Here is a 57,487-nt window from a genome sequence, read left to right as displayed (position 1 = left end):
GCTTTGCCTTCGCGCACGATATGAGTGAAATGGTCAACTGGTTGATCGTCAGTGACCGTGACTTGTTCATTGCCTTCTACGATTTCAGGTTGAACCGTTTCTTGTTGTTGGTTTGATTTACGTGCCATAAGACACCTCCATTAATTTGGAATTGTTAAGGTTTAATTGGGTTTTAAGATTCAGCTTGGTCAGCTAACTTGGCGACAGGGAACGTTGGACTGTTCATAGGAGCACAGCAGTACACGCCACCGCCTTCCATGGTCACTATGGCAACAGCTAGAAGCCAAGGACAATCATTGTCGTTTAACAACAGCACCCATTCTGGGTAATTAGTAACAAAGCGAAGGAAGTGTTGGTCTTCCTCAGATTCTTCACTCAAGGTTTCGTCGGTATCCCCTTCCTCAATCAAGTACAGGGTCGTACCGACTTCATCCCAGAACGTTTTCGTACTTTCTTCATCACCGAATGGCTCTATCAGGTGTTCGAGCAGTTTTGCTTTCACACCATCCGGCATTGGCAGTGAATGAATGTCTTCAAACTTGTTTACTGTTTTCATTTCTAATCTCCGTTTAATAATGAAAAAGCCCCTGTTTAGCGATGAGCTAAACAGGGGCTTTTCTAATGTCATTTCTAAATTAACTGGTTAAACCTAACTTCTTCATTCCCAACGTATCTCTGGCTTCGCAGTCACCATATCCGATAAACGAGAGCCAATCTCCCTCCGACGCCCTACAGTCAATTTTGAGTAACGCCTTGTTGATGACAGGTCAGCGTGATTGAGCTGCTTGGCTATGTCGTGTAACGAGACTCCTTGTGACGCCAAAAGCGACCCAACAGTATGACGAGCACTGTGTAGGGTTAGATTCGCTTTATCACCGGGTATGTCGGGCAGCCCCATCGTGGCTTTAATAGCCTTGAAAGCATGTCTAGGTTGCCCTACTGGTTTACCCTTTTTGCGTCCAGGAAAGAGATACGGATTATTCGCCACATGAGGCACCGACCTCAAAATATCAAGCATGTAGTCACTTAGGAATAAAACGTGACTACTACCGTTTTTCGTATGTGGAATAGTGAGTGTTTTCTCCTCCCAATTCACATCGGATTTCAAGCGCAAACGCAGTTCCTTATCCCTCGCACCAGTCAAAAACAGCAAGGCTAGGTACGCGCCAATACTTTTATCTTCATGGCTCAGAGCGTGACCGATGAACTCCTTTAGCTGTGATTCAGACAAGTAACCAGTGCGCACGTTATCTTCTTTCAACAAGCTCACCTTGTCAGCAATGAGTGGCGCGTCCATCAACTTATATGCCTGACGATTGATCGTTTTGAGCAGAGCTAGAACACGGTTTATCGAAGCAGGAGCATACGGTTTACCCTTAATCGTAACGGCGTTTTGCATCTCCATTTGGACTTTGATGATATCTGCGGCGGTTAGGTCATGAATAGAAATATGGTGTATCGATTTTGCTAAACGAAATCGCGCTGCGTCGTCCTTCCAACTGCGTTTCTGTTTAGCCAGCGGCAGGTACACTTCATCAAAGAACCGTTCCAGAGTCATCGTCTTCTCGGTAGTCTGATTGTCACGCTCAAGCTTGGGATCAACGCCTTCAATAATTTGCTGGCGATACTCTTTGGCTGTTTTGCGCAATGTGGCGAGGTCAGTTTCAGGGTGCTTACCAAGACCAATAGATGCCTTCTTACCTGTTACCGGACTGGTATAACGCAGCAGGAAGCGTTTCCCACCAGACTTACCCACTAAGCAACGAACGCCAGTAGGCAAACCGCTATCTTTCATAGCGGATAAATTGACTTCGTAATCGGTGGATTTAGCGCTAGCCGGATTGGGTTTAAGGTTGTTGAGGAAAGTGCTGGTGAGTCGTTGTGATTTGCTCATTCAAACCTCCATTAACTAGATATTCAATTAGTTAATATGAGTTTGAAGGATGAATTATTACGGTTGAAAGTAGATACTGAAAAGCACCACCTTCAACCATTTAAAACTCAAGCCAGATGAATGATTAAGAGGAGATTATCTGAGGTAAGATCCCAACTCCAAGTTGTTCTTTTGTCGACGGTGATAACTCGTTGATTCTGTCGTATATCCAGTCAACCAGTTTTTCTCCATCCATCACGGAAACATTTTCACGTTTAGCAAGCTCTAACGTATCGTCTGAAACCGTTGCAGTCGTAATAAGCCATTTATCAACGTGCTCATCTTCTTCAATCTCAGCTAGTTGTCGGATCCCCCACCCACTAGTTTCACCTCTGTGGTGTTTAACTTGAATAAACACTCTATTACTTGAAACGGGATCAGTTCGACTTGCCTCAATGTCGACATCAGAAATATCTGAGGTCTTATTTTTCGCAGCTATATGAGCAGAGTATCCTTCCAACTCCATGAGCTCTTTAACCAACCTTTCTAAGCCATAACCTCCACTTGCCAAAGTAGTCGAGCCATTTCTTAATCTAGAAAGTAGAGTCTCTTTAAAGTCAGCAACTTGTTTATCCTTCTTCTGTTGAAAAATACTGTCAAAACAGACTTGGTTGTTGTCTTTTAACTGAGTGACGTACCCCTCTATTTCATCTGCAAATTCATTCAATGAAGCAATCGTCATTCTGATTTTTAATCGACTTTCCAATCGCTGTGATAACTTCGCTCGAGGAATTTTAATCGGCTCACCATGTTCATTTTTAAAGTAATCGACATTAATACGATTAGCTCCATAGCCGCCATTTTCATCATAAGACTTTCCGCCTCGAACAATTCCAATAACAATAGCTCTATGTACAGGAACTACGACTATATCTCCGGGCTTAGCATGGAAAAATCGAGAGATTTGATTTCTCTGTCGACCAATATTGATCTGCTCATCTTCAACATATTTCATTAAATCTTCAAAGTCAGAGAAAGACGACATCTCAATACAGTCCCACCCGTACCCAGCTAAATTTTTAGAAATTAATTCACTTGGGCTTCGAACCAAAATTATCTTACTCACACTTTCTCCTTAAAGCTCATGCAAACCCACACACTGAATTTCACCACCCGAACCACTAACATATTAATAATAACCAGTACAACAGCGGCCTACGGCAAGCTGTTGTACTGGTTATTATATATTTAATATCAAGATCCTATCCAAACCCTAGCTCTCAGTTCATTTCGCAACATTCGCACAATCACCAAATCACAGACACCCGAAGCAAGCCGAGTCCCTATCTCTCGCATAGAAACTCAACCACAAGCATATAGTTCAGAGCACACCGAGAGTCGAGACACTAATCCAGTACAATTACCGCCAGAAGCTACTCTAGTAGTCACCGAACGAGCTTAGAACGGCGATATTCACACACTGATGGTTAGTAGTAACAGTGCGGAATCCTGTCGATTAAAGCCATTTGGCAATGCTGAGTAGTCAAATTAAAAAGCGATTACTCAACAAAGATCACAGAATGAAATAAGCCTCATATATTACCCTTCGCCATTGGCTATCTAAATCATTGAAATAAAAAATCAAAATGAAAAATATAAATAAAATCCTTCTTGTAACATCGGTTTCTATTGGTCTCGCAGCTTGCGGCGGTGGTGGAGGTTCTTCGAGTGGTTCATCACCTAGCTCAAAAACCCTAAAAGGTACAGCTATCGACGGGTACTTAACTGGTGCAACAGTATTTTTAGACGTCAACTATAATGGCAAATTAAACGCTGGTGAGCCTAGCGTCGTTACGGGTGAAGATGGTTCATGGGAACTACTGACAACAGGATCTTATGCAGAATGCTCTGAATACGTACCGTTAGTTGTCGATGTTCCTGTAGGCGCTATCGACTCTGACTACGGTGAAGTCACAGAGGCTTACCAAATGACTTACCCACCAGCATTTGCGATAGCATCCGATCAGGAAATCAAGAACACTACTCCTCTAACTACTGTTGTTTGGGGAACTATTCAGAAAGAGCTGCATGCTGATGGTGAAAAACTGACGTGTGACAATGTAAAAGCAAGTTTTGATACGCGTGAACGCATCAAAGACCGTTTAGAAGAACAGGAGTTCCGTGTGGCACAACGCTATAACGTAACCGTTGATGAGCTTTATGGTGACTATATCAAAACAGGTGATACCAACCTTCACGCTATAGCTGCTGCACTAGTCCCATCCATGAAAGCCTCATACGCAGATACCGTGGCTATTGAAGCTAATAACCCAAATGCCGTTGCTGCATGGGTGGAGTACTTTAAGAGTGACTGGGATGAACGAACTCATTTCGCTGATGGGTGGTATAAACAAACATATCTAAATTTAGGTGAGGCTGAAGGCTGGTCAACTACAACTGAAGCCGTGACTGACAATCTGAATACAGTATTAAAGACTGTTGAGTACAATTCGGGCTATCGTATTAATTTGGACGATATCACCTACGAATGGACCATTTCGTTTAATGACAATCTAAATGCAAATGACTGCTCTGCGATGGAGTGGATTGAGCAAACAACTGATACCGCATACGGTGTCCTGAATGTGTTTAGCTCAACCGCAAAAGAAGCAAATAACTGTATAAACGAAGACTGGTCAACGCTTAAGGATACTGTAAAACAACAATTGACCACACGTGTACAAACCCCGAATAGTAACGCAGGTTCACAGCACTTCTTTGCCAGCACAACGGAAACGGGCCTTGGTCACCTTGTCATGGTTGACCCAGCGACTATAGATGCAAGCGAGTTCGATGCCGTCAACTTCATTAGTACTGACTTTAATGACACTAATGACTACGGTGCTTACCTTTGGGGGCGTATTCTTGCGGAATACGAACCAACATCAGAATTATCACAACGCACAACCTCTCACAACAATGCAGGTCATTGGTCTCGTACTCTCATATACACAAACGGTACTTACGCTGAACAGTGCTCTTATGACAACGGAGCAACTTGGGTAGCTAAGACAGGTGATAATTGCGAGCAGTAAACGCCTACACTTAATATATGGGGGATTGTCCTGCCCCCCATTTATTCTTATCATTACTACCTGTGCGTGAATATCTTATGTCAATATCCCCAACGCGCTTACTACACACACCGCAAAACCGCCTATCTCAAACCGACTTTTCGACTATCCATCAAAACGATCAGTTGTTCCATAAAGGCAAAGCCAAAACCTCATAGCACCGTAAAGTCACCATGGTCGTACCATGGTTCTTCTCGCTCGAAGCCCTTGCTAATACTGGCTTGCGAGATTACAGAAGTTTGCATTTGTTGGATTTACTAGGATTCCCTTGCGCACAGAATCGTCATGCGATGAACCATATATGGACCATGGGCGAAATTTTAAGGCGGGTAAAGGGAGTTTATTGGAGCGAGAAAAGCTTCGATAACAAGGAAGGGGGAAACGAGCTAAGCTTCTGATTTCTTGAATATTTTCAAAGCTTATAAACGACGAAAGGCCGCTATAAAAGCGACCTTTCTATGTATGGTACCGGTGGGCGGACTTGAACCGCCACTCCCGAAGGAAACGGATTTTGAATCCGTCGTGTATACCAATTTCACCACACCGGCATCTTTGGGCTATTGCCCTTTGATGGTTGGCATTATACGGAAGCTTTTGACCTGCGCAAGCAGAAATACCTTAAATAACTATCGTTTGCTGATAATTTCGCCACAAAGTGTGACAAAGCCGTACTGATAAGAAACGTACGCTCCATTTTCTACTACTCTTCCAGATGAAAATGAGTATACGAAACTCTTTTTAAGTTCTATTCACTGTAATATCAGAAACATAACCATTCCCAATGCTCGACAAAGCCGTATGGAGCATCTCGGCAGCATCTTCCGCTTGCATGAAGTGACTCGTGTCCATCGTGTTGCCGCTTGTCTTCCAGAATTCCGTATCCATACCACCAGGATAAACCGCGATAATTTTCATCGGCTTTCCTTTTAACTCCAAACGAACCGACTCGATTAATCCTTTGACAGCCCATTTCACTGCACAATACGTAGACTCTTGCGCTTTAGGTTGTTGCGCGGATTAGGCTGACTTCATCAGCCTCCTCGACAGAATCAGAGCAAGGGATACAAGACCATGAATGCACCATAATGCTAAAGCAATCTTATTGGGCACTTTCGGATTCAAAATACCGCTGCCTTCAGGCGTGGCTAACTCACTTTTGGACAAAAGTGTTTTAGCTATTTTACTAACTTAGCGATTCATAGATTAGCTCAGGTATGCCAAATGGTCTGATTTTAGGCGATTAAGATTAAAACTTAATCACACTCCAGCGTGTCGCTTGGTTCCTGCCATTTTCTTTCGAGTGATAAAGTGCTGTATCAGCTCTTTCTATGGCATCTTCTAGACTACTGTCATCTAATTGGAACTCAGAGATACCGATACTTACAGTTATGTTTTTAGGGCCTGAAAAAATATATTTTTCTATTAAACTTCGCAATTTTTCGGCAACTAGCATCGAGCTGTCTTCATCTGTGTTGGGAAGCAATAGAACAAACTCCTCACCGCCCCAACGAGCAAAAGAGTCACTAATTCTTATGTTTCTATGGATTAATTTACTAAACTGAACTAGATAATCATCGCCAACAGCATGACCAAACTCGTCATTGATGCTTTTAAAGTAGTCAATATCAATCATCATTACGGTATATATGGAATTATACCTTTTTGCTTTAACGTATTCCTGTGACAATAGTTCAACCATCTTATTTCTATTTAGCACTTGAGTTAGAAAGTCTATGGTTGACATTTTAAGTAGTTTATTTTGATTTCGATAACTTTGAAAAACAATTACAAAAAATGAGATTAACACTATGAATATCATAAAATTAAACAGCAGATAGTTTCTTTTCATAAGCATTAATGTATCGTCTTCTGATATTGAAATTAAATAGGCCACGTGCTCTCTTTTAAAATTTTCAACTGATAAGAAAGATACAATCAGATATTTTCCATTCACATTGAACTCTTTTGAAAAAGTATTACCAGTTTTAATATGAGGATCAAGCTGTTTTTTAAATAGTTCAGTATCACCCTTAAGTTCAGTAAACTTCAGGTTTTTCAGGCTTTTATTTAGCACGTCTTTATCTACATAGTAATCACTGGCTATTTTACTATGTATGTAGTTATTCTTCGTATCATCAAACACTTTGTAATTCACAACATCCTTATTCATCAAGAAGAAAAAATCTTGTTCAGGATATAGATTAAACAATAAATTGACGATACTACCCATTGATAGGGATACTTCTAAAGTGCCTATCTGAATGTCATTATATACTACTGGATAAACGAATCGATAACCGTTATATATTCTACCTTCTTCAAATCCCTGTACAAATCGCTTTTCTTTATTGGATATCCTTACCGATTCTCTTATAGAGAATAAATTATCACCAAATTTTTCAGGTTTATGGACACGTAAAAAACTATCACCATTTTCAAAGTGAAAATGTAACTGTCGAAAGTTAAAATCTGTAAGAGTTTTATACTTTTCTTCCAGCATCGAGTATATTGAATTTCTATTAGATGTTCTTATGCTCTCATCACCAAAATAGGCTTCACTCATCAACCTAAAAATATCTTGGTCATCCTCAATTTCTTTAAATACGTAATTTGAAAAATCTTTATAAACGCCTAAGCTAGACTCAACTTTAGAACGTAGTTCATGAGAAGAACCAAGTAAAATTCGTTCTCTTTGAGTTTGATATTCATTAAATATGAATGTTATTGCCATCACGACTACAAAAACTAGTAACAAGCATGAATAAAGCATCTTTTTTATATTTGATTCTCTTGTTTGAATTGTCATTTTATCCACCAAGCCCACGTCTTCAACAAATCATAATCGCACAAATACTTATACGCTTAAAGGATTGAATTGACTATTTATACCTCACAACCCTTTGTCTACTCACATCAAAATGATGACAAACACACAAAAAGAAATCCTAAAGCGCCAACAAGCCTGTAGACAGAGAATTGTTCACATTATGAGCTAGTCAGAACCAGATCGAATCATTAAAATTATTTGGTCAGACATTGATACCAAAAATTGTTATGAGTAATAAATCTAAATGGGAAAGGGGCAAAACCAGCTTAGCGCAAACATCAACCCCCGAATTTGATACCATCTATCAGACTCTTGAGAGACCGAGCTGAATGACGGTTTTCCGGTGCTGACTTACTAACTAATCAACAATATATTACGACTCGCTATCCTAGACCTTTCTCAAACAACCACCTAGCTCCCTTCCTCTCCCAACTAGAAAAGCCCTCTCGGAAACCTCCTGCTAGCAATTAGGGGGAGCTTCAATCGTATTCTCTCCAAGACAATCAATATCGACTGTAACGGTTAAAGGCAAAGGACACAGAGGAACACATCCTCTAGTAGAGGCTAAGGTTAAAAAAAAACTCGTATAATTTAATACACGAGTTTTAGAAGCTTATGAAATTATAACTACTTACTGTTAATAGCCCCGATGAATAGCATGAACACACCAATAGCACACGCCACTAGTGGAAAGTTGATACAAAAAACCATAAAAAGGAGAACAAAAATAAGTTTAATCATACTGTGCACACTCTTATGAATTAAAGGCCACACATTTCATCAAACTCTTGAAGAATGTCGTATTTGATCATGGCATCAGCCCCTTTTTCTTGTCGATACGCTTTTATTAGGCCATCCACACAATCTTCACCGGTTGAGTACATATCTCTGTCACGACTGATTTTAATAACTCGCTCATAAGAAATCCCTCCCAAGCTAACCAGTTCATCGTAATCAAGTCCATCTAACCTATCCATCAAATCAGACTGTCGTTGAGGATCTAGTCTTATATCTCTACCAAAGTTTTGGCTACTTGAGCGTTGCGCTAGAGTTTGGACCTCTCCTCTAGTTAAGTTAGGTCGAGATTCAACGTAATCCAGAAGTATGATTCGATTAAATGCAACAGCAGCTAATTGTGCTTCATAATCACTATCTCTAGACTCAGCAACCTCCACAACAGAGTCAATCAGTGACTCGACAGAGCTACCATCAAGCTCAGGCTCAAACACATAATTAAAAAATGAGACAGGCCACATTACCCCCTCAGAAAAATGGTCCTTACCAAAACCTTCTGGACCATTAGTTGTAAACATTGAATAGCCTGTAACAACAAAAGCAATAGCCACGTACACACTTAATATATGCTTCATTCAAATACCTATAATTTTTTTTTAAACTTTCTCATATCTTACACATGAAAAATTTAAATTAATATTATATCTATCAAATTACAGGCATATAAATTAAGTCACATATTCACATGTGACATATAAACAGTATGTTTCAAGTAAAAACAGCCTCAGTATCTTGACCCAACGACAGATTGCGCATCTCACCCTGATTCTTAGCTAGACGAGCCTTGTCATTCACCGAGGTAACGGCTTTACCCAAATCACCACCAGAAAACGAGACAAAGCAGCTCATAATGCAATCAAGCAGTAACAAAGACCTGATCCCACTATAGGATCAGGCTTTCTATACCGTACATACAGTCAGACCAAATAGTTCACCACTTACTAACAGGGTAATACCATATTAAAATTCGGCCTCTTGCAGAGTTATTTATATGTTTAGTTGCATACGGTAAAAAACAGCACCGTTTTCAAAGTTCCCATATCTGGTATGGGTTTCTACTTTCATCAATTGCCCCACTCTCCATACCACACATCAAAATCTCAAAAATCATAGTTCTGTCCCTCCCGCTTTCTACACAACCTTTTAACTCACACACCAAACCAAAACGAAGCCACACTCATCAGAGGATGAGCTCTGTGGTATAAAGAAGGTCGCATCACCCGCCAACAATGCACTTGGTTATAAGAGAACAACGATGAACAATGAAAACAAACCTAACCATGTTGAAGCTATAGATAAAGAACTCGACGAATACTTCCAAGCAGAAACCACTGACCAAACCAAAGAATCAACCAGCATTGAACTCGACCAATTCCTCACTCAAGAACAAACCGATGAATACTCAAGTAAAGCTGTCGATGATGAGCTCGACATCTACTTCGAGAATGAACAGCAGTCACCATGGCAAGCACTCAAAGGTGATGATGAAGCGGTTCACATTGGTATAGACAGTGAGTACGTCTATAACGCCGAGGAAAACCGAAACGACATTCTGTCCTATCAGTATTATCTAATCGCAGGTGAACACCACATGAGTGATGTGGTACTTACCCCCGTTGCTGATGTTATAAAGAAGTCCAGAGCCGCTAACAAAAGTCGTGAAGATGAACTGAAAGCGATTAATCGCATAAAGAAACCACGTAAGAAATTTGAAGAGTTCTTGGTTGAAGTACTCCAAACTGCAATGGGGCGCGGATTCATCACAGGATGGCCAAAGAAAATCTACATCTATGCTCACTACCTCAGAGCTGACATGGTGTCATTCGAAGCGTTCTGGGATACCAGTCAGAAAGCGAAACTGGAAGTCGTCAGAAGTACATTAACCTCCACGCGTGGCGCATACGGCATCGACCTCGACGCAGTGGGTAGAACCAAGCAAGCTTCAGAGCCCGTTCACTTTACAGACAAGAATGGAAAGAAACGTGAGAGTCGTGTCCGCTTTGTAGATACTTTACTACTCAGTCCAGGACAAAGCGGACTTGATAACGTCGGTGAACTCATCAAAATTCCTAAAGAAGTGATACCAGAGCCATACAGTAAAAGCCGTATGGATGAGCTTTTGGTCGCAGACGAGCCACTCTTCCTTCGCTATGCCCTACGAGATGCCGAAATAACAGTGAGGTATGGATTCGAGATGCAACAATTTGCCCTCGAAGACATTAAAAAATCACTCAAAGATAAAGTTCCAGAAGAACGGTTAGACAAACTTCAATTTGAACATCTACCATCAACACTGGGTAACTTCTCAGTATCAATCTTCAAAGCACTCACGGGTGATAAAGATGCATTAAACCAAGCACTCGGCATGGAGACCAAAACGATTCAATACTGGAATCAAACAAAAGGTCGTGTCATGCAGAAGAAAGAAACTGTCATCACTGCTGGTCGTCGTATCTTCGAACAATTGGCAATAGACTGCTTCCATGGAGGTAGAAACGAGTGTTACGGGTTTGGTGGTGCAAACTTAGGTGATTACAACGATTTCGATCTTGCTACGGCGTACGTCAATGCCTTAATGGACATTAAACCCGTTTCATTTGAGAGAAGCTTCACTTCAACCAATATCAATGACTATCTCGGTCATAAAATGGGGTTTGCTTACGTTGAGTTTAAATTCCCAGAGCATACTAAGTTTCCATCCCTTCCAGTCAGAACGGACTTATACGGTCTGTACTACCCACTAGAGGGCTACTCTTACTGCACCGCACCTGAAATAGAAGTCGCATATAACATGGGGTGTGATATTGAAATTCAGTTCGGAGTTATCGTTCCATGGATTGAAGATCAAGAGCCACTTTTCAAAGGCTTTACGGAACTCATCAGAGAGCAAAGACAAAAATACACGGATGAAGGCGATAAATTCAGAGAGAAGCTCTGGAAAGAAATAGGCAACACGCTATACGGTAAGTTAGGGCAAGGCCTGAAGGGAAAACGGGGCTTCAACTCATCAGATGGATTAAGTAAAAACATACCTCATTCTCCTGTTACCAATCCATATTTCGCAGCTCATGCGACAGGGTTCGTTAGAGCCGTTCTCTCAGAGCAATTAGCAGGGTTATCGACACAGGATGATAAAGGTAATCACGACGACGTTACCGTTGTAAGTGCCACAACAGATGGGTATCTCGTAGACTGTACTGAAGAACAACTCTACGTTTCAGGAACCATTAGCCAACGGTTCAGTAAGATCTGCAAACAAACGGGTGACGGTAAGATGATTAAGCATAAGCACCATGCTAAACAAATCATCGCAATGAAAACCCGTGGACAAATCACAGGTGAATATGGCGATACCGAACCTGTCATAGCAAAAGCAGGCGTTAAGCCACCAGAATCAGCCTTATCATCGGCAAAGGATGAAAATGCTTATATGGTCGAACTGTTCTTAGACCGTTACCCCGGACAGAAGATCCCAAACAACTCATTGATTTCACCTCGTGACATGTACCTTAAAGACATGGACTTGATAGAAATCCAACGAGAAAAGACGCTCAACTTGGAGTTCGACTTTAAGCGTAAACCCGTTAATCCTCGCATGACTAAAATCCGCCACCCTAAAGGTCACATCGTCGAACATATCTACTTCGATACCGTACCGTGGAAGAACGAGCAAGAGGGACAACAGACTCGCGCATTGTTTGATGGATGGCGACGCGATAACTGTCTTAAAATAATGGAAGATTGGGAGAACTGGATCGACTACAGCAAAACCAAACCACTACTGAAGGGATCATACATCAAGTATGAGGAAGGCGGTTCACAGGGTGCCCTGCTAAAACTCGCGTTAAGAGCTCTATCTAAAGAGAGCTACGGACTCACCAAAACCATTAATGGTAAGAAACTTACTCTCAAACAACTTACTGAACTGTTTAACAATGCAGGATTTAGGATTGCAGATAATGCCATTAGTAATTCACGAGACACAGCCTTCCGTCCTAACGTACTCGCTGCGACCCCAAGACTAATCCCACTATTACGTTGGTTAATTGCAACGTTCCCTGACATGGAGATAGAACACTTTTTCCATAAAGACGAACTGGATGAAGTAAAAATGATGCTGAAGAACTCGTGATAGTTGGTAACGATAGCGGAAAACGTGAAGAGAACCGCTTACACACAAACACATAACTGGTTGATTTTAATAAATTATATCAACATAAATGGATGTTATATCTTGATAGGGGATTAGGTTAACGATTTCGTGATGGGATTACTGACGTAATCAGAGGGGAATTGCGTGACCTAATTACACTATCAAGATTCAATATCCATTTTTAGCACTAAGTTTCTGATAGATAATCAGTTTCTCGATTAAACCCTAGCGATGAGACCGTGATTTTTCGCCAATTAACGTGTTTATTTCCTCCGTTGTCAGTAGTCGACCTTTTCTATACAAGACCTTCGCCCTGCGCTTGAAAATGAATCAATTATGATGAGCGTCACACTTTAGTTTATTATCAAAATTTTTATTCAACCTCCCTCCTGAGTGGCCGTTCGGGTTTTCAGGTAAGTATTCGAAATGGCTTTCACTTTGTACTGCCGGGGGCTATACCCTCGGAATCCCCCGTTTAAACGAGTGCTGGACTGCTTGTAGTGAGCATGACGCGATTCTTACTGGATTTTGCCTGTCTAATTTTTAACCTTTTGATTATGTTGGGTTTTGGTTCTAAATTCGGGGGTATCAATTAAAAATAAGGATGATACCCATGAGTGAACCAATTGATTTATTAAAAGCAACCGAAGAACGACTACAGCTGCTTGCCGAGAATATTGTTGAAGTATTAGGAAATGCGGGTGCTGGTCGTGTTGTTGATAAGGAACAGTGTGAGCAAGCCCAGTACGATATTGGTGCTGCAATGCTTGAAGCTAAACAGCTCTTTCAAGGGAACAAGAATAAGTTCGGTAAATGGCGTGATGAAAATATTATCGGCAACGGTAAACGTACGGTAGATAAGCGCACGCTTACACGTTGGACTAACTTATGTGAATTCGGAACGCTAGATGAATGTCGTAAAGTAGGATTTACCAAAGTTTACAAGTTATCGAGTAAACGCTATGCCCCTTTGCGTGAGCAAATTAAACAATACCTAGAACAACACCCGGATGTTGAATCCGACACTATCAATGAAATGTTCAACGATTTTGCAACTCAATTAAAAACAGAGAAGAAACAGACCACCCCCGTTGTGAATGATGACTTAGTTGACAAGGTATCGGAACTGGAAGCTCGCCTCAAAGAGCTAGAGCAGGAAAATGCCAACCTACGTCAACAGTTAGAAGGTCAACCCACTCTTGAAGCTGCGTAACTTGTTACCGAAACGACATTATGACGTTTCGGTTTTGCTATCGACTATTAAGGAACACCCATGGCAACCGAAGTAAAAAAGAACACGGTGAATTTATTCAGTGTCAAGTTACAGGTGTCAACGAGTATCTTGGCATCAATCAATATCACTGATAGCAATATCAGTGTCAGAGCAGCGAGCGGTAAACAGCTAGCTCATTTGACTCTTAAAGATGAAGAAAGTGAGCAAAATCTCGATACGCTATTTGCTGACCTTGAGAAGCTTTGTATCCGAGACGCGAATTACTGGATAACTCTCCCAACAGGTAGTTGGGTGCGGAAAAACGCCATTCTAGGATATGAATGTCACCTTAGTGACAAATATCAAGGACTTATCCTGAGAACTCAAGGTAACCGGATTCTTTCATTTATTCCCTGTGATGATCTAGATACACAGTTAATGATCAAACAGGAAATTCAGAAGGCTACAGCAGCCTCATCACCGTCCCGTCGTTACAAACCGACTTGGGATTTTTATCAAACCGCAGTTTAACTGCATCTTTCACTTAACTATTGGAGTATCCATCATGAACATGTCTATCTATGATTTAATCGTTAATGCTTTCACCGCTGAAGCAAATCGCACTAACCAGAACCGCCGAACTCGTCTTCGTGAGGTTCGTAAAGTTGGTCAGAATATCGAGTCGAAAGGTGGCAAGATCCAACACTGGGATCAAATCCTTGATGAGCTTGAAACCGCTCTGGTGCACGACTATGACACTAAACGCGATTCTTTCGGTTACAAGGAGACAGCGAAGCGCTTGAAGCAGGTGATTAGCGAAGTCACTGGTCACTAACGTGTTACACGTTACTCTCACTACTTAATAGTTTTTAATAGTACGTTTTTATCAAATAAATTGCCCAGACCTTAGCGATTATTTCATGCAAGAATTTCCATATCCTATCTGAAAGGTGTTTGTTGACAGGCGTTAGCAAGCACCTTTCGACCTTCTGCTTTCCATTCTTGAAACGACATAATGTCGGCACGAAACTACCAATAAAAAAAGAAGCAGAGTATCCCCTACTTCTTCCTTCACTAGATAACGTCTAGCTCATCCAATGCCCCTCCGATTAATGCACCTGCGACAAACCCGAGCGCCCCGCCAATCACGACCCCTTGGGGACCATAGCGGGTACCGAGTGTGGCACCGTACTTCGCGAATCGAACACCTGTTGACGAGCTAGGCTTAAACCAGCGCTGTTGAGGGTTAGAGTGAAAATGTGTTTTCGTCATAATGTTTTCCTTTTCTATAAATACAGAAAAGGGCGATACCTTTCGATATCGCCCTTGTTGATAAGCCAAATTTAATGATGGGACTTAGTCATCGTCATCATCAGCCATGAAGTCGCCACCAAGCCAACCATCGTCGCCCGGTTCCATGTCGAAGTCCTGACTGAAGCCAGAATCTTCTGTGCCATCATCATAGTCACCTTGGTCTTCTGTCCAACCGCCCATAACGAATACTCCTTCTTAACTGTAATCCATTGCGCCACACGTATCGCATGACCCACCCTTGGTGACCCAACCGGGACAACCTAAAGAGCGGCATGAGTAACCTGATGCCATAAGTGGCTTAATGAATGTCACTTTCATTATAGTTTCCTTTAATTGACATTGTAGTAAATCTACGTTGTGTAGTATCCCACTGAGCTTGGACAGGATGTGTCCAAGACCGCAGAATGAGTGTGAAAATAGTCATCGTCATTGCCCTACCTTATCCAATGAAAGCTATGCCAAATCTCAGTGCGCGACGGTTTGAAACATTTAAAAATGTTTTGCCCTCAACCTGTCCAAGGGAAACCGTACGCTAGTAGCATGAGCGATAAGAGTGAAAAGCTAGCATTAAGGCTAGGTGACATATTGACGAGATTGTTTATGGGAGAGGTGCTCTCCCCTGAGCAGTTGGTAGCGGATTATCAGGTAAGCGAGAAAACCCTGAGACGCGATTTCAATGAAAGGCTAGTCAACGCTCCGATTATCCGCACCAATGAGGGTTATCGGTTAGATCCGGTAACTCGAAATAATGGTAATGCGAATATCAACAAGGTACTCCACGATACGGGTTTGTCTGCGCTATTGCCTAACCACTACAAGTTCAACGGTCACACTCCCGTTCTGTTTAAGAATCCACGCTCCGAATCCATCGGGAAGTTCGATGCGCTGTTTAGACAGTTGACCGAAGTTATTACCACTCACTCTGTTATTGACCTTACCTACAATGGCAAAACGTTTGAATCTGCCCATCCCTATCGCTTGGTGAATGACCGTGGTATCTGGTTCCTCGCTGCGACCTACTGTGACCAGCTACATTCGTACCGACTGCCGAATATTTCACGGATTCACCGCAGGGAAGATAAATACAAACCGAGTCAAAAAGTCCACGAGGAGATATATAAACAAGGGATGGAGTGGCTAACTCCGGATGATGCTGAGGTGCTTGTACAGGTTGATAGGGAAGTAGCTCCACGCTTTCTTGAAGGTATGATTCTTCCCCACCAGCAGCTATTGAAAGAACTGAGCGACGGTAGTTTGTTGGTTAGCAGTCGAGTATCAAGATTGAGCGATATCTTGCCCTTGTTGAAGTCTTGGATACCTCAAGTTGAGGTTCTCTCCCCAGTCAGTCTCAAGCTTGAACTTATACGCGACCTCCACGCCACATTGGATCGTTACAAGTAGGTGCCACGTTTCAGACTACCGAATCCGATCAGCTTACTGAGCAATTAGATCATGATGATCCAAATGCTTTATTTGCTGTACATGAGTATCGTGTCATGACATTGCCGCGTTAATAAATAACGCCCTAGCGTTCTCTCTAAAAGCACAGCTCCAAGACAACAAAGAACCCCGACATAATGCCGTTTCACTACGCCGCGACCTACCGTCCTAATCATGAACTTGCCACTATGTACCGATTTTGAACTTACCTATACTGGATAAGGGAAAGAGGTGATTTAGCGAAACCTCAAACCGATACCACTCAAGGGAAAACTCAAAATGATGCCATTTTTCGTCGTTAATTAGCAAACACTAAAATAACTTCGAAGAAGGTAAAATTTTAATAGGGGTAAAACCATGATGTCTGATGCACGAACTCTGCTCCAAATCACTCAGTCCAGTCCGTATTTTTACCTAGTTGATATCGCTAACTTGTTAAGCTTCACCGCCGTTGGCTATCTACTGGGTATGATGACTGGATAAACAGAGCCATGAATTGAACTTGTCACTATAGATTCCGGTGACAAGTTCCTTTTGTTACACCTAGCCTGTTTTAACTAGCTTCTGAAAATAGGTGAAAAATTTGAGTAAAAGTTCATTTGTGTCAATCCATTCACGAATATCGTTATAAATCTATCAGTTAGACTAGTGTTTTATAAGTGAAGCATGTTTAATCCGCATATCGAAACCAAAACAAAATAGGTACAAAAAACATGTCTATTTCATTCAATAAAACAGAGCATCTACTTAACGACTGTCAAAGTGAGAAAATTGCCAAGTGTGCGGCAGCAGCTTGGGGACATGAAGCAACGATGGGAACTCAAATGTTTTTCGCAGAGTCGGATCACTACTCGATTCAGATGGCAGAAGAGCATTTGGAAAACCCAGAAAGCCAAGAAGTTATCTTCATTGACTTTCTAGCTTACAGCGACCATGAAAAGTCACGCACATCTGCGGTTGTTTACGAGAAAGAAGACCTCGTAATGCTTTGTCATTGGTTTTCATTTGGGGATGATGAGGAAGAGTATTTTGAGCCTGGATACCCTATGACCACTTCCGGATTCTTCAGCTACCTGAACTCTCTACCAAATATAAAGAGACATGTTCACCCATCTGCACTAGATGACAAGTATCAGCTAGGGTTGTCTCTACTGGACGAACTAAGTCAGTAAGTTATACCTAATTCTGTTTGTACTGGGGGGTACATTGGATAAGTTGTCATTTCGTATGGCAACGTTGAAAATACCCTAGTTTTCGCGCCAAACTACGAACATAAGATTAAGGTGCGCTCTTGGCGCTGATATTAAGGGAAGCCTTTATCCCTAGTTGCAGAGATAGCATCAGACAAATCATTCTCTCGGTATTTTATATAGGCTTCCCGCCCCTCACTGCTCCCATTGCTTCGACATAGCAATGGGAGCTTTTAATAACAAAACACCAGTGTAAACCAACCAAAGTCGTTAAAATTAAGACTCCTTTCCTTGGTGTTTCCACCGTCCATTGCAATCCAGCAACTTCATCCCCTCTGAATCCCTAAGGCAACGGATTGGGTAAACGTTGCTAAAACTTGCCCCAATGAAAAAGGCTTCCCATCACACCATGATTAACATGGAGCAATGGGAAGCCTTAGTTTCACTAGGAAGTGAGTCGACTATTTTATGGTACATACATGGTGCTTTCTACTTGGTTTGTTGCCGATGAACTAATCCACAGTGACTTTTATCTCATCGAATACGCCCATTTCCACGTAGCTGAGAAAGTTGGACTCCCACATCGAGTAGAACTCCATTACCTTACTACTTGTTATCGGCAGCTCCGGAACATAGGAGAAACTGGCTGTTCCAGATGAGAAGTTGAAATCCACCTCTTTAACTAGTTCGGGATAAGGACCACCGCAATACGCAAAGTCAGTGATGTAATCAAATATCCACTGGTCGTAGAGGCGGGCAAGCCTGATTTCAATAGGATGAAATCCAGATCTACTCTCTGTATTGTAGGATGAATCTCGGAAGTTGATCACAACCGATTGGATCATGGGTGTCCATTTACCTGATTCGCTGATCGCTCGGTTTAAAGTATCTTGAAGACTAGTTGATATCGGTAACAAAAGGCGCTCAGTATCAAAGACTAATTTCATAATAAAATCTCGTTTAAATTGTCAGGGAAGCACTCTTAGGCAGTGCTCAGTATGAAAAGCCAGAATTGGCTTAGTGGGTAAGGCTTGATGTGGTTTTGGGGTTATTCAGTTTTAGCTTCAGAATCCACTAGAGACAGGATTTCCTCTCGAATCGTTACGTAGTCTGGCGCTAGAACGTGGAGAAACACTGACTTCTCCGACTGGATGATAAGACCAAGCCCCCTGCAACAAGCAGCCATAAAACCCGCGTTGTTCGCTGACTGTCCAGAAAACACACACTTCATCACAGAGCTCTTGAACGGCTTATCACCCTGCACATCTAGTACAGCTGTGATATCTTTAAGCGGGATCCATTCCTTGCTGTGTAGTCCTCCGCCTTCATTACCCGACATGCGGATATAGAGCTCGTTTTCTTCATCATGAATGGCGATTTCATAGAACACATGGTTCTCTGTTTTCGGTGATAGCTTTTTAGCTTTGCCCTCGCGCACGATATTAGTGAAATGGTCTACTGGTTGATCGTCAGTGACCGTGACTTGTTCATTGCCTTCTACAACTTCTGGTAGAACGGCTGCTTGTTTATTGCTTGGTTTACGTGCCATAGGACACCTCCTTTAAGATGGAATAATTCAGGTTTAGTTTGATTTTAAGATTCAGCTTGGTCAGCGAGCTTGGCGACAGGGAACGTTGGACTGTTCATAGGAGCACAGCAGTACACACCAGCGCCTTCCATGGTCACTATGGCGACCGCTAATAGCCAAGGACAGTCAGGAGAGTTAAGAATTAGCACCCACTCGCTAAAGTTACTAAGAAACCTTAGAAAATGCTGGTCTTCCTCAGATTCTTCACTCAAGGTTTCGTTGGTATCCCCTTCCTCAATCAAGTACAAGGTCGTACCGACCTCATCCCAAAACGTTTTTGTGCTTTCTTCATCACCGAATGGTTCTATCAGGTGCTCTAGCAGTTTTGCTTTCACGCCATCAGGCATTGTCAATGATTGAATGTCTTCAAACTTGTTTACTGTTTTCATCGTGAATTTCCTTCTAATAATGAAAAAGCCCCTGTTTAGCTCATCGCTAAACAGGGGCTTTTCTAATGTATTTCTAAATTAACTGGTTAAACGTAACTTCTTCATTCCCAACGTATCTCTGGCTTCGCAGTCACCATATCCGACAAACGAGAGCCAATCTCCCTCCGACGCCCTACAGTCAATTTTGAGTAGCGCCTTGTTGATGAAAGGTCAGCGTGATTCAACTGCTTGGCTATGTCGTGTAACGAGACTCCTTGTGACGCCAAAAGCGACCCAACTGTATGGCGAGCACTGTGCAGGGTTAGATTCGCTTTATCACCGGGTATGTCGGGCAGTCCCATCTTAGCTTTGATAGCCTTGAAAGCATGCCTAGGTTGCCCTACGGGTTTACCCTTTTTGCGTCCAGGAAAGAGATACGGATTATTTGCCACATGAGGCACCGACCTCAAAATATCAAGCATGTAGTCACTTAGGAATAAAACGTGACTAGTACCGTTTTTCGTATGTGGAATAGTGAGTGTTTTCTCCTCCCAATTCACATCGGATTTCAAGCGCAAACGCAGTTCCTTATCCCTCGCGCCAGTCAAAAACAACAAAGCTAGGTACGCGCCAATACTTTTGTCTTCATGGTTCAGAGCGTGACCTATAAACTCCTTTAGCTGTGATTCGGACAAGTACCCAGTTCGCACGTTATCTTCTTTCAACAAGCTCACCTTGTCAGCAATGAGCGGCGCGTCCATCAACTTGTATGCTTGACGATTGATCGTTTTCAATAGAGCCAAAACGCGATTAATCGAAGCAGGAGCATATGGTTTCCCCTTAATCGTAACGGCGTTTTGCATCTCCATTTGGACTTTGATGATATCGGCGGCAGTTAGGTCGTGAATCGATATATGATGTATCGACTTTGCTAAACGAAACCGAGCGACATCATCCTTCCAACTGCGTTTCTGTTTAGCCAGTGGCAGGTACACTTCATCAAAGAACCGTTCCAGAGTCATCTCCTTCTCGGTAGCCTGATTGTCACGCTCAAGCTTGGGATCAATGCCTTCAAGGATCTTCTGGCGGTATTCCTTAGCGATCTTTCTCAAGGTTACAAGATCTGTCTCAGGGTGACGGCCAAGACCAATCGCAGATTTTTTACCCGGAACTTGAGGGCTAATATACCTAAGCAAGAAGCGTTTCCCGCCAGATTTCCCCACTAAGCAACGTACGCCAGTAGGTAAACCAGAGTCTTTCATAGCGGATAAATTGACTTCGTAATCAGCGGATTTTGCAGTTCTAGGGTTGGGTTTAAGGTTGTTGAGGAAAGTGGTGGTGAGTCGCTGTGATTTGCTCATTCAAACCTCCATTAAGATATAGATTCTTAATCTTATTAAATGCTTGAAGGAGGTTTTATTTCAGCTGATTTTTATACAGATATGCACACTGACCGAATATTGATTTGAAGTCTAAGATGTGATTACCTGCGGCAATATCCCGATACCCAGTTGTTCTTTGCTTGAAGGTGACAACTCATCAATTCTATCGTAAATCCAATCAACAAGCTTTGAGCCATCCATTACGGAAACATTCTCTTTCTTGGCAAGCTCCAAAGTCTCATCAGCTACATTTGCTGTAGTAATAAGCCATTTATCAACATGTTCATCTTCTTCGATAGCAGCCAGTTGGCGAATTCCCCAACCACTAGTTTCACCTCTATGGTGCTTAACTTGGATAAACACTCGGTTACTCGATACCGGGTCAGTGCGACTTGCCTCAATGTCGACATCAGAAATATCTGAGGTCTTATTTTTCGCAGCTATATGAGCAGAGTATCCTTCCAACTCCATGAGCTCTTTAACCAACCTTTCTAAGCCATAACCTCCACTTGCCAAAGTAGTCGAGCCATTTCTTAATCTAGAAAGTAGAGTCTCTTTAAAGTCAGCAACTTGTCTATCCTTCTTCTGTTGAAAAATACTGTCAAAACAGACTTGGTTGTTGTCTTTTAACTGTGTGACGTACCCCTCTATTTCATCTGCGAATTCATTCAATGAAGCAATAGTCATTCTGATTTTTAATCGACTTTCCAATCGCTGTGATAACTTCGCGCGAGGAATTTTAATCGGCTCACCATGTTCATTTTTAAAGTAATCGACATTAATACGATTAGCTCCATAGCCGCCATTTTCATCATAAGACTTTCCACCTCGAACAATTCCAATAACAATAGCTCTATGTACAGGAACTACGACTATATCTCCGGGCTTAGCATGGAAAAATCGAGAAATTTGATTTCTCTGTCGACCAATATTGATCTGCTCACCTTCAACATATTTCATTAAATCTTCAAAGTTAGAGAAAGACGACATCTCAATACAGTCCCACCCGTACCCAGCTAAATTTTTAGAAATTAATTCACTTGGGCTTCGAACCAAAATTATCTTACTCACACTTTCTCCTTAAAGCTCATGCAGACCCGCACACCGAATTTCACCACCCGAACCACTAACATATTAATAATAACCAGTACAACAGCGGCCTACGGCAAGCTGTTGTACTGGTTATTATATATTTAATATCAAGATCCTATCCCAACCCTAGCTCTCAGTTCATTTCGCAACATTCGCACAATCACCAAATCACAGACACCAGAAGCAAAGCGAGTCCCTATCTCTCGCATAGAAACTCAACCGCAAGCATATAGTTCAGAGCACACCGAGAGCCGAACACTAATCCCGTAAAATTACCACCAGAAGGTACTCTAGTCGTCACCGAACGAGCTTAGAGCAGCGATATTCATACCCTGATGGTTAGTAGTAGCGATGGAGAATACCGCCATTTATTACACTTTAATGAGGTCGGTAAGTCAGCGTACTAACACCTAACCCATTTTTTCTTGGACTGAGGACTACGCTTGATTTGGTTATTTTTGGAAAGCTCATTGATTGCCTTAGTAAAATCTGACTTTGACAGCCCTAGCTGCTTTTGAAAGCTAGGATCTAAAGCACGAGGAGACTTCAAAGCATGAAGAAGCTTGTCTTCAGGAGATTTTTGGGGTGTCTGTTGTGGCTTAACAATTGGAACAACGGTATTCTCTCTAGTCCTGATGCTTTGAAAAGGTGCGCCTAATTGCTTGCACTGAAACTCAAATGCTGAAATCAAGCTTTCATCGTTACTGTATAGCTCAAAATGAACAGAGCCCAACTGCTTTTTATCTAAAGCAAGTAGCACTCTAGACAGATATGCAATGATATAGAAATCGGCTTGGTTCTGACCTGTCGGATAGTCAGATAAGAACAGGTACAACGACTTTTCACAAACAAGCTTGACTGAATCTGACTTAGAAAAAACAAAGACTTTATCAACAACAGAAGCGTTAATTTTTTCTAGCTCCTTCAGTCCTACATTTTCAGCATCGACGAAAATCATCTTCATAGTTGGTCAAGCTCCATTTGTTCACCACTATAAAGAAGATTACACAGTTGCATATTGATATCAACTTGGAGTTAATTCATCTGTGTGATTGATTGTAGATTTATTACCCCAACGCGCTTACTACACACACCGTAAAATCTCCTATCTCAAACCAACTTTTCGACTATTCATCAAAACTATCAGTTGTTCCATAAAGGCAAAGCTAAAACCTCATAGCACCGTAAAGTCACCATGGTCGTACCATGGTTCTTCTCGCTCGAAGCCCTTGGTAATACTGGCTTGTGAGATGGCAGTTACTTGGTGTTGTTTGGGAAATTAAAAGAGTAAATTTAGAAGGGATGAACCATGTATGCACCATAGTTCGGTATGAAGGTAGTTTATTACAGACATAAAAAAAAAGCCGCTTTAAATAGCGACTTCTTAGTAATGCTTTGGTGATAAAATTTTTATTTTTTGTATAACGACTTGATTTAAAACTTTTTTTGAATCCGTCGTGTATACCAATTTCACCACACCGGCATCTTTGGGCTATTGCCCTTTGATGGTTGGCATTATACGGAAGCTTTTGACCTGCGCAAGCAGAAATACCTTAAATAACTATCGTTTGCTGATAATTTCGCCACAAAGTGTGACAAAGCTGTACTCATAAGAAACGTACGCTCCATTTCCTACTACTGATCCAGGTGAAAATGTGTATACGTAACTCTTTTTAAATTCTATTCACTGTAATATCAGAAACATAACCATTCCCAATGCTCGACAAAGCTGTATGGAGCATCTCAGCAGCATCTTCCGCTTGCATGAAGTGACTCGTGTCCATCGTGTTGCCGCTTGTTTTCCAGAATTCCGTATCCATACCACCAGGATAAACCGCGATAATTTTCATCGGCTTTCCTTTTAACTCCAAACGAACCGACTCGATTAATCCTTTGACAGCCCACTTCACAGCACAATACGTAGACTCTTGCGCTTTTGGTTGTTGAGCGGCTGTGGACATGATCATGACCACTTTTATCGGTTGATCTTTGTAACGCTTTACTAACTCTCTTAACACATGAATCGCAGAATTCAGGTTATTATCAATCAGTTTTTGAATCTCTTCCGGCTCCTGCTCTTCCAGTTCGCCAAAATAACCACTTCCTGCACTATGAATGACCATTTCAGGCGGCTGTTTCATCCCATCAAATAGGTGTTTCACATCTTGATGTAATGAGAGGTTGCAAGCTTGATAGCCGACGTTATGAGAGAGTTGTTTAGCTAATGCGGATAGTTTTTCTGTGTTTCTTCCTATGATATACGTCTCTTTGTCTTCCGCATCATAACGCTTTGCCAACTCTGCCCCTAAACCGCTACTTGCACCTGTAATTACAATCATGGCTACCTCTTATCAATCACATACTTTTAATGCATCTATCAATTAAGGTAACAGAATCTTGGTAATTCACACCTCAAGAACACCATTCTTTGAAGCAAGCGGCTTTCTTACTCTCATGATGCATGAAATTCCAAGTAGAACGAGGAAGATTTAACCTATGCTTAAGCAAGAATAACTTTCTGAATTTTCTATCGACTTTCGAGTAAGAACCTAATAGGAGCATGCGAATGACTGGGTCAAAATGGCAATGGTTACTGAAGCAAATGACGCGCAAATTGTGGGTTCGCACATCACTTTATGCCTTACTTGCTGTCGCCACCGCCCTAATATCCATTGTTTTAAACCAGTTCATTACTCTGCCTCCTGCAATCAACGTCAGTAAGGATTTGCTTAACAACATATTAAATATCCTCGCGACTTCCATGCTTGCGGTGACCACATTCTCGCTCAATATAATGGTCTCAGCGTACAGTGCCGCTAGTGCAGGGGTAACGCCACGGGCCACCAAACTGTTGATGGAAGACAGCACAACGCAAAATGCTTTGGCAACCTTTCTTGGCTCTTTTTTATTTAGCTTGGTAGGCATTATCGCGCTAGGCATTGGTGCCTATCATCAACAAGCACAAATTTATCTGTTCATCGTGACCATCGCCGTAATCGTGATGATCATACTCACTCTGCTACGTTGGATTCAGCACCTTTCCGTACTAGGGAGGGTCAGTGAAACCACGTCATACGTGGAGCAAGCCTTGTTAGATGCGATAAGAAAACGGGGCAAAGAACGTTGGCTAGGTGCTCACCCATGGAGCCATCCAGAACATAAACCCAGAGGAAGCAAGCCTATTTTCAGCCAAGAAATTGGCTACTTACAGCATGTTGATATGCATCATCTCGATAGTATTGCCGAAGCAAACCAATGCACTATCTATCTTGAACGACAACCAGGAAGCTTTGTGTATGTGAGTCAACCATTGGCTTGGGTTTGTGGAGCGTTGCCAGACGAAAACGAAATAACGGCAGCCTTCACGATTCGAACGGAGCGTTCCTATGATCAAGATCCTCGTTTTGGATTAGTCGTCATGGCGGAGATCGCCTCACGAGCGCTCTCCCCCGCCGTGAATGATAACGGTACCGCGATTGATGTTCTTGGGCGTTCTGTACGAGCCCTTTCATTGTGGGGAGAGTTACTCAGCGAACCTCCCACCAAGACTCGATACCCTAGGCTATTTGTGCCCGCATTAAGCTGCCAAGATTTATTTGATGATGTCTTTTTGCCAATCGCGCACGATGGTGCAGCGCAACTCCAAATACAGATTCGCCTACAAAAAGCCTTGCTGGCTCTTTCTAGTATGCACCCCAAGTTGTTTTTATCACCTGCAACCAAGCTATCAGAAAAAGCTTTAGAGCTCTCCTTGAGCCAGCATTATACCGAAGATGAGAAACACCAACTCTCTCATCTGTCTAATCTAGTTACAGACCAAAAAGCTAATGGTTAGGCAAGTAAAATTCAGTTGAAATAGGTTACCGAAAGGCCTTGTACATCATGGTATATATTCATAACACACAGCAGAAAAGTCACTTCGTTTATGCATAATTAAAGACTCTGTGCGTTAGGTCTCTTTTCTCTTGGTGAGGGAATCTATATTCTGACGCACAATTTTTAAGGTAAGTGATGGAATAATGACAACGTCTACAACTCTTCCACCTGCAGGCCTCTTTCGTCGACTTGCAGCGTTGATTTACGACACATTGATTATTATCGCAATTGAAATGATGGCCGCAGGTATTGTTATGGCCGTTGTATTTGCACTAAATGCAGCAGGGCTGTTGAGCTATGGCGAGTACGCAGATGCCGCTGATATGCTCGGAAAGCACCCTGTATTAAGCCCTCTATTTACACTGTATCTTGCGGTTGTATGGATATACTTCTTTGTCTTCTTCTGGACGCGAGCAGGGCAAACACTTGGGATGCGCGCTTGGAAACTTCGAGTTCGCAATGCCAAAGACGGTGCGCCGATTACAGTCACTCAAGCCCTGATTCGCATTGCAACATCTGGCTTTGGTTTGGCAAACCTGACTGTACCGATTGATCCCAAGAAACGTGGGTTCCACGACATTTGGGCAAAAACAGAGGTTGTTGTGTTGCCTAAGGCAAACTAACTTATCCGGGAATACAAAAAAGGAAGGCATAATGCCTTCCTTTTACACTTTATCCGATGATACATGGTTTATTCGGTGATACTTCAGCTACAGCTTTCTTCTCAGCAGCGCAATCGCAATGGCTAAGAACACCAGGCTCGGAGCCAATGCACCAAACACTGGGGATATGCCATATACCAAGCTTAATGGGCCAAAGAACTCACTGGATATATAAAAAGTAAACCCGGCAACCACGCCCGACAATACCCTTGCCCCCATGGTCACACTTCTGAGTGGACCGAAAACAAACGATAGCGCCATCAACATCATCACGGCAATTGAAAGCGGCTGTGTCAACTTACGCCAAAACGCCAATTCATAGCGAGATGCATCTTGCTCAGATGCTTTCAGATAGGTCACGTAATCATACAAACCGCTCAGTGATAACTCTTCAGGCTTTACCGTCACCACAGCTAGCTTATCTGGAGCCAATGACGTATGCCATTCCATCTGTTCGATGTCTTGCTTCGAAATCACGTTTTCATTTTTCATATCCGTGATTTGTACGTCTCGCATCAACCAATTGTTATCTTGTTGATAGTCGACCTCTTCAGCAAAGATAACCTTTTGTAGATTCTTATCATCATCAAAACGCCACATATTTAAAGCATAAAGCTTGTCGTCTTCGACTTTACCTATAAAGATAAAGTCGTTTGCGTCACGAGCCCAAACTCCAGAACGCACAGACACAATACTACCACCCGATATCGCAAACGCACGTAAGTCACGCGCCATCTTTTGTGCTTCTGGAGCGCCCCATTGCCCTAACGTCATAACGATAAGCATAAGTGGCACCGCCGTTTTGAGCACGGATAACCCGATATCCAACTTTGAGAAACCAGCAGCTTGCATCACCACCAGCTCAGAGCTTGACGCCAACATACCCAAACCAATCAAGGCACCGAGTAATGCCGCCATTGGGAAGAACATTTCGATATCACGCGGCACACTGAGCAACACAAAGTACAATGCATGAGTGAGGTCATACACGCCTCGCCCTACTTTACGTAACTGTTCTACGTATTTGATGATGCCCGATAAGCCAACAAACGTCGCTAAAACCAAGGCAGTGGTAGAGATGATGGTTCTACCGATGTAAAGGTCTAAGATTTTGAACACAGCTTACGCGAGCCTCTTCTTACGGAATTTGTCTTTTATTCGTCGAGCAGCAACGCTGTCCATCATATTGGCCATGATTGCGACAATCAGTAACATCGCATTAATTGGCCACATGCCGATTGCCGCCGGAATATCACCATCTTCTAATGCAGATTTGGTTGCACTGATCGCCAGGAAATACGCTAGATAAATAAGAATCGCGGGCCCCATTTTGGCAAATCGTCCCTGACGCGGATTCACCGCCGACAAAGGAATAACCAGCATCGTTAAGAGTGGAATACACACAAATAACGAAATTCGCCATTGCAGCTCTGCTTGTGCTTCTGGGTCTGGGTGTCCAATCAAATCAACCGTTGGGTACGCTTCCCAATCTCGCCCTTTCTTTTTGACCTCACGCTGGCCGATAACGCCTTCGTATTCATCGAATTTTGTGATCATATATTCAACGCGAGTCGGCACACCTTCATAACGCGTGCCTTCTTTCATGGTGATGACCTGACGGCCGTCCGACAGTTCTTTTACTTCACCAGAGGACGAGAACATCACACTCGGCAATACTGAATCTCTCGGGCGCATCTGCGCGACAAAAACGTTGCTCAATGTATTGTCTTTAATGTCATCAATGAACACAACCGATGAACCATCTGGCGTGCCTTGGAATTGCCCTTTCTTTAGCAAGTCAACGCTGTTTTCTGCCGCCACTTGTTCATAAAGTTGCTCTACACGGTCTTGAGACCACGGCGATAACCACAATGCATTAAAAGCCGCCACAGCAGAAGTAATCAGCGCTAAGTACAAGGCTGCTTGTACCAAAAATTTGTTACCAATACCTGTCGCGTTCATCACGACAATTTCGCTCTCTGCATACAGACGACCAAATGTGATCAATATGCCGATATACAGACTTAAAGGCAGCATTAATAGACCCATTGCTGGCATATTCAAACCAACAATCGAGAAAATCAATCCAGCAGGAATATCCCCATCAGAAGCATCAGCAAGAACACTTATGAATTTCTGGCTTACAAACACCAAAAAAAGTACGAAAAAAATCGCAAATTGGCTCTTGAGTGTTTCGCGGATCAAATATCTAACAATAATCACGCTGAAATTACCTATACAAAACTTGTTTTTTTGGTCGAATCACTATAGTTTCCCGTTGAACCATTTATTTTTTTAAAAATTATAAACTAGATGTTAGTCGCTTAATCAGCTCTGCATGTAAGCCTGGAGCTAAAATTCAACAAGTAAGCGATCATTATCTAACATTTAGAGCAATTTGTCTTCAGGATGTAGGAGTACGCATGGAGTTCAGTGTAAAAAGTGGCAGTCCAGAGAAACAACGTAGCGCATGTATCGTTGTTGGTGTGTTTGAACCACGTCGCCTTTCTCCAGTAGCCGAACAACTTGATAAAATCAGTGACGGTTACATCAGTTCACTACTTCGCCGTGGTGATCTAGAGGGTAAACCTGGTCAGATGCTGCTACTGCATCAAGTACCAGGTGTTTTGTCAGAGCGCGTTTTACTTGTCGGTTGCGGCAAAGAGCGTGAACTTGGCGAGCGCCAGTACAAGGAAATCATTCAAAAGACGATCAGCACACTTAACGAGACAGGCTCAATGGAAGCGGTATGTTTCCTAACTGAACTGCATGTTAAGGGTCGCGATACATACTGGAAAGTACGCCAGGCTGTAGAAGCGACTAAAGATGGTCTATACACATTTAATCAATTCAAGAGCGTTAAACCTGAGACTCGCCGCCCACTGCGCAAGCTTGTTTTCAACGTACCAACGCGTCGTGAATTAAACTTGGGTGAAAAAGCAATCACTCATGGTCTCGCTATCGCATCTGGTGTCAAAGCCTCAAAAGACCTTGGCAACATGCCGCCAAACGTAGCTAATCCAGCTTACCTTGCTTCTCAAGCTCGTCGTCTAGCGGACGATTACGAAACCGTAACCACCAAAATCATTGGTGAGCAAGAGATGGAAAAACTGGGTATGACCTCTTACCTAGCAGTAGGCCGTGGTTCTAAAAACGAATCTATGATGTCTATCATCGAGTACAAAGGTAACCCTGACTCAGATGCAAAACCGATTGTGCTAGTAGGTAAAGGTCTAACCTTCGATTCAGGCGGTATCTCTCTAAAACCGGGCGAAGGTATGGATGAGATGAAGTACGACATGTGTGGTGCGGCATCGGTATTCGGTACAATGAAAGCGCTAGCGAAGCTAAACCTACCAATTAACGTTATTGGTGTTCTAGCAGGCTGTGAAAACATGCCAGGCAGCAACGCTTACCGTCCAGGTGATATCCTAACGACAATGTCTGGTCAAACTGTAGAAGTTCTGAACACGGATGCGGAAGGTCGTCTTGTTCTTTGTGACGCACTGACTTACGTAGAGCGTTTCGAACCAGACTGCGTGGTTGACGTTGCAACCCTAACTGGTGCTTGTGTTATCGCACTAGGTCACCACATCAGTGGCGTTATCTCTAACCACAACCCTCTTTCTCATGAGCTAGTTAACGCTTCAGAGCAAGCAAGTGACCGTGCATGGCGTCTACCAATGGCAGATGAGTACCACGAGCAGTTGAAGAGCCCGTTTGCGGATATGGCAAACATTGGTGGCCGTCCTGCTGGTACTATCACTGCAGGTTGCTTCCTGTCTAAGTTTGCTAAAAAGTACAACTGGGCTCACGTCGATATCGCAGGTACTGCGTGGAAATCAGGCGCAGCGAAAGGCTCAACGGGCCGTCCTGTCTCAATGCTTGTCCAATTCCTTTTGAACCGCAGCGGCCAAGAGACAGAAGAGTAATTTCTGAACAAAATCTAAAAGGGCCGCAAGGCCCTTTTTTATTATCCTAATTTTCTAAAATGAAAATGGGATTTAAGATGGTCTTAGGAAGAGACCCAAGGCAAGTGAGAGAATGATGCAAACTGCAACCTTCTACATCATTAACGAAGAGAGCCCGCAAGCAACGGTGGCTGGCTTTGAAGAGTACATTGTGTTTTTGGCGCAGCACTTTGCCCGCCAAGGCGCTAAAGTGTATTTAAACTGCCAAGACAAACCACACGCCGAGCAGCTCGCTGAAGCCTTTTGGCAAGTTGATGCAGACAAGTTCATGGCACATAACCTCGTAGGCGAAGGACCGAAATACGCCACCAATATTGAGATCGGCCATAACGGTGTAAAGCCGTCTTGGAATCGTCAATTGGTAATTAATTTGGCGGAAAATGAGACAACCTTTGCGAACAAGTTTGCTCAAGTGGTAGACTTCGTGCCCTGCGAAGAAAAAGCTAAACAACTCGCAAGAGAAAGATATAAAATTTACCGTCAAGCAGGTTACCAGCTGCAAACGATCGAAATTCAATATCCTTAACGGTCAATCCTTATAGTTAAGGCGATCTTGTTAAGATCCCTCACTTATAAAGATTGACTAAGATTCAACCATCAACGTATCCATTAAAAGAGCGCTATGGAAAAGACATACAACCCAACTTCAATCGAACAAGCTCTGTATCAGACTTGGGAAGAGAAAGGCTACTTTAAGCCACACGGTGACACTACTAAAGAATCATACAGCATCATGATCCCGCCACCGAACGTCACTGGTAGCCTACACATGGGCCACGCGTTCCAAGATACGATCATGGATACGCTTATCCGTTGTGAACGTATGAAGGGTAAAAACACCCTTTGGCAAGTAGGTACTGACCACGCTGGTATCGCAACTCAGATGGTTGTTGAGCGTAAGATCGCTGCAGAAGAAGGCAAAACAAAACACGATTACGGTCGTGAAGCTTTCATCGACAAAATCTGGGAATGGAAAGGCGAATCTGGTGGCACTATCACTAAACAGCTTCGTCGTCTTGGCGCATCAGTAGACTGGGACCGTGAGCGCTTTACGATGGACGATGGTCTATCTAACGCCGTTCAAGAAGTGTTCGTACGTCTATACGAAGACGATCTAATCTACCGCGGTAAGCGTCTAGTTAACTGGGATCCAAAGCTACACACAGCGATTTCAGATCTAGAAGTAGAGAACAAAGACACTAAAGGTCACATGTGGCACTTCCGCTACCCACTAGCAGATGGTGCTAAAACAGCGGATGGCAAAGACTACATCGTTGTTGCAACGACTCGTCCAGAGACCATGCTAGGCGATACGGGTGTTGCAGTTAACCCAGAAGATCCACGTTACAAAGATCTTATCGGTAAAGAAATCATCCTTCCTATTGTTGATCGTCGCATCCCAATCGTGGGCGATGAGCACGCAGATATGGAAAAAGGTACTGGCTGTGTGAAAATCACACCTGCGCACGACTTCAACGACTACGAAGTTGGTAAGCGCCACCAGCTACCAATGATCAACATTCTGACTTTCGACGCGAACATCCGCGACGCAGCAGAAGTATTCAACACTAACGGCGAAGCAAGCGACGCTTACAGCACTGAGCTACCAGCTAAATACCACGGTATGGAGCGTTTTGCCGCGCGTAAAGCTATCGTTGCTGAATTCGACGAGCTAGGTCTACTTGAAGAAGTGAAAGATCACGATCTACAAGTTCCTTACGGCGACCGTGGTGGCGTGGTTATCGAACCAATGCTAACTGACCAATGGTACGTACGTACTGCGCCTCTAGCGAAAACAGCAGTTGAAGCAGTAGAAAACGGCGACATCCAATTCGTTCCTAAGCAATACGAAAACATGTACTTCTCTTGGATGCGTGACGTTCAAGACTGGTGTATCTCTCGTCAGCTATGGTGGGGTCACCGCATCCCAGCTTGGTACGACAACCAAGGTAATGTTTACGTAGGTCGCACTGAAGAAGAAGTTCGCAAGAACAACAACCTAGAGTCAGTAATTGAGCTGCACCAAGACGAAGACGTACTGGATACATGGTTCTCTTCTGCGCTATGGACGTTCGGTACTCAAGGTTGGCCAGAGCAAACTGACGATCTGAAAGTATTCCACCCTTCAGACGTTCTAGTAACTGGTTTCGACATCATCTTCTTCTGGGTTGCCCGCATGATCATGATGACCATGCACTTCGTGAAAGACGAAAATGGCAAACCACAAGTACCATTTAAGACAGTTTACGTTACCGGCCTAATTCGTGACGAAAACGGCGACAAGATGTCGAAGTCGAAAGGTAACGTACTTGACCCAATCGACATGATCGATGGTATCGACCTAGAGTCTCTAGTAGAGAAGCGTTGTGGCAACATGATGCAGCCTCAGCTAGCGAAGAAGATTGAGAAGAACACGCGTAAGACGTTTGAAAACGGTATCGAAGCATACGGTACAGACGCACTGCGTTTCACTCTTGCAGCAATGGCATCAACAGGTCGCGATATCAACTGGGATATGAAGCGTCTTGAAGGTTACCGTAACTTCTGTAACAAACTATGGAACGCAAGCCGTTACGTAATGATGAACACAGAAGAGCAAGATTGTGGTTTTGGTGAAGGTGAGATCGAGTACTCACTAGCAGACAAGTGGATCGAGTCTCAGTTTGAACTCGCAGCGAAAGCGTTCAACAACCATATCGACAACTTCCGTCTAGATATGGCTGCAAACACACTTTACGAATTCATCTGGAACCAATTCTGTGACTGGTACCTAGAGCTAACTAAACCCGTTCTATGGAAAGGTACTGAAGCGCAACAGCGTGGTACTCGCCGTACACTAATCACGGTACTTGAGAAGACGCTACGTCTGGCTCACCCAGTGATTCCTTACATCACAGAAACTATCTGGCAAAGCATCAAGCCACTAGTTGACGGTGTTGAGGGCGAGACAATCATGCTACAAACTCTGCCTCAGTTTGACGAAGCGAACTTCCACCAAGAAGCGCTAGACGACATCGAATGGGTGAAAGCGTTCATCACTAGCATCCGCAACCTACGTGCAGAGTACGACATCAACCCTGGCAAGCCTCTAGACGTTATGCTGAAAGCAGCGAATGAGAAAGACGCCTCTCGTCTAGAAGCAAGCAAACAAGTATTGATGTCTCTAGCGAAGCTAGAAGCAGTACGCGTGCTTGAAGCCGGCGAAGAGACCCCTGCGTGTGCAACGGCACTGGTTGGCAAGTCTGAGCTGATGATCCCAATGGCGGGTTTGATCGACAAAGATGCAGAGCTTGCTCGTCTAGATGGCGAAATCAAGAAGACGCACGGCGAAATCAAGCGTATCGAAGGCAAACTGGGCAACGAAGGCTTTGTAGCGAAAGCACCTGAAGCGGTTGTTGCTAAAGAGCGTGAGAAGCTTGAAGGCTACAAAGAGACACTAGCTAAGCTAGAAGAGCAGAAGACAACGATCGCTGCACTTTAAACCTCAGTGAAAGAGAAGAACTAACACTTCTCACTTTGAATCCAAAGGTTGGCCATCATGGTCAACCTTTTTTGTATATCTTTCACCAAAAACCATCATCAATAGCTTTCCCCTATCGCAACAATACTCATCATCCATTAGTATTAATGAGAATTATTATCGATAATAAACTCATCGAAACAAACACGATTGAGTAATTATCATGAAAAAGACACTAACTTTCGCAGCACTGCATTTTACTATCGCATTTAGTGTCGCTTACGTACTCACAGGCGACATTTTAATTGGTAGTTTAATTGCCATGATTGAGCCTTCAGTGAACACCGTAGCCTTCTACTTTCATGAAAAGGCATGGGCAAAAGTCCCAGCACTTAAAGCTCGTCAGTGGATGACCAAATTAAAAACCGCAAGCTTTGCGACCGTGCACTTCAGCGTCGCTTTTACCGTGGTTTACTTACTAACAGGTGATGCATTTGTCGGCGGCGTAATGGCGATGCTAGAGCCGAGTTTGAATACGGTGGCTTACTACTTCCACGAGAAAGTATGGATGCGTAAATCATCAGCAAAAACTCCAGCACCGCAGTTTTGTTTACATCACCACGCTTAAACATGGAGGCTCACTACGTCTCCTAACGAGCCAAATGACATTTATCATTGACAAAGTTGCGTACCGCAATTAATTTAATTGCGGTGCGCAACTTTATTTTTAGAGGTAAGTGATAATGAACGCTCGTCAACTCCGACACTACTCCCGTCAAGCCGTCCGATTGCTTGGTATGCTCGATAAACAATGCGGCGATGTCGCTCTTACCCCGGTACAAGCGCACGCATTAGGTGAAATCCAATTGCAGCCATTGACCATCAACCAACTGGCGCAGCAGCTTAGTGTCGACAAGTCCAATGCAAGCCGCACCATTACTGGTTTGATTAAATTAGGTTTGGTTGAGAGCATCGAAAACCCGAAAGATAAACGAAGCCAACTCGTAGTGCTCACAATTCAAGGACAGCAGGCGTTAGCGCAACTAGACCAACAGCAAAACAGCTTTTTTGAGCAGTTGCTTACACAACTTGATGACTGTGAGCAAGAACAACTCAAACTTGGTCTAGAGACTTACCTAAAAGGGCTAACAAAAGTGTGTCAGGCAGAGGAATACACCCTTCGACCTCTTACCAAAGCAGACAATCCGCAAGTGGCAGACGTAATTCGTAAAGTCTCCGCAGAATACGGCTTAACCGCAGACAGAGGTTATGGTGTGGCCGATCCAACGCTTGATGATATGTATTCGGTGTATAATCAAAACGGGGCCGCCTATTGGGTCATTGAACATCGCGGAGAGATCGTTGGTGGCGGTGGCTTTGCCCCTTTAGCTGGTGAGCCAAATGTGTGTGAGCTGCAAAAGATGTACTTCTTACCTCAAACACGAGGACACGGTTTAGCCAAACGCATCGTCGCATTGAGCTTACAACTGGCGAAACAGCTTGGGTATCAGCAGTGCTATTTAGAGACAACAGAATGTCTAAGAGAGGCGGTAGGCTTGTATGAAAAGCTAGGCTTTGAGCATCTCGATGCCCCGCTTGGGCAAACAGGGCATGATGCATGTGAAGTCGTAATGCTTAAGGTACTGTAATAAAAAATATTATCAGACGTTAAAGCACAACATGGGTAACGCAAAGCTCCTGGCTCAATGCAACAGTGAAGTTTTGGCGTTGTCCATCCAATTCAACAGACAACTGATAGAGATCATTTGGATCAGGGTCATTAAGATCAGCATACTTTGGCGCTTCAATCTGAAAGAGTGCGCTGGCGTGATCTGCACGAACGTCAATTGGGATATGGTAAGTCATGCCATTAAACTTTACCGCTGCTGACACTAGCCCCGGTGCAAATGTCTGGTAATACAAATCGACCTTAAATTCACACCCGCCACCATGGTGCCAAATCTGCTCGGTTGCCACGCGATCTAAACGCACGTTGCGAATAAACTGCAAGTACGGTTCTTGCCACACGCCCAGTCGCTCATCACTTTTCTTATATTGATGTTCAGAAAGCGGGCACAGTTCTGGCTTATCCTCATCGAATAAAAGATCTTCTTCTTCCTCTAGGAACAATATCTCAAAGCGATTACGCCCCATTTGCATGTATGGGCGAATGTCTTTCTTATACACACTTTGCGAGCCATCACAATCAAACACAGCCACGCCGTTCAAACGTACCTCCGCATGGTAATCAACACCACCCATTACCATTTCCACTGCAGGAAATGCCATCATCGCCTCGTCCACTTCAATGTCATGCATCAGGTGCCACTCTTGCTGACGAATTGCTTCTTCCGTCAATTCATCAGGCAGGACCAGACTTAAAGGGGCGGGAAAAGTGATGTCATCCTGTGGAATCGAGAGGTCCGTCAGTGGAGAGACTTGCCATAAACCGGCGAGTGAGAGTTGCATATACACCTTGCGCTAGATCAATTTTCACGCATTATAGGGAGAAATCCCCTATAAACTCAATGTGAATTATTTATTACCTCCACATACATCTGTTGTTGGATGCCATTTTCAAGGTATAAAAAAACCAGCGTTAAACGCTGGTTTTTCTAAAAGAGGTGAGCTTTGATTACTCGTCGTCTTCATCTTCTTCAGGGTAAAGCGCATCTTCGCCTTCGTAGTACGTACCCCAACCGTCATAGATGATGTCGTATTTTTCTGCCAAGTGAATCAGTTTTTCAACTTGCGCATCAATGGCTTCTGCGTCTAATGCTGATTCCATGGTTGCGTCACAGCAAAGCAACTTGTTGCCATCTTCATCTTCAGTTTCTTCCGCTTCAAGCACTTCAAAGCCCATCTTGAATGCTTCAACTACCGCTTTTTCTAGCGTGTCAAAATCTTCTGCAAACAGGTGGTGCTCGATTTCGTATAGCGAATCTGGATCGCTGCCATCTTCTAGCAATGCTGCAATGATATCGCGAGTCTCTTCCTTTTGAATCTCAATTAATTCTTCTACTGATAGATATTCATCTTCGTGAGACATGTTTTGGCTCCAGATTAGTTACTTGATAGAAACACTATACCCGATACTGAGTATGCTGATCCGGTGAAATATGGCATGGATTGCGATGAAAAGCCACAAACAAACATCATACCACCGCGATTCTTATCGGTTATTTGAATATAAATATTAAACCGACCATGCAAAGAAACAAAAAATTAACAAAAAATGGCATTTTTTAATATTCAGAACATCCTAACTGACAATTAATGCGGTTATTTTCTCTTTCTGTGCGTGTTTATGGCGCTTTCTTGAATACACTCACGTGTAAAACGAAGAAGCATAACGAATAAATTTACTTCAATAATGCATAATTGAGAATAAAAATGCACGTTTTATGCACTATGCATGTATTCTTTCTCAATGGGAAAATTAGAATAAAAACGCACGCTCTCCACATTTCACAAAATAGAATTTAAACCCAAACCAAAACTTCATTAGCAAAACAAACAAAATTAAAATCTAAAAAACAATAAAAAATCAGAATATAGGCAAAGCGTAGTGATTTGCATCTTTCTAGGAAGCTTGTCATAACTAACGGCTGGAAAATTTGTAAGGATACAAAATGAGCAAGCTGTACGTTGGATCAGAAGTTGGTCAACTTCGACGAGTTCTATTAAATCGCCCAGAGCGCGCCCTAACCCACTTAACTCCATCAAACTGTCATGAATTACTGTTTGATGATGTTCTTGCTGTAGAAGCGGCAGGTGAAGAGCACGATGCGTTCGCACGCACGCTACGCGATCAAGATGTAGAAGTGCTTCTCCTCCACGATTTACTGGTCGAAACCCTCGCCGTTCCAGAAGCAAAACAGTGGCTGCTAGATACTCAGATTTCTGACTTTCGTTACGGGCCAACCTTTGCGCGAGACCTACGCCAATATTTTTCAGAAATGGATGATGAACACCTTGCCAGCATATTTTTAGGTGGCTTAGCTTACTCAGAGCTGCCGATCACCTCATCTTCTATGCTGCCAAAAATGAAGCGTCCGCTGGATTTTGTTATTGAGCCACTACCTAACCACCTATTTACGCGTGATACCTCATGCTGGGTTTATGGTGGTGTATCGCTCAACCCAATGATGATGCCTGCACGTCAACGTGAAACAAACCACTTACGTGCGATTTATCGTTGGCACCCAATTTTTGCTGGCCAAGACTTTATCAAATACTTCGGTGATGATGATCTGCATTATGATAATGCGAATGTCGAAGGCGGTGATGTGTTGGTTATTGGTAAAGGTGCAGTTCTGATCGGTATGTCTGAGCGTACGACCGCGCAAGGCGTAGAGAACCTTGCTGCGAGCCTGTTTAAGGCAGGACAAGCAACCGAAGTGATTGCGATTGATCTGCCTAAACACCGTTCATGCATGCATTTAGACACCGTTATGACCCATATGGATGTGGACACGTTCTCTGTTTACCCAGAGATCATGCGCAAAGATCTCGACACATGGCGCTTAACACCAAAAGGCAATGGTGAAATGCATGTTGAAGCATCTCATAACTACCTACATGCGATTGAATCTGCTCTTGGCTTAGATCAGCTGAAAATCATCACCACGGGTGGTGACAGTTATGAAGCTGAGCGCGAACAATGGAATGACGCCAATAACGTTCTTACCGTAAAACCGGGCGTTGTGATTGGTTACGAACGCAATGTATACACCAACGAAAAATACGACAAAGCTGGTATCAAAGTACTGACAGTTCCAGGTAACGAGCTTGGCCGTGGCCGTGGTGGCGCCCGCTGCATGAGTTGTCCGATAGAACGAGACGATATATAACCAATTCGTCCTTTTACATTAAATGAATAAAAACTAAGGTTGATGTGAATGCATCAACCTTTTTTAGTTTTACATAAAAATAATTATTCACAAATAAAGCATTTATATGTTTTAATGCATTCTATTAATTCAATCACACGTACTAAGGGACGAGCTATGGCTTTCAATTTACGTAACCGCAACTTTTTGAAGCTATTGGATTTCTCAACCAAAGAAATCCAGTTCTTGCTCGAACTGTCTGCAGAGCTAAAAAAAGCAAAATATGCAGGAACAGAGCAGAAGACACTTCAAGGTAAAAACATTGCACTCATCTTTGAGAAATCTTCGACTCGTACCCGATGTGCGTTTGAAGTCGCAGCTTTTGATCAAGGCGCTCAAGTCTCTTACATAGGCCCTTCTGGTTCTCAGATTGGCCATAAAGAATCAATGAAAGACACCGCTCGCGTACTTGGCCGCATGTATGATGGCATCGAATACCGCGGCTTTGGCCAATCCATTGTTGAAGAGCTTGGCACTTATGCTGGTGTTCCAGTGTGGAATGGTTTGACTGATGAGTTCCACCCTACCCAAATCCTTGCTGACTTCCTGACCATGCAAGAGCATGGCCGTGGTAAACAGCTGCATGAAATGACCTTCGCTTACCTAGGCGATGCACGCAACAATATGGGCAACTCGCTCATGGTGGGTGCCGCTAAAATGGGCATGGATATTCGCCTTGTCGCGCCAAAAGCGTTCTGGCCTGAAGAAGATCTGGTGGCAACTTGCCAAACTATCGCGCAGCAAACTGGTGCAAAAATCACATTAACTGAAAGCGTGGAGGAAGGCGTGAAGGGTTGTGACTTCCTTTACACCGATGTTTGGGTATCTATGGGTGAATCCGCAGAGGCATGGGATGAACGAGTGGCTTTAATGACACCATATCAAATCAATATGGACGTGATTAAACAAACGGGTAATCCACATGTGAAATTCATGCACTGTCTTCCGGCTTTCCACAATGATGAGACCATCGTCGGCAAAGAAGTCGCTGAAAAATACGGCATGAAAGGCCTTGAAGTAACAGAAGAGGTATTTGAGTCAGAATACTCCATCGTATTCGACGAAGCTGAAAACCGTATGCACACTATCAAAGCCGTGATGGTAGCAACATTAGGAAGCTAAACTAGCAAGCAAAAACAGCCGCTAAAAACCATGATGTAATCGCTTGCGCTCACGAAAGTTAAGCGTATAATGCTCGGCAATTTGTCTGAGGATTAAGAAATGACCAAGCTAATTGCCGACATGAAAACGCGATTTGCTCTAGCTAAGCGACTACGCTTACGTGGTGTTATTTTCGTTAATTCTATTGAATTTTAAAACCTCCCCATTTGGGGAGGTTTTTTTATGTCCAAAATTCCTTTCGGCAATTTGGATGTAGTCATCAATGTTATAGGGAAGAAGATCATGGCGAACTCGCTTTACCAGAAGCACATCATCTCTATTCCAGAGCTTTCACGTGAAGAACTGGAACTTATCGTAGAAACAGCAGGCAGCCTTAAAAAAGCACCTCGACCAGAACTGATTAAAAACAAAGTCGTTGCCAGTTGTTTCTTTGAACCATCAACACGTACACGTTTATCGTTTGAAACGGCGATTCAACGCATTGGTGGTGACGTGATTGGCTTTGATAATGATGGTAATACCTCTCTGGCGAAAAAAGGCGAAACACTCGCAGATTCAGTACAGGTCATCTCTTCTTACGTCGATGCCTTTGTGATGCGCCATCCACAAGAAGGCGCCGCTCGCTTGGCCTCTGAATTCTCAAATGGCGTGCCAGTGATCAACGCTGGTGACGGTGCAAACCAACACCCAACTCAAACGCTACTCGACCTATACACCATCGCGGAAACACAAGGTCGTCTAGACAACTTGAACGTAGCGTTCGTCGGTGACCTAAAATATGGCCGCACGGTGCACTCACTGACTCAAGCATTAGCGAAGTTTAATAACATCCGCTTCTTCTTTGTTGCACCAGAAGCATTGGCAATGCCAGATTACATCTGCGAAGAGCTAGACGAAGCTGGCATTCAATATAGCCTACACACGGACATGGAGAGCGTGATTCCTGAACTGGATATTCTGTACATGACACGAGTACAGAAAGAACGTTTTGACGAATCGGAGTACGCGCACATTAAATCGGCGTATATTTTGACAGCTGCATTACTCGAAGGGGCGCGCGAAAATCTAAAAGTACTCCACCCACTACCACGTGTGGATGAAATCACAACCGATGTTGATAAAACGCCTCACGCTTACTTCTTCCAGCAAGCTCAAAATGGCGTATACGCTCGCCAAGCACTGTTGGCGCTTGTTCTAAACGAAACACTGTAATCGAGGAGAAAACCCATGGCTAAAGAAACTCAATTGCAGGTAGAAGCAATCAAAAATGGCACAGTCATCGACCACATCCCTGCGCAAATCGGCATCAAAGTATTAAGACTGTTCGATATGCACAATTCATCACAGCGCGTTACGATTGGTCTGAACTTGCCATCATCGGCACTCGGTCATAAAGATCTACTGAAAATAGAAAATGTGTTTATTAATGAAGAGCAAGCGAGCAAGTTGGCGCTGTATGCTCCTCACGCGACCGTGAACCAAATCGAAAACTATGAAGTGGTGAAAAAGCTCGCGTTAGAGCTTCCAGAGCGCATCAATGATGTCTTCGAATGCCCAAATTCAAACTGTATTTCTCACAATGAGCCAGTAGAAAGCAGCTTTAGCGTATTCGAAAAGAAACAAGAAATCCGTCTAAAGTGTAAGTACTGCGAGAAAGTGTTCTCACGTGAGATCGTAACCGAACGATAAACACACCGTACGACTAGGCGTGATACGTTTAAAATACCCCGCAATGCCGGGGTATTTTACTCTTTACCTACCACGGGTTTAGAGGCAAACTGAGAATCTTTATTCCCTACAACTGATGGAAAAATCAAATGACGAAAGTACTTCACACTGAATCTGCACCAGCAGCAATCGGTCCTTACGTTCAAGGCGTAGATCTAGGTAACATGGTTCTTACTTCAGGCCAAATCCCAGTAAACCCAGCGACAGGTGAAGTGTCTGCTGATATCACAGAGCAAGCTCGTCAGTCTCTAGAAAACGTAAAGGCTGTAGTTGAATCTTCAGGTCTTAAAGTATCTGATATTGTAAAGCTAACGGTTTTTGTTAAAGACCTAAACGACTTTGGCACAGTGAACGAAGTTTACGGCAAGTTCTTTGATGAGCACGGCGTAGCAAACTACCCTGCACGTTCTTGTGTAGAAGTCGCTCGCCTACCAAAAGATGTTGGTATCGAGATTGAAGCGATCGCAGTTCGCAAATAATTGCACTTGCTGACAAACATAAAAAAACGGGTAGCTCAGGCTACCCGTTTTTTATTGTCTTTTCGTGATGATATCGCAGTAAAACTTAAGCAGCGTTGCGCTGTTTGACTTCTTCATCTAACGATTCAAGCTTCTCTTTCATCTGTTCACGACAGATATTCGCTAGCTCGCGAATGCCCTCTTTACCATAGCCTTCTATACTGATTGGAGGTAGCATTTCAACAATCACATGACCATTGTTCCAACGGTTCAGCTTAATTTTATTCGTCGAGCTACATACGATAGGAATGATTGGCACACCTGCACCAATTGCCGCATGAAAAGCACCTGTTTTGAATGGCAGCAAACCACGCCCACGAGAACGCGTGCCTTCTGGGAACATCCACACCGAAACATCACTTTCTTTCATGCTGCTCACGACCTGATCGATAGTACCTTTTGCTTTCGAGCGATTCGCTCGGTCAATCAGAATGTTACCCGTAAGCCAGTAAAGCTGACCAAACAGTGGCATCCAAGCCAAGCTCTTTTTACCTACTGTCACAACTTTCGGAGTCACAGCCGCAGAAACAGTAAACATGTCCCAATTGTTCTGGTGGTTAGCAATGTAAACATGTTGGCCGCGTGAATACGCATCTTCAGGGATACGCAACTCTAACTTAATCCCAAATACACGAGACATCTTGGCAAACAAGCGGCCAAAAGTGAAAACGTGCTTAGGGTTTCGGGGGCTTAATAGGCAGTAACCACAACCACCAATAAACATAACAATCGCAAAGATAGCGACAGCAAATACACGTAACAGTGCAATCATTCTTGTTCTCCAGGAACCGGCTTTTGCCAGATACAGCTATTAATTTCTCTCTTTCCATAAAGGATAACTATGGTCATGAGAGTGATATAAAAAAGCCGAAACTCAGGTTTCGGCTCTCTTGATATCCAAGTTACCTGCGGTGCAGTTTAACTTGCCTCGCTCACTCGCTCAATATTTGCGCCAAGTGCAGCCAGTTTATTTTCGATTTTGTCGTAACCGCGGTCGATATGGTAAATACGATCAACGATGGTTTCGCCTTTAGCAATACAGCCCGCAATTACCAAACTAGCCGAAGCTCGTAGGTCGGTTGCCATCACTTGCGCACCGCTGAGTGACTCAACATCACCACAGATAACCGTATTGCCTTCGATCTCAGCTTTAGCGCCCATACGCATGAGTTCTGGTACGTGCATAAAGCGGTTTTCAAAGATAGTCTCTGTGATCACGCCGCCGCCTTTCGCCATCATGTTCAGTAGCGTAAATTGCGCTTGCATATCAGTCGGGAAACCAGGGTGTGGCGCAGTACGTACACTTACCGCTTTTAGCTCGCGGTCGGTCATATCAACTGAAATCCAATCTTCACCCGTTTCGACAAGCGCGCCAGCTTCTTCTAGCTTGGCTAGAACCGCTTCAAGCAAATGAGCGTTAGTGTTACGACATACTACTTTACCGCCAGATACCGCAGCAGCGACAAGGAATGTTCCCGTCTCAATACGGTCGGCAACCACGTTGTGTTTACAACCACCTAGGCGCTCAACACCTTCAATCGTGATCGTATCTGTGCCTGCACCAGAAATTTTTGCACCAAGCTTATTTAGGAAATCCGCTGTGTCTACAATTTCAGGTTCACGCGCCGCGTTGTCTAGCGTTGTAGTACCTTCAGCAAGTGCTGCAGCACACATGATGGTGATCGTCGCGCCTACGCTGACTTTATCCATCACGATGTGCGCACCTTTTAGACGACCATCAACCTCAGCTTTAACGTAACCATCTTCAAGCGTAATCGTTGCGCCAAGCTGCTCTAGGCCAGAAATATGCAGATCAACAGGACGAGCACCGATAGCACAACCGCCAGGTAGAGAAACCTGACCTTGACCAAATCGCGCTACGAGCGGGCCCAAAGCCCAAATAGAAGCACGCATGGTTTTCACCAAATCATACGGTGCGCAGTATTCAGTAATGCTACTTGGATCGACGTGAACAGAACCATTACGGCTTACTTTCGCGCCTAAACGCTTAAGCAGTTCCATGGTTGTATCGATATCACGAAGGTGTGGCACGTTTGCCACTTCTACAGGCTCTTCCGCCAAGATAGACGCAAATAAAATCGGCAGTGCTGCGTTTTTTGCACCGGAAATGGTCACTTCACCAACGAGTGGTTTATCTGACCCAATAACTCGAAACTTTTCCATCAATAAACCTTAAAGCGACATCAGTTTCTTATCACGAGCCCACTCTTCTGGTGTGAACGCTTTAATTGATAATGCGTGAATGTCGTTACGCTGGATGTATTCCATCAGAGGACCATAAATTAACTGCTGCTTCTTAACGCGGCTCATTCCATCGAAACAAGCATCAACAGCAACCACCTCATAGTGGCTACCTTCACCTTTTACATGCACTTCTTGAAGGTTTAGTGCTTCTTCTAATAACTGTTGTACTTTTGCGCTATCCACAATTTACCCCTGATAATTCTGTATGTGTTTGGCCACTAAAGATTCAACATTGCTCAGTTGAAACAAAGTGCGCAGTTGCGCCGGCACGAAACTGAGCATTATATGACAGTTTTGCTTTTTTGCATGCTCTAATAAGTGGATTAACATCACCATTCCTGCAGAGTCGACGCGCTCTATCTCTTTTAACGAGCATTCCAGCTCAGCTTGAGCTGGTTGCCATTGCTGAGCATACGCCCACAATGAGGGCACTGTATCTCTATCAAGTGCCCCTGTTAGCTTAAGAATGTTTTGATCTAATTGCCACTGAGCGGGAGTCTGGGCCATTATTTCTTCGCCTCAAAGCGAACCGGTTCCGCAGCTAATTTTTCTAGATCTTTCGCGACAGATAGAATGCCTTCTTGACGAATTTTGCTATTCCATTCTGACTGTTTGCTAGAGAGTAAACTAATGCCTTCCGCAATCATATCGAACGCTTCCCACTCGCCAGATTTGTTGTCTTTACGCAATTTGAACTCTAGCTTGATGTTTGGACGCGGCGTATCGATGATATCAACTTTAATGCTGGTGATACGCTTAGAGTCATCAATACTAGGCTCAGGACCAAATTCAATTTGTTGGTCACTGTATTGCGTTAGCACTTGGGCATAAGAAGCAATTAAATACGCTCGAAATGCATCGATAAACTCAAGTACATCCTCACGTTTCGCTCCTTTTAGGTTTGGACCTAGGAGCTTTAACCCAGCATAGCGGTAGTTGACGTAAGGCATTAGCTCTTCTTCAACAATCACCTTGAGTAAATCTGGGTCTTGTTTGATTTTCGGCTGCTCGGCTTTTAATCTTTCGAACGTGACTTCAGCCACTTGCTTCATCATCTTATAAGGTTCAGTTTTATCCACTTCTGCTGCACTTGTACCAAACGCGCTAAACACAGCACAAACTGAAAGTAATAATCTCGCTAACATAGTTATTCCTTACTTGAATCGTCTGAACCACCTACGCTGTAAAGCACTTGACCAATTAAGTCTTCAAGCACGAGCGCTGATTTGGTGTCTTCGATGGTATCGCCATCGACCAGCATGACTTCATCGTCAAAAACAAAGCCTGGTACTAAACCAATGTATTGCTCACCAATCAAGCCAGACGTCAAAATTTGTACGCTCGACGTTTCTGGGAATTGATTGTATTTGCTATTGATCGATAGAGTTACAACAGGTAATAAGTTATCTGGGTTAAGTGAAATATTGCTTACCCGGCCAATCACAACCCCACCCACTTTTACTGGCGAGCGAACTTTTAAACTACCAATATTATCGAACTCAGCTTTGAGGGTGTAAGTATCACCAGAGCCAATGCTTTTTACGTCAGCAACTTGAAAAATCATCACAAGAATCGCGCAAATTCCCGCTAATACAAAGCTGCCAACCCATAATTCAGTTTTACGTGTTTGTTGCATGATTAATTCCCAAACATCAATGCGGTCAGTACAAAGTCTAGTCCTAGTACTGCTAAAGAAGAATGCACAACAGTGCGCGTAGTTGCTCGGCTGATCCCTTCCGAAGTTGGAATAGCATCATACCCGTTAAATAGAGCGACCCAAGTAACCGTAATTGCAAACGCAAAGCACTTGATCATACTGTTACCAATATCCTGTCCTAGTTCAACTGAGGACTGCATCGCTGACCAAAAACTGCCATGGTCAACACCTTTCCAGTCAACACCAACAAGCTGGGCGCCCCAAATACCCACCGCCATGAAAATCATAGCCAGTAATGGCATTGAAATAGCACCAGCCCAAAAACGTGGCGCGATCACTCTTTTCAAAGGATCTACCGCCATCATTTCAAGGCTAGAGAGTTGCTCCGTCGCTTTCATCAAACCTATCTCTGCAGTTAACGCAGAGCCTGCACGACCAGCAAACAGAAGTGCAGTGACAACTGGCCCTAATTCACGTAGCAATGAGAGCGCCACCATTTGCCCCAAACTGCCCTCTGCGCCGTAATCCACCAGCACAACATAGCCTTGTAGGCTCAAGACCATACCAATGAACAACCCAGATACGACGATAATCGCCAGAGACTGGACGCCTACGGAATAAAGTTGTTTAACGAGCAGAGGAAAGCTTTTGAGCGGTTGTGGCTTAGTAAACAGTGCCCCAATCAGCATGAAAGTCGCACGACCAAATGCTCCGCAGATGGAGAGCGTTCGTCTACCTAGTGAGGCGACAAAATGCATAAAGTTATCGACCATCAAATAAGTCCTTTTCGATACTTTGAGAAGGGAAGCGAAACGGTACAGGACCATCTGCATCACCTTGTAAGAACTGCTGAACGCGAGGGTCAGGATTCTGATTAAGCTCTTCTGGTGTGCCAAAAGCGATAATTTTGCCATCGGCCATCAGATAAACCCAATCGGCAATACTCATCACTTCAGGCACGTCGTGAGAAACGACTATAGAAGTTAAACCTAACGCTTGATTTAGATTACTAATAAGCTCAACCAAGACACCCATGGTGATTGGGTCTTGTCCGACAAATGGTTCATCGTACATGATTAAATCTGGGTCTAGGGCGATCGCACGCGCCAACGCAGCGCGTCTTGCCATGCCACCCGATAGCTCGCTCGGCATCAGTTGTGCCGCGCCGCGTAGACCGACGGCTTCAAGCTTAAGCAATACCATGGTACGAATCAGCTCTTCAGATAAATTCGTATGCTCTCGCAATGGGAAGGCGACGTTATCAAAGACATTCAAATCAGTGAATAAAGCTCCTGATTGAAACAACATGCTCATTTTCTTTCGAGCATGGTAGAGTTTTTTACGCGAGAGAGAGGGAATATTGTCGCCATCAAACCAGATCTCTCCTTGCTCGGGATACAACTGACCACCAATTAAACGCAGCAGTGTAGTTTTACCTATTCCCGATGGTCCCATAATGGCCGTCACTTTGCCCTCAGGAACATGCAGATCAATACCATCAAAGATCTTGCGCTCTCCCCGTGAAAAAGTGAGGTTGTTCACGGTGACTAAATCGTTGTTCGACATATCATCTCTTCTACTGTCGGAGCGTTGCAACTCACGGCATCATCAACCAGACACACAACGGAGTTGAATTTCACGTTTAATAAAGTAACGTCGGTACATTTATTAGGCTGCAATCATAAGCACATTGGCTTTGAATTTAAAGCACTGTTCAATTAAATAAAGTCGAGTATATACCTGCAATTTTTTGTGGATTACGATCAAATCAGCGCAAAGTGTTTAAATCCTAGACAAGAATTGCTGATTTAAATGAACGACATTTGCATACATTTTCGTTACTAACCTTTAATTTATTCGTCGTTTATCTTCCATTTTAGGCCGCAAAAGGTCAAAATTAGCGGTTATTCATTTTACTTATTTAATACTTAGGAATTCTCATGCTCGAAGCCGTAGCGTTGCTTATAGTCGGTCTTGTTTTGCTCGTATGGAGTGCAGATAAACTTGTTTTTGGTTCTGCAGCGATAGCCCGCAACGTCGGTATTTCACCTCTTGTCATCGGCATGACAATCCTTGCGATGGGCTCTTCTGCGCCAGAGATGATGGTTTCTGCAACCGCAGCCTGGGACGGAAAAACCGATACTGCAGTGGGTAACGTTTTAGGCTCAAACATCGCGAACATCGCGTTAATCCTTGGTATTACAGCACTCATCAAGCCTCTGTCGATTAGCTCCGCGGTCATCCGCCGGGAACTGCCATTAATGATTGCAGTAACAGTACTCGCCGGTATTCTGCTTTGGAATAGCCATCTCGGTTTTTATGAAGGTGTCTTATTGTTTGTACTCTTTGGGGCATTTTTATTTGCTATGTTGCAGATCAGCCGCAAAGAACAAAAATCAGGTGATGTTTTTCTTGATGACCAAGAGTCAGAGATCCCAGAAGGCGTCAGCAACCCTAAAGCGATCATGTGGGTGGTTATTGGCCTGATACTGCTTCCTTTGGCAGCAAGCATGCTAGTGGATAACGCGGTGATTATTGCAAAGTATTTTGGCATGAGCGATCTTGTCATCGGTCTGACTATCATTGCCATCGGCACTAGTCTACCTGAGCTCGCAGCATCGCTTGCTGGTGTTTTAAAAGGTGAAGACGACATGGCCGTCGGTAACATTATTGGCTCGAATGTGTTTAATATTCTGGCCGTAATGGGCATTCCTGGCATCATTAATCCATCGGTGCTGAGTGAGTACGCGATGGGACGTGACTTCTGGGTCATGTTAGGCGTTTCACTGTTACTTGTCGCGATGTGTTTGGGTAAATCACGCAGTATTAACCGTATTGAAGGTGCAATCTTGTTTGCATGCTTCCTAGGTTATCAAGTGTACTTATTCGCAAACATGGCCGCTTAATTACCACGATAAATAAGTAGAGAACTGATATGTCCAATCAATTTGATTTTCGCGCTGCTGCTAAACAAGTTCTTGATATCGAAGTTGCTGCTCTGCAAGAGCTGGATACCTACTTTGATGATCAATTTGAGAAAGCGTGCGAACTGATCCTTTCCAACAGCGGCAAAGTAGTCGTTATGGGTATTGGCAAGTCAGGCCACATTGGTAACAAGATTGCTGCGACTCTGGCAAGCACGGGGACTTCTGCGTTTTTCGTTCACCCTGGCGAAGCTGCACATGGCGACTTGGGCATGATCAGCCCTGGAGATATTGTGCTCGCAATTTCTAACTCTGGTGAGTCAAACGAAATTCTGTCTCTATTTCCGGTATTAAAACGCCTGAACATCAAGATAATTAGCATGACAGGCAAGCCAGAATCCAATATGGCAAAACTGTCTGACTTGCACCTGCAAATCACGGTACCTCAAGAAGCTTGCCCACTAGGGTTGGCACCGACCAGCAGTACCACGGCCACATTAGTAATGGGAGACGCATTAGCCGTAGCCCTACTTCAAGCGCGTGGTTTTTCTGCCGAAGATTTTGCCCTATCTCATCCAGGTGGCGCGTTAGGGAGAAAACTGCTGCTTAAGTTGTCTGATATTATGCACTTTGGAGAAGCGTTACCTAAAGTTTCTCCAAACGCATTGATTCGCGATGCCCTGCTTGAAATTTCAGAAAAAGGGCTAGGCATGACCGCTATCGTCGATGAGCACGATGCTATGCTTGGTATATTCACCGATGGTGATTTACGTCGCACCTTAGACAAACGCATTGATATTCATACGACCGCGATTGGCGAAGTCATGACGACAAATCCAACCACAGCGCACCCTGATATGCTAGCGGTTGAAGGTTTGAACTTGATGCAGAATAAAAATATTAACGCTCTGATTTTATGTAAAGACGAAAAAATTGTGGGTGCACTGAACATGCACGATTTACTAAAAGCTGGCGTGATGTAATATCAGCACAAACATTTAAATCATTTATTACACAAATAAAGGCAATGGTCAGGGAAGTACTGAGCTAAACGATAGGCCTTCATTATATGAGTTTTACTCGCCTTATTTATTTGCTCTTGATCTTCGTTGTCGCATGGTGCGGTTATTACCTACTGACCCCAAAAGGCAACGACGCAATTCAAGTAGCACCAGATTCTGAACTGCCCATGTTCAGTGGTACTGGACTGGAAAACATCACCTATGGTGAAGATGGTGTCCGCAGTTACATCATCCGCTCCACGAACTTAGACCATTATGCTAAGAGTGGAGATACCATTTTTAATAACCCGACTTTGATGGTTTACCGTGAAGGTAGCGTCATTGAATGGAAGGTGACGGCCACAAGAGCCGTGTTAGATGAAGACCAAGTTTTGACTTTATATGACAAGGTCTTAATGCAAAATCTTCTGCCTGGTGCGAGTTTTGATACCATGGCAACAGACAAGTTAGTCATTAATCTAACCAATCGTGATTTTAAAGCTGATCAACAGGTCATGTTGGTTGGGCCACAATTTGAAACTACTGGAGGCGCAATGCAAGGCAACTTAAAGCAGCATACCGCAACTCTGACAGACGAAGTTCAAGGTCGATATGAAACCGTTACACCTTAGCCTACTGGCACTGGTATTGGCGGCGCCTCAAGCGCTGGCACTTAAGTCGGATACTCAACAACCGGTTTACATTAACTCTGACACCCAACAAGTGGATATGAAGAGTAACCAGGTTATTTTTAAAGGCGATGTATCTCTTAAGCAAGGTAGCATCAATATCGATGCTGATAGAATCGTGGTAACGCGCGATCCTAAAACCGAAGCCATCAAACAGATTCAAGCATTTGGTAAACCTGCCAAGTTTTCTCAACTGATGGACGATGGTAAAACACTGAGTGGTCAAGCTGTGGAGCTGGATTACCGTATTTCTACAGACGAATTGACCATGAAAGGTCAAGCGCAACTGGCACAAGACAACAACACCATTAAAGGTTCTTCGATTCGTTACCAAATTGGTAAACAAAAGCTAGTCGCTGATAGCTCTAAGGAAGAGCGCGTTACGACCATTTTGCAACCCAATCAGATAGAGAACTAATATGGCAGTACTGAGTGCGAAAAACTTGGCGAAAAGCTACAAAAAGCGCAAAGTCGTAACCGATGTTAGCTTGGAAGTTGAATCTGGTCAGATTGTTGGGCTGCTAGGCCCAAACGGCGCAGGTAAAACCACCTCGTTTTATATGATTGTCGGCTTGGTGCCACGAGATGAAGGCACCATCACCATTGATGATAAAGACATCAGTATTCTGCCGATGCACAGTCGTTCGCGTCTCGGGATTGGCTACCTTCCGCAAGAAGCGTCGATTTTCCGTAAGCTGTCGGTAGAAGATAACATCATGGCTGTACTCGAAACTCGTCAAGAAATGACACGTGAAGAGCGCCAAGATAAGCTGGAAGATTTGTTAGAAGAATTCCACATTCAGCACATCAGAACCAGTGCGGGTATGGCACTATCAGGGGGTGAGCGACGCAGAGTGGAAATCGCTCGCGCTTTAGCAGCCAACCCTCAATTCATTTTGTTGGATGAACCTTTCGCTGGTGTTGACCCAATCTCGGTTAATGACATCAAGAAAATCATCGAGCATCTACGCGATCGCGGCCTCGGAGTGTTAATCACTGACCATAACGTGCGTGAAACACTGGACGTATGCGAAAAAGCCTATATCGTAAGCCAAGGGCACCTAATTGCATCGGGAACTCCGGCAGAAGTTCTCAATAATGAACAGGTGAAACAAGTTTATCTCGGCGAACAATTCCGTCTATGATTATATTAGGAACGGTAAGATTCTGAGCATTACAAGGTAAGTAACACTGAATGAAACCTTCATTACAACTCAAGCTAGGTCAACAGTTAGCCATGACGCCACAGTTGCAACAAGCGATTCGCTTACTGCAACTGTCGACACTCGATCTTCAACAGGAAATCCAAGAAGCCTTGGATTCAAACCCATTATTGGAAGTTGAAGAAGGCCAAGATGAGCCTCTAGCAAACGGTGAAGATAAATCAGCGGTCGAGGCTGCTGATAGCAACAGTGCTAACGAACCAGCAGACATTGACGTTCCAGACAGTTCAGACGTAATTGAGAAGTCAGAGATCAGCTCTGAACTTGAAATCGATACCACTTGGGATGACGTCTACAGCGCGAATACCGGTAGCACTGGCTTAGCTCTTGATGATGATATGCCTGTCTACCAAGGCGAAACCACGGAATCATTGCATGACTACCTAATGTGGCAGCTTGACCTGACACCATTCAGTGAAACCGATCGTACGATTGCATTAGCGATTATTGACGCTGTTGACGACTACGGTTACCTAACCCTATCGCCTGAAGAAATTCATGAGAGCTTCGATAACGAAGAGATTGAGTTAGACGAAGTAGAAGCCGTTCGTAAACGTATTCAGCAGTTCGATCCGCTCGGTGTGGCATCACGCAACTTACAAGAGTGCCTACTGCTACAGCTAGCGACTTTCCCAGAAGACACACCGTGGCTTGCTGAAGCCAAAATGATTCTTGCGGATCATATTGATCACCTGGGGAACCGTGATTACAAGCTCGTTATTAAAGAGACTAAGCTGAAAGAAGCCGATCTCCGTGAAGTCCTCAAACTTATCCAGCAGTTAGATCCTCGTCCCGGTAGTCGTATCACACCGGATGATACCGAGTACGTAATTCCAGATGTGTCCGTTTTTAAAGACAACGGCAAATGGACCGTTTCTATCAACCCAGATAGCGTTCCAAAATTAAAAGTAAATCAACAATATGCTCAATTAGGCAAAGGCAATAGCGCGGATAGCCAGTACATCCGCAGCAATTTGCAAGAGGCAAAATGGTTAATTAAGAGCTTAGAGAGTAGAAACGAGACGCTACTCAAAGTTGCAAGATGTATTGTTGAACATCAACAAGATTTCTTCGAGTATGGTGAGGAAGCCATGAAGCCAATGGTACTAAATGATGTAGCCTTGGCAGTGGACATGCATGAATCCACGATTTCTCGTGTAACAACACAAAAATTTATGCATACACCACGTGGCATTTTTGAATTGAAGTACTTCTTCTCTAGCCATGTTAGTACTGACAACGGCGGAGAATGTTCGTCAACAGCAATTCGCGCACTCATTAAAAAACTGGTCGCAGCAGAGAATACTGCTAAGCCATTGAGTGATAGCAAGATTGCTGCTCTTCTGGCTGACCAAGGGATTCAGGTCGCGAGACGTACGATAGCCAAATATCGAGAATCCTTGGGAATTGCCCCTTCAAGTCAGCGTAAACGCCTATTATAAGGCACTAACTGAAAAGGAAAGTCTATGCAAATCAATATTCAAGGCCATCACGTTGATCTTACCGATTCAATGCAAGACTATGTAAATTCTAAGTTTCAGAAGCTCGAAAGGTTCTTCGACCATATCAATCAAGTACATGTTGTACTAAAAGTTGAAAAAATCACTCAAATCGCGGAAGCTACGCTTCATATAAATCAAGGCGAAATCCACGCATCAGCTGATGACGAAAATATGTATGCCGCGATCGATTCGCTGGTAGATAAATTGGTTCGCCAACTCAATAAGCACAAAGAAAAACTAAACAGTCATTAATCATGCAACTGAGCGAAATACTGTCATTGGACTGCACCAAGAGTGCGGTCCACTGCACGAGTAAAAAACGCGCCCTTGAAATGATCAGCCGCATCGTGGCTGATCAAACGGGCCAAGATTCTACCGAACTGTTCGAGTGCATGCTCAACAGAGAGAAAATGGGCAGTACTGGTATCGGAAACGGTATTGCGATCCCACACGCTAGAATGCAATCGAGCGACAAGGCTATTGCTGTCTTGCTGCAATGTGATGAAGCAATTGAATTCGATGCGATTGATAATCGACCTGTCGACCTTCTTTTTGCGCTCCTTGTACCAGAAGAACAGTGCAAAGAGCACCTCAAGACTCTATCCTCTATGGCAGAACGTCTGAGCGATAAGCAAGTATTGAAACTACTGCGCAATGCTCAGAGTGATGAAGAACTTTACGACATCATGATTCACCAATAAGCAGGACGGACATCATGCGACTAATCGTGGTTAGCGGGCACTCAGGTGCCGGTAAGAGTATTGCGCTGCGCGTACTGGAAGACTTAGGTTATTACTGTGTTGATAACCTCCCAGTGAATTTGCTGGACGCATTTGTTCACTCTGTTGCTGACAGCAAGCAGAATGTTGCGGTAAGCATTGATATTCGCAATATCCCTAAAAAGCTAAAAGAACTGACTGGTACACTGGAGCAGTTGAAAACAGAGCTTGATGTGACCGTGCTTTTCTTGGACGCCAATAAGGAAACGCTACTCAAACGCTACAGCGAAACACGCCGAATCCACCCTTTATCTTTAGGTGGCACCTCTCTCTCCCTTGACCAAGCCATCGAGCGTGAGAAAGAAATTTTAACACCACTTAAAGCGCATGCCGATCTTGTACTGAACAGCAGCGGACAATCTTTGCATGAGTTGAGTGAAACCGTGCGTATGCGTGTTGAAGGCAGAGATCGCAAAGGGCTTGTTATGGTATTTGAGTCTTTTGGCTTCAAATATGGCCTGCCTTCCGATGCCGATTACGTATTCGACGTTCGCTTCTTGCCCAACCCACATTGGGAACCAGCGTTGCGCCCACTTACGGGTTTGGATGCCCCTATCGCCGCATTTTTGGAGCAGCACCAATCGGTGTTAAGTTTGAAATACCAAATTGAAAACTTTATAGAGAATTGGTTACCTCTGCTCGAGAAAAACAATCGCAGCTATTTGACCGTTGCAATAGGTTGTACCGGTGGTAAACACCGTTCGGTGTACTTAACTCAGCAAATCGGTGAGTACTTCGCCAATAAAGGACACCAAGTGCAAATTCGCCATACCTCACTAGAGAAAAACACTAAGGAGTAGCTGTGGAGTTAAGTCGTAAAGTATTGATTCAAAATCGCCTTGGCTTACATGCTCGCGCAGCCGTCAAACTGGTCGAACTGGCCCAGAGCTTTGAAGCGGTCATCACTATCGATAATGAAGAAGACAAAACCGCCACAGCAGACAGCGTAATGGGTTTATTAATGCTTGAGTCTGCTCAAGGACAGTACGTCACAATCCACGCTGCGGGTGAGCAAGCAGAAGAAGCACTGGATGCCGTTTGCCACTTAATCGAAGATAAATTTGATGAAGGCGAGTAATTTACTCGCTTTTTTATTACCTCTCACTCCCCTTCCCCTGACTGCGCCAAGAAATAAATTTGCTTAGTATCATAAGTTGTTATTAAAAGGCGCCTAGAATTAAGTTATTATTCAACACATTGTAAATATCAGGAATTGGGAGGAATGAATGGCAGAGCAAATTGAATTCGACCAAGCTCACCAAGCCCTCCAAGAAGTCACAGAAGCGCTAGAAAATGGCCGCTTCGTCCATGTTCGTCGTCAGTTACAGGACATGGAACCTGAGGATATCGCTCACCTTTTAGAAGCCTCTCCACGCAAAAGCCGTGAAGTTCTCTGGCAACTCACCGACCCTGAAGACTACGGTGAAATCCTCGACGAACTGAACGAAGACGTCAAAGATAGTCTCGTATCCAAAATGGCACCAGAAGCGCTTGCAGAAGCGACAGAAGGCATGGATACCGATGACGTGGCTTATGTACTGCGTAGCTTGCCAGACAACCTGTCACGCGAAGTCCTGTCGCAAATGGACTCCTCTGACCGTCTGCGTGTCGAAACCGCCCTGTCCTACCCAGAAGACACTGCAGGTGGACTGATGAACACCGACGTTATCACGATTCGTGGTGACGTAGATGTGGACGTGGTTTTACGTTATCTGCGTATGAAAGGTGAACTACCAGAAGCAACGGATGCACTTTATGTCATTGATGAAGAAAGCAAACTGATTGGTGAACTACCCATTACTCTGCTGATCACGACCCAGCCTGATGTCAAAATTGTCGACATCATGGAAGATGCTGACGAAGCGATCACTGTCGATACCAGTGATTCAGATGTTGCTAGTCTGTTCGAACGTCGTAACTGGGTCTCTGCTCCTGTCGTAGACGAGAATCAGCATCTCGTTGGCCGTATCACTATCGATGACGTAGTTGACGTTATCCGTGAAGATGCCGAGCACTCGATGATGAGTATGGCAGGTATGGACGATGACGAAGATACCTTCGCACCCGTTGTAAAATCAGCTCGCAAACGCAGTATCTGGCTTGGGGCCAACGTGTTGGCCGCACTCGCTGCCGCTTCTGTTTCTAACATGTTTGAAGCCACGCTAGACCAGATGGCTGCCATTGCCGTATTGATGACGATTGTTCCTTCCATGGGTGGTGTCGCTGGTAACCAAACCGTCGCACTAGTGATTCGTGGTCTTGCTCTTGGTCATATCGGTGACTCGAACAAACGAGAACTGTTGATGAAAGAAGCCTCGATCGGTTTACTCAACGGCATCATGTGGGCGCTGATTATTGGCGGCATTGTTGTCGCTTGGAAAGGTAACTGGATGCTAGGGGGAATCATTTCCGCCGCGATGCTGACCAACTTATTGGTCGCTGGGGTTGCCGGAGTAACGATTCCAATCCTCTTAAAGAAAATGAACATCGACCCAGCTTTAGCTGGTGGTATGGCGTTAACGACCGTAACGGATGTAATTGGTTTATCAGTATTCTTAGGGCTTGCCACAATACTGATTACCTAACTGCAAAAACTAAAAAGCCTGATGAACACATCAGGCTTTTTTAATTCTGAATTAGGAAAGCTTACTCACCTGCAACTTTCATCGCATCCAGTAAGATTGAACCCGTTTGAATTTGCGAGCGCGTTTCAACGTCGCTACCTACGGCAACAATCTTATTGAACATGTCCTTCAGATTACCAGCGATGGTAATTTCCGATACTGGGTATTGGATTTCGCCGTTCTCAACCCAAAAGCCTGCAGCACCGCGAGAGTAATCACCTGTTA

62 protein-coding genes, 1 tRNA gene and 1 pseudogene (2 of these 64 only partly in view) are annotated in these 57,487 nt (G+C 43.8%); 32 read left to right on the top strand and 32 right to left on the bottom strand.

All coding sequences use genetic code 11. The features are described 5' to 3' along the window. The 4 genes from NL645_RS19725 to NL645_RS19710 form a co-directional block, all read right to left on the bottom strand. Positions 1-128, bottom strand: the start of a protein-coding gene (locus tag NL645_RS19725; RefSeq protein WP_140280311.1) for a hypothetical protein. The gene continues 373 nt to the left of window position 1, outside the view; the window shows 128 of its 501 coding nt (coding positions 1-128); its start codon is at positions 126-128; its stop codon lies off the left edge, out of view. Between the two features lie 44 nt (positions 129-172). After that, complete coding sequence (locus tag NL645_RS19720; RefSeq protein ID WP_222752735.1) at positions 173-556, bottom strand: hypothetical protein; 384 nt, start codon at positions 554-556, stop codon at positions 173-175. 102 nt (positions 557-658) lie between these two features. Then, positions 659-1,894: an integrase family protein gene (locus NL645_RS19715; RefSeq protein ID WP_222752736.1), complete on the bottom strand. Its 1,236-nt coding sequence runs from the start codon at positions 1,892-1,894 to the stop codon at positions 659-661. Between the two features lie 124 nt (positions 1,895-2,018). After that, a complete protein-coding gene (locus NL645_RS19710) occupies positions 2,019-2,999 on the bottom strand; it encodes a restriction endonuclease (RefSeq protein ID WP_140280313.1) in 981 nt (326 codons plus the stop codon). A 520-nt stretch (positions 3,000-3,519) separates the two neighbouring features. On the opposite strand from NL645_RS19710, the gene NL645_RS19705 reads away from it, so the two are divergent. Further along, positions 3,520-4,968 carry a hypothetical protein gene (locus NL645_RS19705; protein ID WP_140280314.1) on the top strand — a complete coding sequence of 483 codons (1,449 nt, stop codon included), beginning with the start codon at positions 3,520-3,522 and terminating at the stop codon, positions 4,966-4,968. Between the two features lie 502 nt (positions 4,969-5,470). On the opposite strand, the gene NL645_RS19700 is transcribed toward NL645_RS19705, so the two are convergent. The 5 genes and pseudogenes from NL645_RS19700 to NL645_RS19680 all read right to left on the bottom strand — a co-directional run bounded on the left by NL645_RS19700 (position 5,471) and on the right by NL645_RS19680 (position 9,478). After that, positions 5,471-5,555 (bottom strand) — tRNA-Leu (locus NL645_RS19700). A 190-nt stretch (positions 5,556-5,745) separates the two neighbouring features. After that, positions 5,746-6,024 (bottom strand): annotated as a pseudogene (locus tag NL645_RS19695) (SDR family NAD(P)-dependent oxidoreductase); the annotation flags it as partial. Positions 6,025-6,253: 229 nt separating this feature from the next. Then, positions 6,254-7,813 (bottom strand): diguanylate cyclase, encoded by a 1,560-nt coding sequence (locus NL645_RS19690; protein WP_140054588.1) that lies wholly within the window; start codon positions 7,811-7,813, stop codon positions 6,254-6,256. A 782-nt stretch (positions 7,814-8,595) separates the two neighbouring features. Then, positions 8,596-9,204: a hypothetical protein gene (locus NL645_RS19685; protein WP_025629820.1), complete on the bottom strand. Its 609-nt coding sequence runs from the start codon at positions 9,202-9,204 to the stop codon at positions 8,596-8,598. Between the two features lie 133 nt (positions 9,205-9,337). Beyond that, the gene (locus NL645_RS19680; protein WP_180769894.1) at positions 9,338-9,478 is read right to left on the bottom strand and encodes a hypothetical protein; all 141 of its coding nucleotides are present in this window, start codon (positions 9,476-9,478) and stop codon (positions 9,338-9,340) included. Positions 9,479-9,884: 406 nt separating this feature from the next. Here NL645_RS19680 and NL645_RS19675 point away from each other — a divergent pair, with 406 nt between their 5' ends. The 4 genes from NL645_RS19675 (at position 9,885) to NL645_RS19660 (ending at position 14,830) form a co-directional block, all read left to right on the top strand. Next, positions 9,885-12,761, top strand: coding sequence for a DNA polymerase (locus tag NL645_RS19675; protein WP_253652260.1), 2,877 nt, complete (start codon positions 9,885-9,887; stop codon positions 12,759-12,761). Between the two features lie 634 nt (positions 12,762-13,395). After that, positions 13,396-13,995 (top strand): hypothetical protein, encoded by a 600-nt coding sequence (locus NL645_RS19670; protein ID WP_253652259.1) that lies wholly within the window; start codon positions 13,396-13,398, stop codon positions 13,993-13,995. Positions 13,996-14,055: 60 nt separating this feature from the next. Continuing rightward, positions 14,056-14,526, top strand: a complete 471-nt coding sequence (locus tag NL645_RS19665) for a hypothetical protein (RefSeq protein WP_253652258.1) — start codon at positions 14,056-14,058, stop codon at positions 14,524-14,526. Positions 14,527-14,560: 34 nt separating this feature from the next. After that, positions 14,561-14,830 carry a hypothetical protein gene (locus NL645_RS19660; protein ID WP_025534411.1) on the top strand — a complete coding sequence of 90 codons (270 nt, stop codon included), beginning with the start codon at positions 14,561-14,563 and terminating at the stop codon, positions 14,828-14,830. A 239-nt stretch (positions 14,831-15,069) separates the two neighbouring features. Here the strand turns inward: NL645_RS19660 and NL645_RS19655 are convergent, their stop codons facing one another. From NL645_RS19655 to NL645_RS23125, 3 genes are all read right to left on the bottom strand, one after another. After that, a complete protein-coding gene (locus NL645_RS19655) occupies positions 15,070-15,267 on the bottom strand; it encodes a hypothetical protein (protein ID WP_253652257.1) in 198 nt (65 codons plus the stop codon). A gap of 84 nt (positions 15,268-15,351) precedes the next feature. Next, positions 15,352-15,489: a hypothetical protein gene (locus tag NL645_RS19650; protein WP_023585706.1), complete on the bottom strand. Its 138-nt coding sequence runs from the start codon at positions 15,487-15,489 to the stop codon at positions 15,352-15,354. 15 nt (positions 15,490-15,504) lie between these two features. Next, positions 15,505-15,627: a hypothetical protein gene (locus NL645_RS23125; RefSeq protein ID WP_256913817.1), complete on the bottom strand. Its 123-nt coding sequence runs from the start codon at positions 15,625-15,627 to the stop codon at positions 15,505-15,507. A gap of 177 nt (positions 15,628-15,804) precedes the next feature. On the opposite strand from NL645_RS23125, the gene NL645_RS19645 reads away from it, so the two are divergent. From NL645_RS19645 to NL645_RS19640, 3 genes are all read left to right on the top strand, one after another. Continuing rightward, on the top strand, positions 15,805-16,710 hold the full coding sequence (locus NL645_RS19645; RefSeq protein WP_253652256.1) for a YafY family protein: 906 nt from the start codon (positions 15,805-15,807) through the stop codon (positions 16,708-16,710). Positions 16,711-17,106: 396 nt separating this feature from the next. Then, on the top strand, positions 17,107-17,232 hold the full coding sequence (locus NL645_RS23120) for a hypothetical protein (RefSeq protein WP_255212448.1): 126 nt from the start codon (positions 17,107-17,109) through the stop codon (positions 17,230-17,232). A gap of 230 nt (positions 17,233-17,462) precedes the next feature. Further along, positions 17,463-17,921 (top strand): hypothetical protein, encoded by a 459-nt coding sequence (locus NL645_RS19640; RefSeq protein WP_025767633.1) that lies wholly within the window; start codon positions 17,463-17,465, stop codon positions 17,919-17,921. Positions 17,922-18,451: 530 nt separating this feature from the next. On the opposite strand, the gene NL645_RS19635 is transcribed toward NL645_RS19640, so the two are convergent. From NL645_RS19635 to NL645_RS19605, 7 genes are all read right to left on the bottom strand, one after another. Continuing rightward, positions 18,452-18,886: a DUF2787 family protein gene (locus NL645_RS19635; RefSeq protein WP_253652255.1), complete on the bottom strand. Its 435-nt coding sequence runs from the start codon at positions 18,884-18,886 to the stop codon at positions 18,452-18,454. Between the two features lie 101 nt (positions 18,887-18,987). Further along, a complete protein-coding gene (locus NL645_RS19630) occupies positions 18,988-19,488 on the bottom strand; it encodes a hypothetical protein (RefSeq protein WP_253652254.1) in 501 nt (166 codons plus the stop codon). 44 nt (positions 19,489-19,532) lie between these two features. Then, positions 19,533-19,916, bottom strand: a complete 384-nt coding sequence (locus NL645_RS19625; RefSeq protein ID WP_253652253.1) for a hypothetical protein — start codon at positions 19,914-19,916, stop codon at positions 19,533-19,535. Between the two features lie 101 nt (positions 19,917-20,017). After that, the gene (locus tag NL645_RS19620; protein ID WP_253652252.1) at positions 20,018-21,256 is read right to left on the bottom strand and encodes an integrase family protein; all 1,239 of its coding nucleotides are present in this window, start codon (positions 21,254-21,256) and stop codon (positions 20,018-20,020) included. A gap of 111 nt (positions 21,257-21,367) precedes the next feature. Then, positions 21,368-22,348: a restriction endonuclease gene (locus NL645_RS19615; protein ID WP_029832026.1), complete on the bottom strand. Its 981-nt coding sequence runs from the start codon at positions 22,346-22,348 to the stop codon at positions 21,368-21,370. A 424-nt stretch (positions 22,349-22,772) separates the two neighbouring features. Next, positions 22,773-23,333 carry a hypothetical protein gene (locus NL645_RS19610; protein WP_029841376.1) on the bottom strand — a complete coding sequence of 187 codons (561 nt, stop codon included), beginning with the start codon at positions 23,331-23,333 and terminating at the stop codon, positions 22,773-22,775. Between the two features lie 709 nt (positions 23,334-24,042). After that, positions 24,043-24,708 carry an SDR family NAD(P)-dependent oxidoreductase gene (locus NL645_RS19605; protein WP_104969819.1) on the bottom strand — a complete coding sequence of 222 codons (666 nt, stop codon included), beginning with the start codon at positions 24,706-24,708 and terminating at the stop codon, positions 24,043-24,045. A 227-nt stretch (positions 24,709-24,935) separates the two neighbouring features. On the opposite strand from NL645_RS19605, the gene NL645_RS19600 reads away from it, so the two are divergent. Both NL645_RS19600 and NL645_RS19595 read left to right on the top strand, forming a co-directional pair. Continuing rightward, the gene (locus NL645_RS19600; RefSeq protein WP_104970976.1) at positions 24,936-26,204 is read left to right on the top strand and encodes a DUF2254 domain-containing protein; all 1,269 of its coding nucleotides are present in this window, start codon (positions 24,936-24,938) and stop codon (positions 26,202-26,204) included. A 184-nt stretch (positions 26,205-26,388) separates the two neighbouring features. After that, entirely contained in the window at positions 26,389-26,868 is a 480-nt protein-coding gene (locus NL645_RS19595; protein ID WP_005397453.1) for an RDD family protein, read from the top strand. A gap of 87 nt (positions 26,869-26,955) precedes the next feature. On the opposite strand, the gene lptG is transcribed toward NL645_RS19595, so the two are convergent. Next, positions 26,956-28,026, bottom strand: coding sequence for an LPS export ABC transporter permease LptG (lptG, locus tag NL645_RS19590; protein WP_046873614.1), 1,071 nt, complete (start codon positions 28,024-28,026; stop codon positions 26,956-26,958). 3 nt (positions 28,027-28,029) lie between these two features. Further along, positions 28,030-29,130, bottom strand: coding sequence for an LPS export ABC transporter permease LptF (gene lptF, locus NL645_RS19585; protein WP_006742363.1), 1,101 nt, complete (start codon positions 29,128-29,130; stop codon positions 28,030-28,032). Positions 29,131-29,330: 200 nt separating this feature from the next. Here lptF and pepA point away from each other — a divergent pair, with 200 nt between their 5' ends. The 5 genes from pepA to NL645_RS19560 all read left to right on the top strand — a co-directional run bounded on the left by pepA (position 29,331) and on the right by NL645_RS19560 (position 35,987). Next, a complete protein-coding gene (pepA, locus tag NL645_RS19580; protein WP_005397459.1) occupies positions 29,331-30,839 on the top strand; it encodes a leucyl aminopeptidase in 1,509 nt (502 codons plus the stop codon). A gap of 115 nt (positions 30,840-30,954) precedes the next feature. Continuing rightward, entirely contained in the window at positions 30,955-31,404 is a 450-nt protein-coding gene (locus NL645_RS19575; protein WP_046873623.1) for a DNA polymerase III subunit chi, read from the top strand. Positions 31,405-31,500: 96 nt separating this feature from the next. After that, positions 31,501-34,359, top strand: a complete 2,859-nt coding sequence (locus NL645_RS19570) for a valine--tRNA ligase (protein WP_046873613.1) — start codon at positions 31,501-31,503, stop codon at positions 34,357-34,359. 202 nt (positions 34,360-34,561) lie between these two features. After that, the gene (locus NL645_RS19565; protein WP_005397464.1) at positions 34,562-34,966 is read left to right on the top strand and encodes a DUF2061 domain-containing protein; all 405 of its coding nucleotides are present in this window, start codon (positions 34,562-34,564) and stop codon (positions 34,964-34,966) included. A 115-nt stretch (positions 34,967-35,081) separates the two neighbouring features. Continuing rightward, the gene (locus NL645_RS19560) at positions 35,082-35,987 is read left to right on the top strand and encodes a bifunctional helix-turn-helix transcriptional regulator/GNAT family N-acetyltransferase (RefSeq protein WP_006742361.1); all 906 of its coding nucleotides are present in this window, start codon (positions 35,082-35,084) and stop codon (positions 35,985-35,987) included. A 19-nt stretch (positions 35,988-36,006) separates the two neighbouring features. On the opposite strand, the gene NL645_RS19555 is transcribed toward NL645_RS19560, so the two are convergent. Together NL645_RS19555 and rraB are read right to left on the bottom strand one after the other, a co-directional pair. Beyond that, positions 36,007-36,807, bottom strand: coding sequence for a hypothetical protein (locus NL645_RS19555; RefSeq protein ID WP_006742360.1), 801 nt, complete (start codon positions 36,805-36,807; stop codon positions 36,007-36,009). 166 nt (positions 36,808-36,973) lie between these two features. Further along, a complete protein-coding gene (rraB, locus tag NL645_RS19550; RefSeq protein WP_005381081.1) occupies positions 36,974-37,387 on the bottom strand; it encodes a ribonuclease E inhibitor RraB in 414 nt (137 codons plus the stop codon). 583 nt (positions 37,388-37,970) lie between these two features. Here rraB and arcA point away from each other — a divergent pair. The 6 genes from arcA to NL645_RS19520 all read left to right on the top strand — a co-directional run bounded on the left by arcA (position 37,971) and on the right by NL645_RS19520 (position 42,559). Further along, positions 37,971-39,191, top strand: a complete 1,221-nt coding sequence (gene arcA, locus NL645_RS19545) for an arginine deiminase (protein ID WP_006742359.1) — start codon at positions 37,971-37,973, stop codon at positions 39,189-39,191. Positions 39,192-39,347: 156 nt separating this feature from the next. Next, a complete protein-coding gene (locus tag NL645_RS19540; protein ID WP_182037122.1) occupies positions 39,348-40,352 on the top strand; it encodes an ornithine carbamoyltransferase in 1,005 nt (334 codons plus the stop codon). A gap of 99 nt (positions 40,353-40,451) precedes the next feature. Then, a complete protein-coding gene (locus NL645_RS19535; protein ID WP_031780631.1) occupies positions 40,452-40,547 on the top strand; it encodes a hypothetical protein in 96 nt (31 codons plus the stop codon). An 87-nt stretch (positions 40,548-40,634) separates the two neighbouring features. Beyond that, on the top strand, positions 40,635-41,564 hold the full coding sequence (pyrB, locus tag NL645_RS19530; RefSeq protein ID WP_005397473.1) for an aspartate carbamoyltransferase: 930 nt from the start codon (positions 40,635-40,637) through the stop codon (positions 41,562-41,564). Between the two features lie 15 nt (positions 41,565-41,579). Continuing rightward, positions 41,580-42,041: an aspartate carbamoyltransferase regulatory subunit gene (gene pyrI, locus NL645_RS19525; RefSeq protein WP_005381086.1), complete on the top strand. Its 462-nt coding sequence runs from the start codon at positions 41,580-41,582 to the stop codon at positions 42,039-42,041. A 128-nt stretch (positions 42,042-42,169) separates the two neighbouring features. Next, positions 42,170-42,559, top strand: a complete 390-nt coding sequence (locus tag NL645_RS19520) for a RidA family protein (protein WP_065646880.1) — start codon at positions 42,170-42,172, stop codon at positions 42,557-42,559. Between the two features lie 85 nt (positions 42,560-42,644). Here NL645_RS19520 and NL645_RS19515 read toward each other — a convergent pair whose 3' ends face one another. From NL645_RS19515 to mlaF, 8 genes are all read right to left on the bottom strand, one after another. Beyond that, complete coding sequence (locus NL645_RS19515) at positions 42,645-43,370, bottom strand: 1-acylglycerol-3-phosphate O-acyltransferase (protein WP_253652251.1); 726 nt, start codon at positions 43,368-43,370, stop codon at positions 42,645-42,647. A gap of 146 nt (positions 43,371-43,516) precedes the next feature. Then, on the bottom strand, positions 43,517-44,782 hold the full coding sequence (gene murA / locus NL645_RS19510) for a UDP-N-acetylglucosamine 1-carboxyvinyltransferase (protein WP_046873610.1): 1,266 nt from the start codon (positions 44,780-44,782) through the stop codon (positions 43,517-43,519). Between the two features lie 9 nt (positions 44,783-44,791). Continuing rightward, positions 44,792-45,046 carry a BolA family iron metabolism protein IbaG gene (gene ibaG, locus NL645_RS19505; protein WP_005396230.1) on the bottom strand — a complete coding sequence of 85 codons (255 nt, stop codon included), beginning with the start codon at positions 45,044-45,046 and terminating at the stop codon, positions 44,792-44,794. Between the two features lie 3 nt (positions 45,047-45,049). Then, on the bottom strand, positions 45,050-45,370 hold the full coding sequence (locus NL645_RS19500) for a lipid asymmetry maintenance protein MlaB (protein ID WP_005396231.1): 321 nt from the start codon (positions 45,368-45,370) through the stop codon (positions 45,050-45,052). After that, complete coding sequence (gene mlaC / locus NL645_RS19495; protein ID WP_005396232.1) at positions 45,370-46,008, bottom strand: phospholipid-binding protein MlaC; 639 nt, start codon at positions 46,006-46,008, stop codon at positions 45,370-45,372. The genes NL645_RS19500 and mlaC overlap by 1 nt, the downstream gene beginning before the upstream one ends. Before the next feature lie 2 nt (positions 46,009-46,010). Next, a complete protein-coding gene (gene mlaD, locus NL645_RS19490) occupies positions 46,011-46,499 on the bottom strand; it encodes an outer membrane lipid asymmetry maintenance protein MlaD (RefSeq protein ID WP_012841383.1) in 489 nt (162 codons plus the stop codon). A 2-nt stretch (positions 46,500-46,501) separates the two neighbouring features. Next, positions 46,502-47,293 carry a lipid asymmetry maintenance ABC transporter permease subunit MlaE gene (mlaE, locus tag NL645_RS19485; RefSeq protein WP_005396234.1) on the bottom strand — a complete coding sequence of 264 codons (792 nt, stop codon included), beginning with the start codon at positions 47,291-47,293 and terminating at the stop codon, positions 46,502-46,504. Further along, positions 47,283-48,086, bottom strand: a complete 804-nt coding sequence (mlaF, locus tag NL645_RS19480) for a phospholipid ABC transporter ATP-binding protein MlaF (protein WP_005396235.1) — start codon at positions 48,084-48,086, stop codon at positions 47,283-47,285. The genes mlaE and mlaF overlap by 11 nt, the downstream gene beginning before the upstream one ends. Before the next feature lie 374 nt (positions 48,087-48,460). On the opposite strand from mlaF, the gene NL645_RS19475 reads away from it, so the two are divergent. From NL645_RS19475 to mgtE, 11 genes are all read left to right on the top strand, one after another. Continuing rightward, positions 48,461-49,426 (top strand): calcium/sodium antiporter, encoded by a 966-nt coding sequence (locus NL645_RS19475; RefSeq protein ID WP_005396236.1) that lies wholly within the window; start codon positions 48,461-48,463, stop codon positions 49,424-49,426. 29 nt (positions 49,427-49,455) lie between these two features. Then, the gene (gene kdsD / locus NL645_RS19470; protein ID WP_005396237.1) at positions 49,456-50,427 is read left to right on the top strand and encodes an arabinose-5-phosphate isomerase KdsD; all 972 of its coding nucleotides are present in this window, start codon (positions 49,456-49,458) and stop codon (positions 50,425-50,427) included. Between the two features lie 86 nt (positions 50,428-50,513). Continuing rightward, positions 50,514-51,077: an LPS export ABC transporter periplasmic protein LptC gene (lptC, locus tag NL645_RS19465; RefSeq protein WP_005396238.1), complete on the top strand. Its 564-nt coding sequence runs from the start codon at positions 50,514-50,516 to the stop codon at positions 51,075-51,077. Further along, on the top strand, positions 51,058-51,552 hold the full coding sequence (gene lptA, locus NL645_RS19460) for a lipopolysaccharide transport periplasmic protein LptA (protein WP_005396239.1): 495 nt from the start codon (positions 51,058-51,060) through the stop codon (positions 51,550-51,552). The genes lptC and lptA overlap by 20 nt, the downstream gene beginning before the upstream one ends. A gap of 1 nt (position 51,553) precedes the next feature. Beyond that, the gene (gene lptB / locus NL645_RS19455) at positions 51,554-52,279 is read left to right on the top strand and encodes an LPS export ABC transporter ATP-binding protein (protein ID WP_005396240.1); all 726 of its coding nucleotides are present in this window, start codon (positions 51,554-51,556) and stop codon (positions 52,277-52,279) included. A gap of 50 nt (positions 52,280-52,329) precedes the next feature. Continuing rightward, positions 52,330-53,799 (top strand): RNA polymerase factor sigma-54, encoded by a 1,470-nt coding sequence (locus NL645_RS19450; RefSeq protein WP_005396241.1) that lies wholly within the window; start codon positions 52,330-52,332, stop codon positions 53,797-53,799. A gap of 24 nt (positions 53,800-53,823) precedes the next feature. Further along, entirely contained in the window at positions 53,824-54,111 is a 288-nt protein-coding gene (gene hpf / locus NL645_RS19445; RefSeq protein ID WP_005381114.1) for a ribosome hibernation promoting factor, read from the top strand. 2 nt (positions 54,112-54,113) lie between these two features. Then, positions 54,114-54,560 carry a PTS IIA-like nitrogen regulatory protein PtsN gene (gene ptsN / locus NL645_RS19440; protein ID WP_005381116.1) on the top strand — a complete coding sequence of 149 codons (447 nt, stop codon included), beginning with the start codon at positions 54,114-54,116 and terminating at the stop codon, positions 54,558-54,560. Between the two features lie 14 nt (positions 54,561-54,574). After that, the gene (rapZ, locus tag NL645_RS19435; protein ID WP_006742353.1) at positions 54,575-55,438 is read left to right on the top strand and encodes an RNase adapter RapZ; all 864 of its coding nucleotides are present in this window, start codon (positions 54,575-54,577) and stop codon (positions 55,436-55,438) included. 2 nt (positions 55,439-55,440) lie between these two features. Beyond that, on the top strand, positions 55,441-55,716 hold the full coding sequence (locus tag NL645_RS19430) for an HPr family phosphocarrier protein (RefSeq protein ID WP_005396244.1): 276 nt from the start codon (positions 55,441-55,443) through the stop codon (positions 55,714-55,716). Positions 55,717-55,864: 148 nt separating this feature from the next. Then, positions 55,865-57,223 (top strand): magnesium transporter, encoded by a 1,359-nt coding sequence (gene mgtE / locus NL645_RS19425; protein ID WP_006742352.1) that lies wholly within the window; start codon positions 55,865-55,867, stop codon positions 57,221-57,223. A 61-nt stretch (positions 57,224-57,284) separates the two neighbouring features. Here the strand turns inward: mgtE and pmbA are convergent, their stop codons facing one another. Further along, positions 57,285-57,487, bottom strand: partial view of a metalloprotease PmbA gene (pmbA, locus tag NL645_RS19420; protein ID WP_253652250.1) — the final stretch only. It continues 1,141 nt past the right edge of the window; the window shows 203 of its 1,344 coding nt (coding positions 1,142-1,344); its start codon lies beyond the right edge, outside the window; it ends in the stop codon at positions 57,285-57,287.

Source organism: Vibrio sp. Y51_MX_L26 (assembly GCF_024181935.1).
Classification (GTDB): Bacteria; Pseudomonadota; Gammaproteobacteria; order Enterobacterales; family Vibrionaceae; genus Vibrio; species Vibrio diabolicus.
This window is presented reverse-complemented; position numbering and strand designations above follow the sequence as displayed.

What these genes read in the sequence shown, in the direction of transcription:
- NL645_RS19720 (WP_222752735.1), bottom strand. Translation starts at nt 556, where the DNA reads ATGAAAACAGTAAACAAGTTTGAAGACATTCATTCACTGCCAATGCCG.
- NL645_RS19715 (WP_222752736.1), bottom strand. Translation starts at nt 1,894, where the DNA reads ATGAGCAAATCACAACGACTCACCAGCACTTTCCTCAACAACCTTAAA.
- NL645_RS19705 (WP_140280314.1), top strand. Translation starts at nt 3,520, where the DNA reads ATGAAAAATATAAATAAAATCCTTCTTGTAACATCGGTTTCTATTGGT.
- NL645_RS19690 (WP_140054588.1), bottom strand. Translation starts at nt 7,813, where the DNA reads ATGACAATTCAAACAAGAGAATCAAATATAAAAAAGATGCTTTATTCA.
- NL645_RS19685 (WP_025629820.1), bottom strand. Translation starts at nt 9,204, where the DNA reads ATGAAGCATATATTAAGTGTGTACGTGGCTATTGCTTTTGTTGTTACA.
- NL645_RS19680 (WP_180769894.1), bottom strand. Translation starts at nt 9,478, where the DNA reads ATGAGCTGCTTTGTCTCGTTTTCTGGTGGTGATTTGGGTAAAGCCGTT.
- NL645_RS19675 (WP_253652260.1), top strand. Translation starts at nt 9,885, where the DNA reads ATGAACAATGAAAACAAACCTAACCATGTTGAAGCTATAGATAAAGAA.
- NL645_RS19670 (WP_253652259.1), top strand. Translation starts at nt 13,396, where the DNA reads ATGAGTGAACCAATTGATTTATTAAAAGCAACCGAAGAACGACTACAG.
- NL645_RS19665 (WP_253652258.1), top strand. Translation starts at nt 14,056, where the DNA reads ATGGCAACCGAAGTAAAAAAGAACACGGTGAATTTATTCAGTGTCAAG.
- NL645_RS19660 (WP_025534411.1), top strand. Translation starts at nt 14,561, where the DNA reads ATGAACATGTCTATCTATGATTTAATCGTTAATGCTTTCACCGCTGAA.
- NL645_RS19655 (WP_253652257.1), bottom strand. Translation starts at nt 15,267, where the DNA reads ATGACGAAAACACATTTTCACTCTAACCCTCAACAGCGCTGGTTTAAG.
- NL645_RS19650 (WP_023585706.1), bottom strand. Translation starts at nt 15,489, where the DNA reads ATGGGCGGTTGGACAGAAGACCAAGGTGACTATGATGATGGCACAGAA.
- NL645_RS23125 (WP_256913817.1), bottom strand. Translation starts at nt 15,627, where the DNA reads ATGAAAGTGACATTCATTAAGCCACTTATGGCATCAGGTTACTCATGC.
- NL645_RS19645 (WP_253652256.1), top strand. Translation starts at nt 15,805, where the DNA reads ATGTTTTGCCCTCAACCTGTCCAAGGGAAACCGTACGCTAGTAGCATG.
- NL645_RS23120 (WP_255212448.1), top strand. Translation starts at nt 17,107, where the DNA reads ATGATGTCTGATGCACGAACTCTGCTCCAAATCACTCAGTCCAGTCCG.
- NL645_RS19640 (WP_025767633.1), top strand. Translation starts at nt 17,463, where the DNA reads ATGTCTATTTCATTCAATAAAACAGAGCATCTACTTAACGACTGTCAA.
- NL645_RS19635 (WP_253652255.1), bottom strand. Translation starts at nt 18,886, where the DNA reads ATGAAATTAGTCTTTGATACTGAGCGCCTTTTGTTACCGATATCAACT.
- NL645_RS19630 (WP_253652254.1), bottom strand. Translation starts at nt 19,488, where the DNA reads ATGGCACGTAAACCAAGCAATAAACAAGCAGCCGTTCTACCAGAAGTT.
- NL645_RS19625 (WP_253652253.1), bottom strand. Translation starts at nt 19,916, where the DNA reads ATGAAAACAGTAAACAAGTTTGAAGACATTCAATCATTGACAATGCCT.
- NL645_RS19620 (WP_253652252.1), bottom strand. Translation starts at nt 21,256, where the DNA reads ATGAGCAAATCACAGCGACTCACCACCACTTTCCTCAACAACCTTAAA.
- NL645_RS19610 (WP_029841376.1), bottom strand. Translation starts at nt 23,333, where the DNA reads ATGAAGATGATTTTCGTCGATGCTGAAAATGTAGGACTGAAGGAGCTA.
- NL645_RS19605 (WP_104969819.1), bottom strand. Translation starts at nt 24,708, where the DNA reads ATGATTGTAATTACAGGTGCAAGTAGCGGTTTAGGGGCAGAGTTGGCA.
- NL645_RS19600 (WP_104970976.1), top strand. Translation starts at nt 24,936, where the DNA reads ATGACTGGGTCAAAATGGCAATGGTTACTGAAGCAAATGACGCGCAAA.
- NL645_RS19595 (WP_005397453.1), top strand. Translation starts at nt 26,389, where the DNA reads ATGACAACGTCTACAACTCTTCCACCTGCAGGCCTCTTTCGTCGACTT.
- pepA (WP_005397459.1), top strand. Translation starts at nt 29,331, where the DNA reads ATGGAGTTCAGTGTAAAAAGTGGCAGTCCAGAGAAACAACGTAGCGCA.
- NL645_RS19575 (WP_046873623.1), top strand. Translation starts at nt 30,955, where the DNA reads ATGCAAACTGCAACCTTCTACATCATTAACGAAGAGAGCCCGCAAGCA.
- NL645_RS19570 (WP_046873613.1), top strand. Translation starts at nt 31,501, where the DNA reads ATGGAAAAGACATACAACCCAACTTCAATCGAACAAGCTCTGTATCAG.
- NL645_RS19565 (WP_005397464.1), top strand. Translation starts at nt 34,562, where the DNA reads ATGAAAAAGACACTAACTTTCGCAGCACTGCATTTTACTATCGCATTT.
- NL645_RS19560 (WP_006742361.1), top strand. Translation starts at nt 35,082, where the DNA reads ATGAACGCTCGTCAACTCCGACACTACTCCCGTCAAGCCGTCCGATTG.
- NL645_RS19555 (WP_006742360.1), bottom strand. Translation starts at nt 36,807, where the DNA reads ATGCAACTCTCACTCGCCGGTTTATGGCAAGTCTCTCCACTGACGGAC.
- rraB (WP_005381081.1), bottom strand. Translation starts at nt 37,387, where the DNA reads ATGTCTCACGAAGATGAATATCTATCAGTAGAAGAATTAATTGAGATT.
- arcA (WP_006742359.1), top strand. Translation starts at nt 37,971, where the DNA reads ATGAGCAAGCTGTACGTTGGATCAGAAGTTGGTCAACTTCGACGAGTT.
- NL645_RS19540 (WP_182037122.1), top strand. Translation starts at nt 39,348, where the DNA reads ATGGCTTTCAATTTACGTAACCGCAACTTTTTGAAGCTATTGGATTTC.
- NL645_RS19535 (WP_031780631.1), top strand. Translation starts at nt 40,452, where the DNA reads ATGACCAAGCTAATTGCCGACATGAAAACGCGATTTGCTCTAGCTAAG.
- pyrB (WP_005397473.1), top strand. Translation starts at nt 40,635, where the DNA reads ATGGCGAACTCGCTTTACCAGAAGCACATCATCTCTATTCCAGAGCTT.
- pyrI (WP_005381086.1), top strand. Translation starts at nt 41,580, where the DNA reads ATGGCTAAAGAAACTCAATTGCAGGTAGAAGCAATCAAAAATGGCACA.
- NL645_RS19520 (WP_065646880.1), top strand. Translation starts at nt 42,170, where the DNA reads ATGACGAAAGTACTTCACACTGAATCTGCACCAGCAGCAATCGGTCCT.
- NL645_RS19515 (WP_253652251.1), bottom strand. Translation starts at nt 43,370, where the DNA reads ATGATTGCACTGTTACGTGTATTTGCTGTCGCTATCTTTGCGATTGTT.
- murA (WP_046873610.1), bottom strand. Translation starts at nt 44,782, where the DNA reads ATGGAAAAGTTTCGAGTTATTGGGTCAGATAAACCACTCGTTGGTGAA.
- NL645_RS19500 (WP_005396231.1), bottom strand. Translation starts at nt 45,370, where the DNA reads ATGGCCCAGACTCCCGCTCAGTGGCAATTAGATCAAAACATTCTTAAG.
- mlaC (WP_005396232.1), bottom strand. Translation starts at nt 46,008, where the DNA reads ATGTTAGCGAGATTATTACTTTCAGTTTGTGCTGTGTTTAGCGCGTTT.
- mlaD (WP_012841383.1), bottom strand. Translation starts at nt 46,499, where the DNA reads ATGCAACAAACACGTAAAACTGAATTATGGGTTGGCAGCTTTGTATTA.
- mlaE (WP_005396234.1), bottom strand. Translation starts at nt 47,293, where the DNA reads ATGGTCGATAACTTTATGCATTTTGTCGCCTCACTAGGTAGACGAACG.
- mlaF (WP_005396235.1), bottom strand. Translation starts at nt 48,086, where the DNA reads ATGTCGAACAACGATTTAGTCACCGTGAACAACCTCACTTTTTCACGG.
- NL645_RS19475 (WP_005396236.1), top strand. Translation starts at nt 48,461, where the DNA reads ATGCTCGAAGCCGTAGCGTTGCTTATAGTCGGTCTTGTTTTGCTCGTA.
- kdsD (WP_005396237.1), top strand. Translation starts at nt 49,456, where the DNA reads ATGTCCAATCAATTTGATTTTCGCGCTGCTGCTAAACAAGTTCTTGAT.
- lptC (WP_005396238.1), top strand. Translation starts at nt 50,514, where the DNA reads ATGAGTTTTACTCGCCTTATTTATTTGCTCTTGATCTTCGTTGTCGCA.
- lptA (WP_005396239.1), top strand. Translation starts at nt 51,058, where the DNA reads ATGAAACCGTTACACCTTAGCCTACTGGCACTGGTATTGGCGGCGCCT.
- lptB (WP_005396240.1), top strand. Translation starts at nt 51,554, where the DNA reads ATGGCAGTACTGAGTGCGAAAAACTTGGCGAAAAGCTACAAAAAGCGC.
- NL645_RS19450 (WP_005396241.1), top strand. Translation starts at nt 52,330, where the DNA reads ATGAAACCTTCATTACAACTCAAGCTAGGTCAACAGTTAGCCATGACG.
- hpf (WP_005381114.1), top strand. Translation starts at nt 53,824, where the DNA reads ATGCAAATCAATATTCAAGGCCATCACGTTGATCTTACCGATTCAATG.
- ptsN (WP_005381116.1), top strand. Translation starts at nt 54,114, where the DNA reads ATGCAACTGAGCGAAATACTGTCATTGGACTGCACCAAGAGTGCGGTC.
- rapZ (WP_006742353.1), top strand. Translation starts at nt 54,575, where the DNA reads ATGCGACTAATCGTGGTTAGCGGGCACTCAGGTGCCGGTAAGAGTATT.
- mgtE (WP_006742352.1), top strand. Translation starts at nt 55,865, where the DNA reads ATGGCAGAGCAAATTGAATTCGACCAAGCTCACCAAGCCCTCCAAGAA.